The following is a 52,844-nucleotide window of genomic DNA, read 5'->3' as shown; positions in this document are numbered from 1 at the left end:
TTGTAGTTTCTGAATTTAAATCACCTTCAGCTAATTTTTTTAATCTTTCACTACACTCTTTTAATGGGTTTCCTATTTTATTAGAAAGCCTCATTGCTACAATAAATGCTAATATTGTAAATACTATAGCTAATATAATTGTAGTTATAATTGAAGTATACATCTCACCAAGGAAATCATCCTTGTTTACCATTACACCTACACCCCAACCATTACTGTTTTCTACTGGAGCATATCCTAAAACCCAACCTTGTCCATTTGATTCTACATCAGCACATCCTGCTTGTCCTGATATAAGCTTTTTATCTGCCTCAGCAAAAGGTACTAAGCTTTTATTTGTTTCTGATTGTTTTATAGTATTTTCTTCATTAATAAGGCTAGTATTCTTATGAGCAATTGTTGTTCCTTCATTATTTAAAAGATAGGCATAACTTTTTTCACCTATTTTTATATCAGCAACAATCTCATTTAATAAATCTTTATCTGGATCAAAAGTTACAACCCCTATTATTTTGCCACCTTGTACTCCATTTTCCCAAATAGGTGCTGAAACTACAAGGGTAAGTTGTCCTGTTACTTTACTAAGTACAGGACTACTCAGATATACTTTTCCTGACATAGAGATTTTAAAATAGTCTCTACCAGAATAATCTTTTCCACTAAAAAGCTCTTTACCATTTACATCCATAATTTGACCTATTGATAATCCATATAGCTTTTCCTGTCTACTTATAATACTCTGTTTTTCTTCTTTACTTATCTTAGGATCTGAAATTTCTTTTATAATACCTGTTTGAATTGCTGCATTTTGAACATTTATAATTTTTTGAGAAACAGTTTTAGCAGCTTGTTTAGTAGTTTCTACAACTGTCTTTGATAAAACGTTATTAGAACTCTTATAATTTAAATAACTTGTAATTGCTCCTAAAAATAAACAACAAAAAACTGCAAAAAATACAATTGTTAAAGTAAGTTCAGTTTTTATACTTTTATTTTTGCCTTCACCTTTACGTCTTAGTTTAAATTTCATTTTTGATTTATCTCCTTTTATTATTTTTTTACACTGAATAAAAAGCATCAACATGAATTAGTTAACGCCTTTTTTAAAGACAAATTTACACTTCATATTAACACAAATGGATATTTTTGTAAATAATTTAAACATTTTGTCTATTTGTGTTATTTTTCAAATTCAAAAATATATAAATTATGCAAAATAAACATCCAGGCTACGCACCCTATAACAAGCAAAAGGCCCAAATATAAATCCATTCGACATTTGTAGACATGATTTTTGTCTACATAAAGATGAACTTATATTTGAGCCTAATTGGTAATTTATCAAACTTCCCTTAAAGCTTCTACTATACTATTTTTACTTACCTGTTTAAAACACACAACAGGAATAAGTATTGCAATTAACAATAAAATAGGTACTGTTAATAAAAGAGGTATTACTGTGAATTTATAAGTAAACATCCATGATATCTTCTCAAATCGACTTGCCAAAATATAAGTAATCGGAAGTCCAATTGTAATTACTATACCAATCGTTGCAAATACATAATACAGCCCTTCTAGTACAAGCATCTTTCTTATCTGATCCTTAGTCATACCAATACTCTTTAACATTGATAATTCTTTCTTTCTAGATGTAATACTAGTTATCATAACATTATCAAAGTTTAATATTCCTATAATCCCCACCATTAAACTAAGTCCATAACCAACTATTTCATTAGATTTATTCATGTCTTTAAATTCATTTTCATAAGTTGATTTTGATCTATAATCTAATGATGGATTTTTTTCTATTTCTTTATCTAAAAAACTTTTTACAGTATTTAAACTCTTTTTATCAACATTAAACATAGCAGTCATTATAGAATCATTACTTGTAGTCTTTTTAAATTCCTCAGAAGGTATATATCCTATAATTCCTGTAAAACTATAACCTACATATAAGTAAAGTGGCATTTGTTTTGATATAGCTAATACTTCATATTCTTTGATTTTTCCATTTTCAAAAGGTATTGTTACTTTATCACCTACATTAACTATATTTCCTGTTTCATAACACTCTGTAATTATAATATAATTTCCACTTTTAAACTTATTTATATCAAGTTCACCTTTTGGTAAATAATTTTTAAAAAGTTCATATATATTTTCATCAACTCCGTAATAACCAGCTGAAATCTCTTTATCTTCTTGTATATAATTTACATCTCTTAATGTTTTTTCAGGCAGCTTATTTTTTTTCTTATCAAGATTTTTACTCATAACATCGGTTAATGGTATTTTAAGTTCTCTATAATACATTTTATCAACACTTTTAATGCCTTTTAATTTTTCTATTTTGTTGCATAACTCTTGTGTAAGTGCATTTTTCTCATTTGCATTATATCTCCATCTATAAAAACTAGCATCTCCTATTGTAAAATCCGTACCTATCATAGTACTCAAATATTTATCTTTATCAAATCCATTTGCTATTGTATAAACCATATTTAAAAGTATAATACTTATAGACAATGAAGATATAACTACTAGTGCTTTCTTTTTATTTTTTAATATATTAGATAAAGCCATATTTCTAAGTCTTGCTCCATGAGAGCTTCTTTTTATTTTTTTATTATATTTTTCATTTACTCCACTATATCTTGTAGCTTCAACTGGTGATACTTTAGACGCTACTTTTAATGGTTTGTATAAACTTATCAACACAGTTATTAATGAAAATAATATTGAAATTATAAATATAATTGGATTTATAGAAATTTTAGTATATTCTATATTCATACTATTCATTACCACTGGCATTAAAATAGCACCTGCACTATACCCTAAAATCAAACCAATAGGTATACCTATTAAACATAAAGTTAATGCTTGTTTTATAATAATTTTTTTAATTTGTTTTTTAGTAGTTCCTATTGTCTTTAATAATCCATAAAATTTTATATCTTTTACTATTGATATATAGAAAATGTTATATATAATTAGGTATCCACTTAGCATTATAATACCTAAAAATCCTATAACTCCAAGCATAGATTCTATACTATTATCAAATCTGCCTCCAACATATGCATGGTTCATACCTATTTTTATATCATCTACTGAATATCCACTTTCTTTTAATACTTTTTCTAATTTATTTTCTATAAAGAAAGAATTTGAGAAATTCACCTCTAAGTCTATTAATCCTGTTGCCCAATAAGTTTTTTTAGATTGTTCTTGGTTTATGTCTTTAAGTTCAGATTCTATAAAATCTTTAGACAAATATATTACACTTGCTGATGATACTATATCCCCTTCATATATACCACTTACTATAAAATCCTTTTTATATTTATTTTCATCTATATTATAAGTTATATTTATTTTTTGATTTATTTCATAAGGCAATCCTAGCTCATCTAAAGTTATTTTATCTATTAATATTTCATTTTTATTTTGTGGGATATTTCCTTTTATGGGTTTTGCAAAACAATTATTTATATACCTTACATCACCATATTTTATTTCTGTTTGTCTTTTTGCTAACTCTTCATTTTGAGCTAGTCCTACTTGTATAGCTATTCCTTTTTCTTTTATTAGTCTATTATCTTTAATTTTTTCGTACTCTTTTGTTGTTAAACTTCCAAATCCTCCATGAAACGTTGAGCCAATCATACGCATAGTGCTGTATTCATTAGACTTTAATATACTAATTTGTATTGTAAAAAATGCAGTAAAGAGTAATGTTGTAAGTATTATAGAGATAACCGCAAATTTATTTCTTCCTTTATTTGACTTAAAACTTTCTTTGGCTAGTTTATTTATAACTTTTTTGTTATTATTTTCTATCATTTTACTCATTCACCGCCTTAGATATAATTTTGCCGTCTTCTATTCTCACAACTCTATTCGCCATTTGTGATATTTCTTCATTGTGAGTAATCATAATTATTGTTTGATTAAATCTTTGGCTCATTGTTTTTAAAAGACCCATTACATCTTGGCTAGTTTTACTGTCTAAGTTTCCTGTTGGTTCATCTGCAAGTACTATTGATGGTTTAGTTGCAAGTGCCCTTGCTATTGCTACCCTCTGTTGTTGTCCACCTGATAAATTATTTGGCAAGTTATATATTTTACTTTCTAATCCTAGTGCTTTTATTACTAAATCAACATGATTTTTGTCTATTTTATTTCCATCAAGTTCTATTGGAAGAACTATATTTTCATATACATTTAAAATAGGTATCAAATTAAATTGTTGAAATACAAATCCAATTTCCCTTCTTCTAAATATAGTAAGTTCATCATCTTTTAGCTTTAATATTTCTTTATTATTTATTAAAACATTGCCATCAGTTGGTCTATCAAGTCCTCCTATCATGTGAAGTAATGTACTTTTGCCACTTCCCGATGTCCCAATTACACAAACAAATTCCCCTTCTTCAACTTCAAAATTTATACCATCTAAGGCTCTAACTAAATTTTCATCTTTTCCATAATATTTCTTTAAATTTTTAACTTTAACTATTTTCATATTTTAATTCCTCCTAAAAATTTATCTCATTTAATAATTTAAATATATCAATCAAATCTAACAAACTACTATCCAAAATATAACAGTTTTAACATATTTGAAATAATTTTTTATAATTTGAGATAATTTTTTAAGAAGGTAAAAATACTGACATAGTAGTGCCCTGTTTAATTTCTGATGAAACTTTAATATATCCACCTTGTATTGATATGATTTCTCTAGTTAGATATAATCCTATTCCTACCCCTTCATATTGATTTACATTTTTACATCTATAAAATCTTTTAAATATATTATTTATTTCTTCTTCATCTATTCCAATTCCATTGTCTTTTATATCAATTCTTTTAAATAACTCATATGAAGTTACGCGTATATCTATTTTTCCACCTACTTTAGTGTATTTAATTGAGTTTTCTAAAATATTTACCAAAGCTTCTACTGTCCATTTAATATCAAAACTAGCCATTATATTTTCATCACAACTAATATTTACATCAATTTCTTTACCTTGTGCATTAATATAAATTTTTTGAATTGATTTTAATATAACATCTTTTATTTTTATTTTACTTGTAGCTAAAATTATTATTCCGCTTTCTAACCTAGACATTTTTATAAGTGATTGTATTAAAAAATTAAGCCTTTCACTTTGTTTTTTTATATCTTGTAAAATTTCTTTACTGTAATCATCTATTTGTTCATTTTCAAGTATTAATTGACTATATAATAATATATTAGCAATTGGAGTTTTAGTTTGGTGAGATATATCAGATACAAGAGTTTTTACTTTGTTTCTTTCATTTTCAACTGCTTCTTTATTTGCCTTTGTAATCTTTATATACCTAAAAAGCTTACTTTCTAATGCTGATAGCATTGTCTCATCATAGCCTGTAATTATTTTTTCTTCATTTATAGCAGAGTCAATAATTTCATCTAAATCACCAAACACATTTAGAATTTTTTTTCTTATTAAATATATAAACAAAATTGCCAGGAAAAATATTGATAAAACAAATATTAGTGTAACATTAATAACTGTACTACTTTTTAAGCTATCAATATTTAATATAAACATTATAAAAGATACACATATAAGTGTTACTACAGTGAAAAAAGTTATATATATTTTTTTAAATGAATTTTCTTTGATATTATTCATTTTCATCACCTTTACAGAAAGCATATCCTATTCCATATACTGTTTTTATATATTTATTTTTAGATTTTTTATCTTCTATTTTTTCTCTTAGTCTTTTAATAGTTACTGTTAGGGCATTTTCATCTACATATTCATTCATATCGCTCCAAACTCTATCAATTAGTTGTTCACGAGTTAAGACTTGTCCTTTATTATGTACTAATAATTTTAGTAATTTTTGTTCTGTTTTGCTTAAATTAATTAACTTATTATCTTTAGAAAATTTCATCTTTTCAAAGTCAAGTTCTAAATCTTTTATAGTTATTTTACTACTATTAGCATTAGATATATGTCTTCTTAAAGCCGCCATTACTCTAGCCCTTAAAATCATTAAGCTAAATGGTTTTGTTATATAGTCATCTGCTCCTAATTCTAGTCCCATTACTACATCTATCTCCATATCACAAGCTGTTAAAAAAATTATAGGTATGTGTAATTTTTCTTTTATCTCTTTACAAAAATCGAATCCATTTCCATCAGGAAGGTTTACATCTAGTAGTATTAAATCTATTTTTTCTTTGTTTAATATATTTCTGCCTTCATTTAAGTCAAATGCTTGTTTTATATTAATGTTACTTTGACGAAGTGTTAGCATTATACCCTTATTTAATGTGATATCATCTTCTATTATCAATATGTTTTTGTTATCTTTCATACTTAATCTCCCCTAAATTGTATTATTTTTCCATGTTATCATAAGATGTGTATATTTTACAAATACTTGCTGGGTTGTTTTATAAAGTAGACTGTGTACTGAACTTCATGGTAATATTTATATATATTATATAAAAAGGGGAATTTTATGAAAAACAAAATGATAATAACAGGAATAGTAGTATCTATTATTTCGCTATTTTTGATATTACACACTACACCCACGCTTGCATTAAGAACCTCTCTATTTTTAAATGGATATTTTTATGAAGCTATGGCTACAGAAGTAATAGATGATAAGTTTCATAATAAAGTAGATAAAGATATTTTAGAAAAGCAAAATGCAAAGTGTTATACATTAACAATACCTCCAGTTGAAAAAGTTACTCAAACAGAATTAAGAAATTTTAAAGTTACTAAAGATGGTTCTTTTTATTCTGTTGAATATTATGGAGAAGGATAAAATAAACAATTATATTCTAATATAGATTAGTCCTACTGTGATAATAAACCTTAAAACTAAATAATGTAAAAGGTATTAAAGCAGAAGATTTTAATAATGAATTTGATGTTTATGTAGTTGATAAAAATATGTCTTGGACGTATGTTCACACTCATGAAGATTATTTTAATCCATATTTTTTCAAAAAAACAGCATTAAATAATATAATCCTTTATTTAATGCTGTTTTCTGTATATGTTGATATTTCTATCATATACAAGTTTTTCATAGATTTTAAATCTAACTTAACTTTAATTTTCATCATCTCTATATTCTAAAATATCACCAGGCTGACATTCTAATATCTTACATATCTCATTTAGTGTAGAAAATCTAACCGCTTTTGCTTTATTGTTTTTTAATATTGAAAGATTAGCCATAGTAATACCAAGTCTTTGGGATAAATCTGTAGAACTCATTTTTCTCTTTGCCATCATGACATCTAAATTTACTATAATAGCCATATTAATCTCCTTATATAGTTTTATCATTTTCATCTTTTATTTCAATAGCCATCTCAAACAATTTACCTAAAACTATGCTTAAAAATCCTATGGCTAAACAAACAAATGAAACTATAATTGCTGGTATAATACTTATCGCATATAAGTATATATCAAAGAAATAATATAATCCTATCTGTACAGCATTAAATATTAAAATTTCACTAAATGCACATATAGATATTTTCTTTAAATATATAGGTATATTCATTGAGAATGGTTCTTTTATTGCTATAAATTTACATATTTTTTTTAATAAAATTAATGATACTACATAAGGTATAGCACATATATATATACCTATAGATATAACTATTGGAATATTACTTTCTGTTATTCCTAGCTGACTTTTAAATATAGCTGTTATTCCTAATGGAGTAATTAAGAGTGCAAGTACTGTTAATACTATTCCGACTAGCACAATATTATTTAATATCTTTGAACTAAAATCTTTTTTCATAAATATTACCTCAACCTTCTGATTTAATCTAAGTTTATTGTTAATCACTATTTTTTATTAATACAATATAAAGATACTGCTCTAATCAATAATCCAATTATACCAATTAGAAACAATATATATGCAAATGGTATTAAAAAAAATGGTTCAACAAGAGTACCATCCGAAGCAACTTCAGATCCAATAAAATTAAAAGCCAACAGACAACCAATTCCCATAATAAATGGTATTAAATTTAAAATATTTTTTTTCATTTCAATAACTCCTTAAAATTTATTTTATTTAAACTAATCATACCATTGTTTTTTATTCAAATCAATATATTTTTATCGTTATTCGATAAATTAATATTGTTTTAGTATAAAACCAACTATTTCATCAGTTCTATTAAAATTTTTAAATTCATTTCTATATGTTACACTTAAGTAAATAACTACATTTTAGAGGAGGGATTATGTTTTCTAAAAAATTTAGTACATTAATTATCGGAGCTGTAGTATTAAGTTTTATATGCTTATTCATTTATAGTAAAGTTTGTGAAAAAAATCGTGCTGATTCATTAAAAAAAGTTATAACTGTAACTTCTGAAGATGACTTAACAATTGGGGATATTGAAATAATTTTTCAACAATATTTAGATAGTAATAACATAAATTTAAAATTTGGAACGAGCGAATATACACAGTATATCCAAGATCAGATGTTTGATAGCAAAGATAAAAATTTATGTAAACACCCATATTACAACTCAATAGTAGCATATTTCGTAGAATATCTTATTGATATTGAAGGAAAGCAGGATGACCCATTATTTAACCTTACTATAGGGTTGACTAATAAGAATAAGACTATTTCTCAGATAAAAAATGAGTCTATAAAAGAGTTCGGTACATGATGCTTGTCCTATTCGTGAGAAGCGACAGGTGCATCAGGCTGTACGTAGTTTGCTTAAAAAGATGAATATTAATGTTGTGGAGATGATTTTTAAGTGTACAGATTGTACTCCAAAGAGATTTTATCGTAATAATGTAACCTATGTAATATACACATTTAAAAAGAGAGTCTACTATATAGGTTACTTTTAAATTATATTCACTCCAAGCAAAATATTTATTTTTATGTACATTTTCTTTCTTTGATATAAGCTTAAAATAATTCTTTTACCTTTTCTCCAATTCTTTTTCCAAATGTAGTAGGAACCTCTGTATCTTCGTCATTAACTCCATTTACAGAAACATACCCTAAATGAATATAAGGTTTTCCAAGAGATGCTCCACCTGAATAAACAAGCATACCTTTAACCATTAAATGATTTATCACTGTAAGTATAGCAGTATCAGCTCCACCCCATACGTAATCAGCTGTAGCATAAACTGCACCAAGTTTTCCTCCAAAGTTTACATCACGGAATTCTTCAAGCCATTTTTTCATTTTCCATGTAGTATTAGCTAGATATGTAGGTGTTCCAAATATTACACCTTTACTTTCTTTTAAAAACTCTACATCAATGTTTTCAATATCCATACACTTAACTTCGATTCCATCAACTTCTTCTAAACCTAGTTTTATTATCTCTCCTATATGTTTAGTTTTTCCACTTTTTGAATGATATACAATTGAAACTTTCATAATAATCCTCCTGGTATATTTATACTTAATTCCTATATTACTATTATATAGTATTTTATAACATAATATATAATAACTATCTATTATTTATATAACAAAAGGCTGAAATGCAAGTTCCTTCAACATTTGCAGGTATTATTTTTGCCTGCATAAAGAAAAACTTATATTCAGCCCAATCTGTTTATATCATATAGTATTTTTCATATGCTTTGATTTTAGATCTTGCTCTTTTAAAATCAGATGTTGCAAAGGATTCATTAGTTCTCCATCTTCAAATTTATATTGTGTATAATACAAACATTTCTCACTATTTTCTAATGCGTCTTTTATTTTTTTATATTTAAAACATTCAATACTTCCATCTTCTCTCTTTGATCCTATTCCACAGTTGCCACAGCTTTTCATTAAAATTCCCCCTAAATTTTTTACTTGCATTATTTCAATAAATTTTTTATATCTTCAACTGATGGAACTCTTCCACTAGCCTTAACTTTTCCATTTACAACTAATGCAGGAGTTTTCATAACCCCAAAAGACATTATTTGCATCATATCAGTTATCTTTTCAAAACTTGCTTCAACACCTAATTCTTTAACTGCTTGCTCTGTTCTTTTTAATAAATCATTACAACTTGAACATCCTGATCCTAATATTTTAATCTCCACAACTTATACCTCCATATATTCTATTTAAATTTTATTATACTAATAGATATGAAAAATAATTAAATCCATATCCAATAATAATTATACCTACTGATACTATTGCTACAAATTTTGCTAATAGTTTAGGTTTTATAACTCTAGATAGCATTATCATAGATGGTAATGATAAAGCTGTTACGCTCATCATAAATGCTAATATTGTTCCTATAGGTACTCCTTTTAAGAATAACGCTTCAGCTATTGGAATAGTACCAAAAATATCTGCATACATTGGTATTCCAACTGCTGTTGCAAGTATTGGAGCAAATAAATTATCATTTCCTAATATCCTCTCTATTACACTTTGAGGTATCCAGTTATGAATCGCAGCCCCTATCCCTACTCCTATTAATATATATACCCATACTTTTTTTATTATATTTTTTACTTCTTCAGTTGCATAATCAATTCTTTGTTTTCTTGTAAGAGACTCTATCTCTGCATCTACGTTAGGCATTTCTTTTACATAAGATTGTATTTCATCTTCTAAGCTCATACTATTTATAACAGTTCCTCCAGCTATAGCAAGAATTAATCCTACAACAACATAAGCTATAGCAATCTTACCTCCAAAGAAAGACATAAGTATAAGTAATGACCCTATATCAACTAATGGAGATGATATTAAAAAAGAAAAAGTAATACCTAGTGGCAATCCTGCATTTGTAAATCCTATAAATATAGGAATACTTGAACATGAACAAAATGGAGTTATCGTACCTAAAAGAGCTCCAATTGTATTTCCTATTATTCCTTTAAATCTTGAAAGTATTTTTTTAGTTCTTTCTGGCGGAAAATAACTTTGTATATATGATATTAAAAATATCAAAACTGATAAAAGTATAAATATTTTTATAGTATCATATAAAAAGAATTGAACACTCCCACCAATTTTACTGTTTATATCTAATTTTAGTATTTTTTCAACAAATAATGTAACTAAGTTAGATAACCATTCCATTTTTAAAACTTGATTATTAATCCAATCCAACAAATATATCACCTCTTATCAATTTTTTTTGATGTTATGTATAAAAAAACACATACAAAATCTTTCTATACATTTATTATATCAAAAAAAATTGATTTATCAACTCTAATATCAATTTTTTTTGATATTTCCTTGTTTTTTTATTTTATAAATAATTTATTTATAGTTTCTTCTGATAAGATATTTTTCAACTGATTTAAATCAGCATCATAAAAATTCCATTTACCTTCAGATGTTTTATTTATTAAGTTAGCATTTAATAATAATTTTAAATGATATGACAACTTAGATTGAGATAAATCAAATTTTTCAACAAGCTTACAAACACACGTATGACCATTTTGATTTAAATAAGCAAGTATTTTAAGTCTTTTCTCATCTGCTAGTGCTTTAAAGATACTTTCGTATTCATTAGTAACCATAATTATATATCCTCCTGTATACTAAAACATAATAATGTTAAGTATACTACATTTATAAATAATATCCAATATTACACTAATTGTATCCTATTAAAAAATATTGTGATATTAATTTTTACAAAGTTATAATAATTATGTTATTTTTATATAATTTTATGAAAAATTATTAAACCAATGTTTAGTCTTATTAGCTATAAAAACTAATAAAAGCATAACTGGAACTTCAACAAGTACTCCAACAACAGTAGTTAAAGCTGCTCCTGAATTAAGTCCAAATAAAGCTATTGCAACTGCTACTGCTAACTCAAAGAAATTACTAGCTCCTATCATACCAGCTGGAGCTGCTATATTATGAGGTAGCTTCCAAAGTTTACACCATCCATAAGCTAAGAAAAATATGAAGAATGTTTGTATTGTAAGTGGTATGGCAATTAATACTATATGTGCTGGGTTATCTATTATCTTTTGACCTTGGAATGCAAATAATATTATCAATGTTAATAATAATCCAACTACTGTAACACCATTAAATTTAGATAAAAATTCATTTTCAAAATAATATTGACCTTTTTTCTTAATTATCATATTTCTTGAAAAATATCCTGCTACAAAAGGAATTATAACAAATAACACTACTGATAATAATAATGTATCCATTGGTACAACTACATTAGTAACCCCTAGTAAAAATGCTACTATAGGTGCAAATGCTACTAATAATATAATATCATTAACTGCAACTTGAACTAATGTATACGCAGGATCTCCCTCTGTTAAATGACTCCAAACGAAAACCATAGCAGTACATGGTGCCGCTCCAAGTAGCACTGCTCCTGCTAAATATTCTTTAGCTAGGTCTGGTGATATAAAGCTTTTAAATACTATTATTAAAAAGAAGTATGATATAACATACATTGTAAACGGCTTTATCAACCAGTTTGTTCCACAAGTAACAACTAAGCCTTTCTTTTGCTTTGTAGCATTTTTTATAGATGTAAAATCAATCTTTAACATCATTGGATAAATCATAAGCCATATAAGTATAGCCACTGGTATAGAAACTTGAGCATAAGTAAACTTATCTAAAGTTTGAGGTATTTGAGGTAAATAAACACCTATTAAAACACCAACTACTATACATAGTGCTACCCAAATTGTTAGATATTTTTCAAATACACCAAGTCCACCAATTTTTTCTTTAGACTGAACATTTACAGCTATTCCAGGCTTATTTTTTTTATTACTCATTATTATTCCTCCTAATACTTTTTACTATTTTAAACTACCTTCTCTTATTAGTCTTGCAAAGTTTCTTGGAAGTATTTCATTTTCCTCTATTTCTTTTGCTGTTTTTTCAAAATCGTAAGCTACTTCTATTATTTCAATGTTTATTGAAAATTCTTTTTTAGCCATTTCATCTCGATTATTTATATCTATAATCACATAATTTGCATCAGGACTTCCAGTCTTTGGCTTTCCTACACTTCCTGCATTAACAAGTAATTTTTCACCATAATATTTAGCATATGGTATATGAGTATGACCGCAAATCAATATATCTTCTTTTAAATTACTCATAACTTCATCTGCTTGTTTAGAATTTTCTTTTAAATATTCATTCATTATCCTAGTACTTCCATGAACAAATTTTAAAGTTTTATTGTTAAAAGTTAAAGTTGCTTCTTTTGGTAAATTTCTTAAATATAATTTATTTTCATCACTTGTATTTTGTGATGTAAAGTTCATTGAAAGTCCAGCTTTCTCAGCATCCTTAGGATTTTTATAATCACAACCACAAACTACTTTTAAGTTTCCTATTGCATCATCATAATTACCCATTATAGTTAAAATGTTATTTTTTTTAATAGTTTCTATAACTTCATTTGGTCTTGTTGCGTATCCAACTAAGTCTCCTGTGCAAATAGTTAAGTCTATATTACGATTTTCAATATCATTTAAAACTTCTTCTAGTGCATATATATTACTATGAATATCTGATATAACTGCTATTCTCATTATTATTCCTCCTACTAAATTTCTTTTTCTTTGTTTGTCTTTGCTATAATTTCCTTAATTTGTAATACATTATCACAACTTAATCCTGCATTTTTATAAATTTTTAATGTTTTATAATCATACTTTAAATCATCTTCCTTTTCTAATTCATTGTCTAAAATATTTTTTATAAACCCATGCTTACTTATAGTATTTTCATCTATCTTATAATAAACAAATTTTGCTTCTTTGTAATAAAGAACTATTTTAGCATTCATTAGTTTATTCAAGTGTCTAGATGCATTAGATTGTGTAATTTCAAGGATTGACTCTATCTCACAAACACACAAAGGTCCTTCTCTTAAAATATTAACTATCCTTATTCTAGTTTGATCACCTAATGCTTTTAGTATTTGTACTATTTCCATTTAATATCTCCTTTGTTTAAATAATCATATTCAATTATAATCATATGATATGCTAAGTTTCTAATTTTGTAAACTAATAAATCAACTTTTTTTGATTTATTTTTCGACAGGATTTAAGATACTCTAAAATACAATGTTTTATATAACACAAAAAGGGATTGTCTTAAAATAGAATTTTATCAACAGTTCCGGAATTTTTAAAGAAATATATAAGCCAAACAATAAAATCTATCCAAAAATACCAATCAGAAATTAAAACACAACCTAATGCCCCTATTAAAAATATCAAACTGTATTTTAGAAAACATATACTAATATACTTGAACTATAGTTTGATTATAATATTAGTTTTATTTATAGATATGGATGTAAACATAACTGTAAATACTACTAGATATCTATTTATTTAAAATATTTACCATAAGGTCTAAAATGATTTAATTCTTCGATTACTTGATCTAATGGATTAGAACTTTTTTCAATAGGTTCATTCATTAAACTTATTAAGTAATCATATAATATTTGCCCATTACCTTCCATAATAAACCCTGATAAATTTATTTTATCTTCACTTTGTAAAATTACAATTATTAGTTTCCCAGTACTTATTTCATTCATATACAAAGAGCAACTTTTTTTGTCTTCATTTTCCATAAGATTATTTTTCTTTAGATGTTCTATAGTTATTTGTATTTCTTATAGCATTTTCTTTAGTTACTTGTACTACAACAGATAATTATAAAGTTGATGATTTAGGATATTAAAAAGGTAAAAAATTCTTATCTAAATACCTATAGAGAAATAAGAAAAAACCTACCGCTTGGGCTGAAATGTAAGTTCATTCTACATTCAGCCCAAGCGATAGGTTAATCAAACACTAAACTACTAATTAAAATTAGTCTTTGGATATAAAGTAGTTCCCCAAATAGAAACATTTATATCATTTGTTAGAGGAACATTATATTCATTAACAACATTTCTCCACCATTCCCAAGCCAGACCTGTGCATTCTCTAGCCAAAATTCTTATATTTTTAGAATTAGGTTTAAGTGGTATTACTGTAGAGAAATGAGCTGTTCTATCTCTATAATTTCCATCCCATGTCTTATGAGTTAATACTTCTTTTCCATTTTCATCATATGTAAACTCATCCCATGAAACTTCAAATTGAGCAACATACGCACCTCTATGATCAAGAGTTACTTTACCCTTAGAATATTCTGTAGATGTAGTTTCTATATAATCTGTTTTATTATGTACAGCAGCAATTGAATTATCTTTTAAGAAAACACTTGTATATGAAATTGGATACGCAGGATTTTTTAAACTAAATTCTGCATTTTCTTTAAGTACGTTTCTTATTTCATCAAAATCTTTTGTGATAATCTTATTATGTTCTTTAGAATCTCCACCTAATACTACAGCAGTGAATGAACTATCTTCAAAAATATCTTTGTACTGAGAACTAGCTTCTACATTATTATTTTTTATTAATGCTTTAAAAGCAGCTTGTACATCTTTGCTTTTAGATGTTGTTTCTAGTTTAACATAAATAGTTCTACCATATGCTACATTTGACACCATTAGAGGTGGTGTTTCATTACTTACTCCTTTACGAATTAACTCGTTAAAAGTAACGCTGTTATCAAAAACTTCTGATGGGTTGTTAGGTAATTGAGCACTTACAGTATAAAAAATTTGTTTATATGCTGCAACCATAACTTTTTTCTCACCATTTGATATAGCATTAAAGTCTATTCCAAGTGAATTATCAAGGACTTTAGCATTAACATTAAGTGCACTTCCTATTTGAGACTTGCTATAAACCATTGCTTCTGTGTACTGTGTTCTTGCAGGTAAAGTATGTGTTGTTGAATACTTATCACTCCAATTAGATACTAATTCATCTACTGCACCAGATACATTTGCATATGTTGGATTTTGTACCGTTGTTGTATTTCCTTTTTTCATACCTGGTAAATCTATACTAATATCTAGAGGTTTTCTCTTACACATTAATATACTAGGTCGATTTTCAACAAAAGAATCATCTGCAAGTTGTAGTGCTCCTGGATATGTACGATCTGTTACAGAATCAATAATTGAAATGTCTACTGGTGATGTCGTAAGTGATTTCTTCTTACGCTCCACCACTACAAATTTATCTTTTGATTTTAAACCTTCTTTTGGAACAACACTTTCTATTGTGTCACCCTTTGTTGATAAAACTTCATTTCGATTATACTTTAAGTTTGAGATACCTAAATCAATATCTTCCTGATTACTAACAGTAGCTGCTGTAGCAAAACCAACAAATGAATGTGTGCACATACATAAAGTCATTGCAAGTCCTACAAACAGCCTTGTTTTTTTAGCTTGATTAAGTTTTTTCATAAAATTTCGCCTCCCTCTATTATGATGATACGGTTGAATTAATAAAAATTTAACATAATTTAATAAATTAAATGCAATTTCATAAATCTATATAGTATTTTATAATATATAAGGGAGAATAAATCAAAATGCCTTTAGTCCAAGTCTTTATATAATTCATCTCTAAAGTAATTTTCTTGTAGTTTTGTGCTCAAAACATTCCATGAATATTTTCTTCTTTCAAGTTCTTTAGCATAATCTTTGTTAAATATATTCTTGTACTCATCAATATGATCTTCTTTATTAAAATCATCTAAGGATTTATCCTTTAACTCTTGAAAAATAGTACCTATAATTTCATTAATTCTATATTCTAATTCAGATTTTATATAACTAATTAAACCTAAAATATTAAAATATTCTCTTGAAAACTCTCTTTTAAATTGATCTAATTGATCATAAAGTTGTTCTTGTAAATCTTCTAAATACTCTTTCGAGTTCATATATTCAAATTTTCCAACTTGTTTACTCACAAGATACACATCTCTATGAATACATCCTAAAGCCCTAAAATTAGATCTAGTTAAACTTATAGCATCACTCAAATATCCATTTTTGACTATTTCTTCTGTAAATTGTTTATATACTTTCATAAATTCATCTGTTAATAATCCAAATTTACTATTCTCCAATTCTAATTCTTTTTCTAAATCATACTGAAATTCCTCTCTTATCAATACAATATCTAGCATCTTTTCTGTATCTTTGAAAGATAATTTATTATCCTCATCTCTTATTGATAAAATAAGTTCACTTACATATTTCATTAATTGAGGTTTTAATTTATCAATATTTTTACTGTCTATTTTTTTAATAAATTCATGTATATTTTCATAGTACATATGATTTTCACCTTTCATAAATCCATTTTTTAACACATTATTAACTTACACTAAAAAATCATATTGTATATTATATTTTTACTTTATTCAAGATTTTCTTACTTTTAAATTTAAAGAAAATAAACTTCCTTACATTTAAAAGCTTTTTAAGCCTTAATGTAAGAAAGTTTATTTTTTTATATCGAGCATTCTTATTCAATAATATTCATAATAAAATCATAAAACTGCTTTATAATATAACTACTTTTCATACTTTCGTAACTAATCCAATCATCATATCTTATAGAAGTTTGATTAGCTCCACCTGGTTGAAAAATATTAGATATACATCCAACCTTCACCTTATTTTCACTAGAAATACTCCAATTTTTCTTATACTTATCATCTACTTTATTTATATAGTCATCCACATTTTTAAGTAAATCTCCATATACCACTTTAGCTCCTTCTAATAAAAAATTTTCTAAATTTCCATTAGAACAATTGTCTGGGAAAAAATAATGATATAAACTTATAACCTCTCCTCTTACTTTACAATAACCTTTTAAAAAGTCTTTTTTATTAATAACCATGTCTTTATTATATTTTTTAAACCTTTCGTCAAAAGCTTCCTTAGCATTATACTGATCTGCATCAAATATTGCGCAAACAACATCTATCTGCTTAAGTTCCCGCTTACTCATATTACTCAAATATAAATCAATATCATTTAAAATATTAGAAATTCCATTAGAACTAACTATAACAACACATAAATTATTTTTCATAAAATAAGATGGCATAGGTATACGTCTATCTAATCTATTATTTATAAATGGATAGGCTCTAGGGACCCTAGATTTCCACATATCTGGCAATTTATCTAAAGAATTTACTTCTTTAAAATTATTTAATAGCAAAATTCTAGCAACACAATTTACATCATGAATTCCTTCTACAAAAAATATAATACTTCTCATTATCTCACATCCTGACCTAGAAAAGTTCTTATATCTTTCAATTTATTGCCAGAGAATTTAGTACCATATACCTTTTCTTCATAAAGTTCTATTCTAAAACAAGACAATGAGTCTATATCATTTTCCAAAGCCACAATAATTCCATCTATTGCTTCTAAACTGTGAGTTGTGCAAATTAATTGTACGTTAAATTCGCTGCAAGCTTCAACAAACCATTTAAAAACTTCATTTATCATATTTTTATGTATCGCCGTTTCTATTTCATCAACCAAAAGTATCCCATCTTTTGCACTAATTACAGCTGATGCTAAAGTAAGCACTTTTTTTATGCTATCACCAAAACTAAATAAAGGCATAAGACCATATTTCTTGTGATCTATATATGTTGTCATTGGATTTTTTCTATTGTTAGTTGATAATGTTTTAAAATCTAAAATATTAACATCAAACATTTGTAACAATCTTATTATTTTTTCTTTATCCTTGTGTTTTATATGCTCTATTGTTTTATTAATAAGTCCATCTCTAAAATGGTCATAAGGTGTTATATATATTATATTTACAACGTTATCTACATTGCTTTCTGGTATTATTTGATTTTCTTTTATATATATTTCTTTGTTAATTAAATTAGTATTCTCTGATTTTACACTTATGTTTCCTTTAAAATCATTGTTTAATAACGTACCTCCTATTTTTATCTCTCTTTTTAATCCATTAATAATTGAATCTATTTGTATGCTTTTAGATAAATCTTGTTCTTTTGGGAAAATTTCTAGAAATAGTTCAAACTTTGATGGATAACCATCATCTCTTCTTGATATATGATTTATCATATCTTTTATATTTTCTTGACTTTGCAAAAGTGATATTGCTTCTAATAAAGATGTTTTTCCTGTGTTATTGTCACCGACTATTATATTTATGTTTGATAAATTTTCTAATTCTAAGTTTTCTATACCCTTGAAATGCTTTATGTTTAAATAGGTTAAGTAATTCATACTATCACTTCTTTCTTGGTTATATCGTAATTATATAATTTTTAAATTTCTATTGTATTTTAGCTATATATTAATTATATAATTTGTGGGTGATTAATATAACTTTGAAGTGCTTTATGTAGTGCTTTGCTTATACTCGCTCAGGATGAATATAAGTTTCTCTCCATGCAGGCAAAATTCTCGCCTGCAAATGTCGATGAAACTTATTTTTCATTCCTTAGCTTAGTTGTTACTTGTAATCTTTCTTTTTGTACGTTTATTACCTATTGATAAAGCTACATATATACCTATTCCTGCACCAAATAGCATAGATATAATCATTTCTATTACTTCATAAATAACTGAATTAATTGAGAAACTTTTCATTAAATATGCTAATATACCTGCTATGATAGTCATTACTAAAATGTATTTATTAGCTTTTTTAACGTCATTGTACATTTTTTTATATTTTAAACTTAGAGTGTCTTAGTCTGTATATACAGGCGCTGTTCCTATTTTAGATTTAAAGAAATGGACTTCTCCATAAGAGCATACATGATCCCAGCCACCATCTTTAAATATTTCAAAATATGAGTCCCATTCCATTTTGTCCTCATTATAGTCTACACTATATATAACATCTTCAGGTTGCGATTTTTTCAATTTGTAAAATATAAACTTAAATGAGTCTAGTATCCACCCTTCTTTTGCTAGGTCACTTAATTTTTTCATATCTTTTTCTTCTGAAATATATCTCAAATGGATAATTTTGTATATGTATACTTGAGTGTACACTGATATAGACTTATTTACTTTTAAAGTTTATAATTAAATTGCATAAATACTAACAAGGAGGGCAATATTATTGAATTTTAAATTTAATAAATCACATAAAAAATTTAGTTTAATATCAATTTCTATTTTAATGATAGCATATTTAATTTTATTTACTGGATGTGACAATAATAAAACTGAAATACGAAATAATCATAATAAAAGTATGAGTGAAATTATAAAAGAAATCCGAGAAGATGAATGTAATTCTTCTTTTACAGAAATAATTTATGCATCTAAAGATAAAGTAATTCTTTGTGGTGCTGTTGGTTTAATCGCTTACGATATTAATGATGAGAAAATTTATAGAGCATTAGATTTAAAGTCTATTGATATGAATTATATGCAGGGTTCTAAATATACTATTTTTTCTATAAGTGATGATTCCAATAAAATCTTAATGTATAATTCATCAAATGAAAAACTTAGATATTTGTATGACATAGAAAATGATAAATTAGAAAAAACAAATATAGAGGATCTTTCTGATCCATATCTAAATGTAGGTGAAATTGACACTGAAACTTATGATAAATTCTCAAAGAAATATACAGATGCTGATATACAATTTGATTGTACTTTTTGCAATATTGATAAAGATAATATTTGCTACTTGATTCATCCAAATAAATGTAAATATTATAAGAAAATATCTCCTCTTCAACTTGTTGTATTAAATAAAAATACAAATACAGAGAAAATTTATGATATTTTTAAATAATTACGATATAAACGTATATAAAAACTTTATAATTGAAATCAAAAAAATATATAAGTAAAGCTAGATGCTTTACTATATATTTTTTTAATCTTCTATTTTATAGATTCTTTATAATATACACTTGAGTTTTGATTATCTGAACTTTCATCAATTATAGTGATACTTCCACCATCTTTAACTGTATTATTATCATCAAACTTACAATCAGAGTTTAAAACAACTGCAATAGTAGGATTATTTTCCTTTTGTGCTACAATAGACAATACCCCATATTGAGTAGTATCTTCTGGTTTATAATAATAAGTATGATTATTATTTGAATATACAATTTTTTCTTTATCACATAAGAAGTAGTCGTTCTTGTCTTCTTTATTCACCCACTTACCATAAATACTCGGGACAACATAATAATACTGAATACATTCTATGCTTCTAAAATTATAAACTACCATATTTGTTTTTTTACCATCGTTATCTTTATAACTAACAACAGCATTATCTCCACTAGACCAATCTATTTTATACTTTTTATTTTCTATATATTTATATACAGAACTTCCTTCAAAAGCATCTACTTTTTTCCCAAATATACCCCATCTTCTTTTAAGTCGCATAGTTTCAAAACTCATTTTAGGATATTCCTTTAGTATAAGTTCATGTTTTTTATCATTAGATTTTGATATAACAACATTTGTATCTCCCATTTTGTAAAAAATAGTTGAATTTATAGCAAGTAAAGCTATTACTATACTTATATTTAAAAATTTTAGTATATTATTCTCACTTCTAAATAGTAGAAATAAAAGACCTATTATAAAATAATTTACAACATAAAATATCCAATCGTATATTAAATAATATTGTTTTTTATAGCCAATTAATATAGTTCCTAATTGAAAAAGCACTAATAATATAAGTAAAATATATCCAAGTATTTTTATTAATTTATTTTTCTTTTTTTGTTTATTTCTCATAACCTTCCTCCCCTAGTTAAAATACTTCTCTACCCCAATATGTAATATAATTAATTATAATTCACATTTATAAAATATTGTTAAATAAATATAAAATTTAGTTTTATAAATGTAATATTATAACAATTATTTTAATGTGTTTTTTATTTCTTTTCTGTAATAAATCATATTTTTGTTATTTTTTATGATATTATTAATTTTGAAAATATTATTATTAACTATTCAAAACAGGAGGTAAACTTTAGAATATGACCAATAAAGAAATCAAAAAATATATAGTCGCATACAACATCTTAGAAAGCTTAATATGTTCTATATTAATAGTAGGTGTATTGACTATTTTAATAATAGTTTTCAAAAACAAACTTGAAAATTTTAAAACTATCATTAAATATATATACTACTTAATTATATTCTTTTCATTGTACTCAACCTTTATAGATCCATTTATAGATATAAAAACATACAGCTATAAAATTACAGATTCTAAAATAGAATATACGAAAGGAATTTTAATCACAAAGAAAACTATAATTCCCATAAGTAGAATACAACACGTTACATCAACATCTAATCCACTTTTAAAAAAATTTCATCTTGTAAAAGTTGGAATTAATACAGCTACTCAAATTCACGAGCTTAGAAATATATCCATAGAAGAAGGCGAATATATACTTGAGCAAATAACTAATATACTATATTCTAAATTTAAGGAAGAGGAATTAAATGGAAAACAGTAATAAGAACTCATTTTTTACAGTCTTAAAAGATAGTATTCAAAATATAAGAGATGCAATATTTGTACTTACATTTTTTCTTATATTTTTGCATTCTAAATTAAGTACTGCTATTCTCTTTGCTTCTTTAGATTTAATAGTTTCAGTTATTTATAGTATATTTAAGTGGATGTATAATACTTTTTATGTAAATGAAAATATTCTTTATTATAATACTGGTGTATTTTTTAAAAAACAAATGAAAATACCTTGCGAAAATATAGCAACAATAGATACAGAACAGACTTTTTTTCAAAAAATATTTAAAGTTAAAACCATAAAAATTGATACAAATAGTTCAGGAAATGATGAAGAACTAAGATTAGTTCTTAGTGATAAAAATATAAATGAATTTAAAAATAGTTTAACAAAATATGATACATCTTCTAATGATGTTTCTTGTATAAATGATAGTACTCCAACTGATAATTCTAATAATAATATAGCTGATGAAAATATCATCTATTCTATGGATAAAAATAAATTACTTAAATTTGCATCTTTAAAAGGAAGCAAAGTACTTATGATAACTATAATTTTATATATATTAAAACAAATCAACAACAAAGATATGTTAAACGATAATAATATCAACTATATTAGTAACACAATTAAAAAATCACCATTATTATTTATACTTGTTTTACTTGCTCCAATTTTGATTTTAGTATTATTAAAATTAATATCTATAATATATTATTATGCTAAATTCTATGACTTTAAAGTAATACGAAATTCAAATAATTTAAAGATAAGTTTTGGTAGCTTCACTAAGAAATCATATAATATAAACTTAAATAATGTTCATTCAGTAAAGATTAATCAAAATTTAGGTCAACAGCTACTAAAAACAGCAACGATAAATGTAAGTTCATTTGGATATGGTGATGAGGATAAAGAAGAAGCTATACTTATACCTCATATACATGAAGATGAAATCAATGATTTACTTGAAATTCTTTTTGAAAAATTTATATATAATGGTGAGAAATTTAGAATTTCTAAAAATTGTAAGCTAAGATACAAAAATGCTAGAATTGGATACAATAAAAATGTATTGTATTTAAGTGGAGGTATATTAAGAAAAAAAATAAATATCATCACTATTGAATGTATTGATGATATAACATATAAACAGTATTTTTTCCAAAGAAAAAGAGATTTATTAAAAATAGTTGTTAATTACAAGGCTATGAAAGCATCTGATTTAAATGTTGTTAAAGGTCTTAGTAAAAAGCATTTTAAAGAACTTGAGAGATTTTTGTTTTTAAATGAATAAATTAACCTACCGCTTGAGGTGAATATAAGGTGAAACTTATATTTCACCCCTTCGCTAGGTTTTACTCTTCTTCTAAATTCTCTCTGCTTTCTAATTTTAAGGCTATAAACATTAAGATAACCCCTGCTATTAATGCTGGTGTTTCTAAATTAGATATATTTATATTAAATAAATAATATAAAACTTTTGGTATATTTACTATAAATGGAAATATTGTAGCTGTTGTTCTTATTTTTATTGAAACAATTATACAAGCTAAAAGTAATAATAAAATAATTATTCTTATAGTAAATTCACCAAACACTTCTACTTGTGGTAATTTTTTACCTATAAGACCTATAGCAACTAATGCAACTAAATTTAACAACATTACTATATATATTGAAATTTTCCATTTTTTATCTTTAAATGCAAATTTTTTAGTAAACAGTATTAGACATATTATTGTTATAATATATGTTACAGGCATTCCAATTGCTTCTAACATAGAACATTTATATACTCCATAATCTAAATCACTTAAAAATATCCATGAAGCTAATCCTAAAATTAGTATAAATCCCATACGTAAAATTTCTTTTTTATCGAATGATAATTCTTTTTCCACAGATTTAGCATATTCTTCTGGAGAATCTCCAAATATATCTTTTACACTTTTGCCTTCTTTTTCTCCTAAAATCAAATGTTGCTCAGCTTCTTCAATAAATTCTTTTACCTCTTTTTCGCTTTTACCACTAAATATTAAATACATATTAAGATCTAATATAAAATCCTTACCTTCTTTCGACATACACATATATTTTCACCCCTACTATATTTTTTCTATTTTAATTTATTTCTTTTCTTTTAAAAGATTGTTTACGCAATTTGACATATTATCCCATGTAGATATAAATGATTTTAGTTCTTCTTTTCCCTTATCTGTAATAGAATAATACTTCCTTTTAGGTCCACTTTCAGATGCTTTAGTAGTTGTTGTGACTAACTCTTCTTTTTTCATTCTTATTAAAAGTGGATATATACTACCTTCACTTATCATATCAAATCCATAACTTTCTAACTTCTTAGTCATTTCATAACCATATACTTCTTGTTCTGAGATTACAGCTAATAAACATCCTTCTAATATCCCCTTTAGCATTTGTGTTGAAGTCACTTACTCACCCTCTCTATCTTGTTTTACAATATAGTAAATTAAAACTATCTTGCATTACAATATAATACTTTAATGTAAGTATAACTCTATCTATATTGTTTTGCAAGATAGCATTTGAATTTTTTATTTATAAATCTCATCTTATACATATTATTAATATATAATTTATGATGTAAAAAAAAGAAGGGCTATTTCTAAAATATGAAAATTTTTAAAATAACCCATATATGATGTATTTTAATTATTCATAATAAGGCTCAATATGAACTATAACCTGAGCACTTTTATTAATCTTTTCTCTTATCATTTCTTCAATATCATGATTTAATATATGAGCTTCTTCAACTGTTACATTAGGATTAACCATGACATGCATATCAACATAAGCATTGTTTTCGCTACCTCTACTTCTTATATTATGAGCACACTTTACTTCTTCAAACTCCTTAAGAATCTCTCTTATATCTTCTTCGTCTATTATTGCCTTATCTACTAATATATCAATAGTAGACTTGAATATTTCATAAGATGCATGAAGTATAAATCCTGCAACTATTAAAGATGCTATTGAATCAATTATAGCTGGAAGACCTAGTCTTACACCTATTAATGTTATTAAAACTCCTATAGATACAAATATATCGCTCTTAGTATGAAGTGAGTCTGAAATAAGTATATAACTATTTAACTTTTTACCTACTCTATATTCATACGTACATACAAATATATTAATTAATAAAGTGATAACTAAAACTATTAAACTTTCAATAGTTATTGTTGGAATAACTGGATTTTTAAATCTTAAAATCGCCTCTACAACTATTTTACTACCTATAAAAAGTAACATTCCTCCAATAAATAATCCTGATATAACCTCAAATTTATTATGTCCATATGGATGTTCTTTATCTAATGGCTTTGACGCAAGACTAATTCCTATTAAACCTACTATATTAGATGCTCCATCAGATATAGAATGAAATCCATCCGCTGTCATACTTGTACTTTTAATAGATCTACCTATTATTATTTTTAATAGAGCAACCCCTATATTTGCAAATAATATTATCCATAAAACTTGTTTTACCTTTTTGTAACTATAATCCTCCATAATTTCCCTCCCAAATTCCACGAATTAAAAAATCCATGGAAAAGTTTTTTAAACCATCCCATGGATATATCTCTCCACTGCTTATTAAAAAGCCCAGCATATATTGCCTGATTAATTATTTTATTTTATCAACGAAATATAATAATGTCAATACTAAAAATTCATATAACCTTATATACTTATGATTATCATTAAAATTTCATTTTAAAATATTCACCAAATTCATCAACAGTCATTTCAAACTTAGGTATCCCAACATAATATGGAGCTATATCATAAAGCTGAAAATATATTACTAGTTTACCTTCTTCAATATAAAATTCTTGATTTTCATTAATTCCATTAAAGCCTTCTTTTTCTCCAAAATAAATATCCTCACTTTTTTCAATTTCTTTTTTCACAAAAGAATTTACTATCTCCTTATAATTTACATCTTCTTTAAATACATCTTTTAATTTAATTTCTTTTCCTGTTGATAAGTCATAATTAAAAGATTTTAGATAAGTCATCCCATGAGCTCCACCCATAAATGCATAAGTAGTTATTGGAATACTTATCAAATTATTTTTATTGTATGTAACTTTAAAATCAGATATTAATTCATATTGATACTTTACATAGTCTTCATCTGATTTTGAAAATTTAGTTTCATATAATTCTTGATATTCTTTAGCTTCTTTCTTTATTTTATTATTAAATTTAATTATATAATTTTCTATTTGTTTGTTTATATTTTCAATATGCTTTTTATTAACTTTGTTATTATTTATATATTCTTCTTTTATTTTTAAATATGGATATTTTATATCTGATTTAAAAAATTCACTTTCTTGTTTTATTTCTTTTGTTTGTATTGTAAACATATCGTTTATATTATTTTGTTTATACATAGATAAATTTGTATTTATATCTTTTGTTAATTCTAATTTACTACTGAAAGTATCTGCAAAAGATATGTTAGTAGATATAAGTGCTAATATTGATGCTAATGATATAATTTTCTTTTTATATCTCATCTCAAATCCTCCTTTTTTAGATAAATTTGATTTATTTACTTATTATATGCAATTAACCTTAATATTAATTTACATTTCTAATTCAAATTTTCCTATACATAACCCTTAAAATTTCTATGAGAATTAAATATATATCTATGTACTTCCTCAGTATCTTTCTTATTTCTTAAATTAGAATAATAATAAATTCTAATTTTATAATCAACATCATCCCTATCAAAAGCATATCTATTATGTTGACCATTACAAGCTGCTAATACATGAGCCATCAAATCTATCAAATGAATAAGCTTATAAGCGTTATTTCTAGTATAAAAATTTCCATCTCCCATTACATGCGCTATATAATTTCTGTTAAAATACGAATAATCATTTGCCAATTGATGTTTAGAAAAAATTATTTGCTCAGATATATCTAAAAACGCCCTTATGTATTCATCTATTATATATGGATGAGGTATTTTAGTATTAGAATAATCATATTGAAGTTCAGCCCACTTGTTAAGTAATTGCTGTTCCTTTGGTTTTTTATTTTTAAAATTAAATCCATATAAAGAAAGTAAAATACCTTCTATTATAGGCGTTAAAATCATTACAGTTGATATGTATTCTTCTCTAAAAAGGCTTATATATGATTGTTCTATAATATGTGAAAATTTACTTATATGATTAGTATTCATGATTAGACTCGCCATATTTAATGCTCTTAGATGTGGGTCTATAATATATGGTTCTATTATTTCTATAATATTATTTTCTATATCTATAATATTTTTATATGTATAACTTTTACTTATTTCTATTTTTTTGCATAAATTTTCTAACTTTATAATATCTATTTCATTAATATCCTCAGCTATAACTGAAAATCCAAAGTGAGTTATCTTTTGATTTATTTTAAATAACCTAATTTGCAAATTATTATGATAAGATAAATTCTCTTTAGATTTTTTCGGTTGTATTAAATTATTTTTTGTTTTTTCTTTTATTTCATCAAATACTTCTCTAATAGCCCTTCCTCTACTTTGGGATTGCTTCTTTATTTTGAGTTCTTCAATCTTTACAACGTATTGATCTGCCTTTTTTTCAAAATGCATTTCATATCCAAATATATATTTAGTAAATACCTTGTTCATAATAAATCCCCCATAAGTATTTCATAATGTTTATATATATATTATATTATATTTTTTGTGAAATAACCTAGCCAAGGAGTGAAATATAAGTTTCACGACATTTGCAGGAAAGTTTTTGCCTGCATGAAGGAGAACTTATATTCACTTCAATCAGTAGGCTTAACACAAAATCCAATTATTTATAATTATCTACATACCAATCTATAGTTTCTTTAATACCTTTTTCAAACATATACTTTACAGTCCAACCTAATTCCTTTTGTATTTTACTTGAATCTATAGCATACCTTAAATCATGACCTGGTCTATCTTTTACAAATTTTATAAGAGACTCTGGTTTATCTAATTCTTTAAGAATAATTTTAACTACATCTATATTAGTTTTTTCACTATTACCACCAACATTATATACTTCTCCAATTTTACCATGATGTATAATAGCATCTATTGCACTGCAATGATCTTTTACATGAAGCCAATCCCTTACATTAATTCCTTTTCCATACACAGGTAACTCTTTATCATCAATAGCATTTAATATCATTAGAGGAATTAACTTTTCTGGAAATTGATATGGTCCATAGTTATTAGAACATCTAGAAATTGTAAGTGGTGTATTATAAGTTCTAAAATATGATTGTGCTATCATATCAGCAGATGCTTTAGATGCTGAATAAGGTGAGCTTGGATTAATTGGTGTATTTTCAGTGAAAAATAAATCTGTTTTTTCTATAGGTAAATCTCCATATACCTCATCAGTAGACACTTGATGAAATCTATCTACTTTATATTTATTAACTGCATCTAATAAAACTTGCGTTCCAACTACATTGGTTTGTATAAAAATACCAGGATTTATAACAGATTTATCAACATTAGATTCTGCTGCAAAATTTACTACTATATCAAATTTTTCATTTTCAAATAATTTATATACCAATTCTCTGTTTGCTATATCTCCTTTTACAAATTTATAATTTTTATTATTTTCTATATCACTTAAATTTTCAAGATTTCCTGCATAAGTTAGTAAATCTAAGTTTACTACATTATAATTTGAATATTTATCTAATATATAATGTATAAAATTACTACCGATAAATCCTGCTCCTCCAGTTACTAATATTTTTTTCATATATTATTCTCCCTTTGTTGAATATAATTTGTTAAAGCTTCTTTCCAATTTGGCAACAATTGAAATCCACTTTCTACTAATTTATTTTTACTTAATCTACTGTTTAAAGGTCTCTTTGCCATACATTTATATTCATTACTACTTATTGGATTTATTTTAATATCTATATTACTAATTTCAAATATTTCTTTTGCAAACTCATACCAAGTACAATATCCTTCATTAGTAGCATTATAAATTCCATATTTATTACTTTCTAAAATATCAACTAATAATCTAGATAAATCTACTGTGTATGTAGGTGATCCAATTTGATCATCTACAACATTTATTTTATTTCTTATTTTCGATATATTAAGCATAGTTTCTATAAAATTATTTCCATTAATTCCAAATACCCACGATGTCCTAACTACATAGTATTTATCTAAATTTGAAATCACACTTTTTTCTCCTAAATATTTGCTCATACCATACATATTTATAGGATTTGGTATATCTTTTTCAGTATACTCTTCATCCTTGCTTCCATCAAAAATATAATCTGTACTTATATATATCATTGGTATATCAAATTTTTTTGCACAGATTGCTATAACTTCTGTTGCATCTTTATTAATACGTAAGCATAAACCTTTTTCTTGTTCAGCTTTATCTACTGATGTATATGCCGCACAATGAATAATAGCATCACAATTAGAATTCATTATATATTCTTTAATTTTATCTTTATCTTCTAAATTCATATCATATCTACTCGGGCAAATTACATTATATCCTCTTTTGTATAATTCTTTTACTAAATCAATACCCAACTGACCATTAGCACCTGTAACTAAAATCTCCATACATCTTCTCCTTTACAATCAGCTTTTTATTTATACTCAAATGGTATTTCAATATCTTTTAATTTTTTTTGATTTTTATCTTTTTCAGATAATATCAACTTATTAATGTTATCTATTGGCCAATTTATATTAATATCTTCATCATTCCAAATTATACCGCTATCATATTTTGGAGCATAATAATTTGTGCACTTGTATGCAATTATTGCAATTTTTGATAACACCAAAAAACCATGTGCAAAACCCTCTGGTATATATAATTGTTTTTTATTATCTTGTGATAAAATAATACCTTCATATTTTCCAAATGTAGGTGATTCTTTTCTTAAATCTACAGCAACATCATATACTTCTCCTACTATAACCCTAACTAATTTACCTTGAGTATTTTGTGTTTGAAAATGAAGCCCTCTTAATACTCCCTCCGTTGATTTTGACTCATTATCTTGAATAAAGTTCATAGTAAGGCCTGCTTTATAAAAATCTTCTTTATTATATGATTCTATAAAATATCCTCTATTATCGTTAAATATCTCAGGTTGTATTATATATAAGTCTTTTATGCTTGTTTTTATAAACTTAAAATTCCCCATATCTATCCCCCATTTGCTACTTTAAGTAGATACTTTCCATATTCTGTTTTTATAAGACTTTTAGATAATTCTATTAATTTTTCTTTATTTATATATCCTTTTTTATAAGCTATTTCCTCTATATATCCAATGTGTATATTTTGTCTTTTTTCTATTGTTTCTATAAATTTAGCCGCATTTAATAGACCTTCATAAGTTCCTGTATCTATCCATGCGGTTTCTTTTTCTAATAATTCTACCTTTAAATTCCCTTTTTTTAAATATTCATTATTTATAGAAGTTATCTCTAATTCTCCTCTGTCTGATGGTTTTACTTTTTTTGCTATTTCTACAACTTCATTGTTATAAAAATACAATCCAGGCACTGCATAATTTGATTTTGGTTGTTTAGGCTTTTCTTCTATCGAAAGTGCATTATATTTATTATCAAATTCTACTACTCCAAAATCACAAGGATTTTCTACATGATATCCAAATATAGTTGCACCTTTATTATTATTAATAGCATTTATAAGTTTTTGTTCAAATTTATATCCATAAAATATATTATCACCTAATATTAAGGCTACGTTATCTTCTTTTATAAAATCTTTACCTACTATAAATGCATCTGCAATTCCTCTTGGTTTATCTTGAGATGCATAACTTATATTTAAACCTATATCACTTCCATTAAAAAACATTTCTTTAAATACTTCTATATCTCTAGGTGTTGATATTATAAGTATATCTCTTATATTACATAACATAAGAACTGATAATGGATAATATATCATAGGCTTATTATATATAGGTAACGCTTGTTTGGACAGTGCCTTTGTCAATGGATAAAGTCTAGTTCCACTTCCTCCAGCCAAGATGATTCCTTTCATAAAACTACCTCCAAACTTATACTTTAAAGTATTTTTCTGTTACACTATTATAATATTCTTATAATAATTAATAGTTACATTATTTACATTAAATCTTGTTTTATATTACAAAAAACGACTAAAAAATCAGGAATAAATTATCCCTAATTCTCTAGTCATTTTTTATTAACATTAATATTCATAATCATCTTTTAATATAGACATTATTAAACAATTAATATATTTACCATTTTTATATACTTCATCTCTTAAAATACCATCTATTTTAAAACCTACTTTAGAATATAATTTTTTAGCTCCTTCATTAGTCTCTAATGTTGTTAAATATAATTTATTTAAATTCAAATTATAAAATGCATGATTTATCATCATTTTCATGACCTTGGTTCCATAACCTTTACCTCTACTATCTTTGTCTCCTATCATCAAATGTAATTCTGCTTTTCTATTTATATAATCTATATTTACAATACTAATCATACCTATCATTTTATCATCATCGCAAATTGCACATCTAACTTGATGTTCTCTATTTTTTTGATATTGATTCATCCATTCACTATCTGTTTCTATATTAATATATCTAAAATTTGCTCCTAATAAATCTATTGTATCTTTATCATTTCTCCAAATATTTATAGTATTTAAATCACTATATGTTATTTCTCTTAAATATATCATAACTTAAATTATCTCCCAAATTTTTTTTAAAATATACATCATGTCTTCATCATCATATCTTTGATCTATTGGTAAAGGTATTAATTTATTTGTTAAATACGCTTCATAACTATCTGTTTCAACTCTAGATATAACTTCTGGCCAATATGTTGCAACGTATATCTTATTATCTATTAAATATTTTTTTATATTATCTTTACTTATTAAAAATGGATATATCATAGGTCCATTTTTACTCAATGATTCATCTATATTTTTTAATTCATTTATATCTTTTAATTTATCGTGTAAAATACTAAAGTTTTTTTCACGTTTTAATTTAACATATTCATAATTTATATTTGATAATATCTTAGATGTTAAGTTAGACATTTGTAATATTTCTTGGTTATTTAGTTTTATCTCATTTTCTCTAAAACCCAAATATCCCTCTGCTGCACCGAGGTCTATTCTCTTTAATAAATACTCATATCTATCATATGAAATATCTCTTTGTAATTTAGAAATACTAGGACTGTCGGTATATAAGTATCCTCCATCGCTAACTCCGAAAAACTTTCTTGCAGAATATATTGTATCTATTTTATCACAAGGAAGTGTATAAAAAGCTTGAGTATTATCAACAATTATATTTTTATACTTTTTAGTTATTTCTCTTATTTTATTATTATTAAGTCCAAAATAATTAATAAATAGTAATACCTCATCATCATATATATCACACTTTAAAATTGGCATTAAATTTTCATTTATATTATAAAATTCAATATCAATTCCCAGATTATTAGATGGTTGTAAGATACTTTCACAACTATAATACGGTATATATATTTTTTTATATTTTTTTACTTGTAATATATATTGTAAACTATATCTAGCACTATTTAATTTAATTGCTTTTTCATGATAATGATTACCTTTCATACATTCAAGCTCAAAATAACCACCAATTTCTTTTGTCATTAAGCTTTCACCTCATATAATTCTAACATCTCTTTTATTTTTTCTTTAGAGTTAAACATCATTACATCAATTATAGATAAGTTGCTTTCAAATGAATTTCTTCGTTGAGGATATTTTAAATCATTCATTTTCATAAATTTAAGTTGTATATTACTTTCTTCAAACTTATTTTTATCAAATAAATCTATTCCTCCATATGGGTTTACATATTCATAAGCATTGACTTGTTCGCATATCCTTAGAGCCCATTCTCCACTATCACTTACATTTGAATAATCAAAATCACATTTAGATGAAATCTCATATTCAAAATTTATATCTAAATAATTACATATTGTACTAATTATATATGCATTTAATTGTGTTATGTTATCTGTATCTATATTTATAGATTTTTGTATTACGTCTATAGCTTCATTATAATTTGGAGCTCTTTTTTTATATATAGTTAATTTACCTAATAACTCATCTTTCCACCTTTGATCATTATTTACTTTTATATCCTTAATTAAATCTCCTCTACTATGTTTTTTTAATGGTAATATTATATATTGCCATCCTTTTTTAGGATGTATTATTCTATTACGATTAATCCATCCATGGTATATATATTGAACATCATCAAAGAATATCCATTTATCTACATAATTTATTAATTGAAAATATCCCAAGTATGGAAAAAAATAAGGTTGCATTATTCCAACTTTCATTTACTCACACCCTTTATAAAATTCAAGATTCTTTATGCTAAACTTAAATCAAGCGTAATCTAACTTTTTTTTATTATCTCTTTTATTATCTGTGTGATTTTTACTACATCTTTATTGTCTAACTCTCCATATATCGGTAATGTTAAAATTCTATCTGCAACATATACTGCATTTTGTAAATTACTTTTATTATATAAGCCTTTATAACATTCAAAATCTGGAGTTAATGGATAAAAGTACTTCCTAGCAAAAACATTATATTCTTTTAATTTTTCATATAAATAATCTCTAGTTATTCCTAGTTTTTTATCATCAATTAATATTGGAAAATAAGCATAATTATGCTTAATATTAGGTTGGTCATCTACCGTATAAATTCCATTTATATCTTTAAGATTTGCTCTATATATGTTTGTTATGATTTTTCTTTTATTTATTTCTTCATTTATATAATTTAAATTAATTAGTCCCATGGCCGCTTGAAACTCATTCATCTTAGCATTAATTCCTACAGACTCAACAGTTTCATATCCCGTAATTCCAAAATTTTTATAATTATTAAGTTCATTTCTTAAATTTTCATCACCAAATGTTAATAATCCGCCCTCTATGCTGTTATAAACTTTTGTAGCATGTAGAGAAAACATAGATACATCTCCAAAATTTCCAATTCCTATATTATCAACCTCTACTCCAAATACATGTGCAGCATCATATATAACTTTTAACTTGTACTTACTTGCTATTTTTTCTATCTCTTTTGTATTACAAGGATATCCAAATACATGAACTGGAATTATTGCAGATGTTTTTTCTGTAATCAAGCTTTCAATCTTATCTACATCAATAGTAAAATTATTCATATTTATATCACAAAATATTGGATTTAAATTATTTTCTACTATAGCATGTGTAGTAGATGCAAATGTAAATGGAGTCGTTATAATTTCTCCTTTTAGATTTAACATTTTTATAGCTGTATATAATGCCAAATGACCATTTGTAAATAACACACTATTTTTAACCTTTAGGTATTTTTCTAGTTGTAATTCTAGTTCATTATGAATTGGTCCATTATTAGTTAATAACTTACTGTCCCATATAATTTTAAGTTTCTCATAATACTCTTTAATCGGTGGTAAAAATGCTTTTGTAACATATATTGGTTGTTCAAACTTATTCATTTTTTACCTCCATATTTTTTAATTATTTAGAACTTATTATTTTTTCAATTTCCTCAAAATATGGTAAAACTTCTTTTTTCTTTAAAGTTTCAAGGTCTTGGTGAAGTTGACTTCTTATATCTTTTTTTCTGTTTTCATCTAAATTATAATTACTAGCATCTTTTGAAATTCCGCCACCTCTACGACATATAGTAATTTCTTCAATAATACCTATCATACATTTTTGTCTAGTTATACTTAATAATTTAGGATAGTCACCTAACTGTTTATAATCCTCATCATACAAACCATATCTATTTATAAATTCTCTAGTATAATAAAGATGTGAACCTGAAATAAAATTACCTTTACATAATGTTAAATATAACTTCAAAGGATTTCCTTCTAATAATTTTCTCATCCAATTCTCAACAAATCTTATTTTTATCTTATTCATATTTTTATCACAAGTATATTCATAAGACGTAGCTATTATATAATCTTCTTTTTCAAAAAACTCAACTATATTACTAACTATATTTTCATCATAAAAGCAATCATCACATTCTAGGGGTAATATATATTTTCCTTTAGATAACTTCATACCTTTGTTTAGATTTTTTACTCCACCTTCATTGATTTCACTTTTTTCAATTATATAATTTACAATATTGTCCCCTTTATTTTTTTCTATATATGATTTGATTTCTTTAATATCTTCTTCATCAAAATCATTTGAACCATCATCTCTTATTATAATTTCAATAGGACTATATTTTTGTTTTAGTATTGAATCAATATTTTCCTTAAGATATCTCGTATTTTGATAACAAAATACAAGTACACTTGCCAATTTATTTACATCTATATTATTAAACAACTTATTTTCCTCCATAATAAATTTATTCATTCTCAAATTATAGCAAAATTTAATAATTCTATATATTATATTAAATTTTGCTATAATTTGTGTTCAAGAATTATATAAACATATTTTTCACTAAACTTTGATTAAAAAAGAAACTCACCCAAATATAATGATTTTGCTAAAAAACTAGCAAAGGGGTGAAACATAAGTTTTACCTACATTTTCAGGCGTGTTTTTTGCCTGCATATAGGAAAACTTATGTTCACCCCAAATCTAATTACATATATTTTATATCATATCTTCTTTTTTTCTAATTTCAAATTCCTTCATAACCTTTTCTTTTTCATCTTCATTTAAAACTTTTGTTCCATGTCTCTCAAACGTATTTAATGTGTTTTTTTGATGTATTGTAACCACATAATTTTCTTTATCTATAATTTCATGTTTTAAATATATAGCTCCCATATGTCCACCTTTTAGTACATATCTTTTACCATTCATATAATCTTCTACCTTATATATAAGGGTATGAAATGGTGGAGTATCATGATACCATCCACCTAATTTATCATTTAAAATATCATAAACAAATCCCTTTTGATTTATAAGTGCTTGTGTATCTTCTTTGGGATTATAATCTATTAGTTGTTGTATAAATGATGGATGATACATATCATCACAATCTAATCTTACTAAATATAAATCATCATATCCTTGTATATATTTATAAATTCCTTCTTCTTCTTCACAACTAAAAATAATATTTTCAGGTAACTTAGGATATTTTGCTATCTCTTTTTTGACAAGTTCTTCTGTTTGTTTATCATAATATATAAAACATAAAAATGATTGATTAGTTTGATTTATTAAACTTTGTAATGTATAATTCATAAAAATTTTCATTCTATGACTTATCCATTCCTCACTTAATCTTCTTGTCATATTTGCTCGTCTAGTAGTATTAAACTGCATATCTATTACTATTATTTTACTCATTATGTCCTCCTACTTATTAAATAAATTTATTTAAATCTATCTTCCAATAGAGTAATATTCTATATCTAAATTTTTCATCTTTGAAACTTCATAACAATTTCTACCATCATATATTATTGGTTTTTTCATTAACTTTTTATATTTTTTTATATCATAATTTACTATATCTTCCCATTCAGTCATTATAAAGCAAACTTCAGCTTCACTTATAGCCTCATCAATAGACATAGTATAATTTATCTTATCTTCAAAAATTTTTTTTGCATTTTCTATACCAACTGGGTCATATGCAAATATATTAGCTCCTCTTTCTATTAAACTATTTATATTTGATATAGACGGAGCATGTCTCATATCATCTGTTCCTGGCTTAAATGTTAGCCCTAATATTGCAACTTTCATATTTTCAAATTGCTCAATCTTTTCACTTGCTTTTCTAATAAGCTTTAACTTTTGATATTCATTTACCTCAATTGCTGCTTTTACAGTTTTTAATTCATAGCAAAATTCACTTGCCAAGCAATGTAGTGCTCTTGTATCTTTAGGAAAGCAAGAACCACCATATCCTATCCCTGCTTTTAAAAATTTATCGCCTATTCTTTCATCATAACTCATACCAATTGCAACATCTTCTATATTAGCTCCTACTAATTCACAAAAATTAGCTATATCATTCATATATGCTATTTTTAAAGCTAAAAAATTATTAGAAGCATACTTTATCATTTCAGCACTTTTTCTATTAGTTGAGATTATAGGTTGGTTAAATGGCTTATATACTAATTTAAGTATATCCTCAGCCCATTTACTTTCTGTTCCTATTATAATTCTTGAAGCGTTTAATGTGTCCTTTATTGCACTTCCTTGAGATAAGAATTCTGGATTTGATGCAACTTCAACTCTAACTTTATTAACTAAATTTTCTTTAATATAACTTTCTATTTTATCATTAGTACCTATTGGTACCGTAGATTTTGTTACTACTAAACAATCCTTTTCTATATTTTTAGCTATTTGATTTATAACAGCTTTTATATAATCTAAATTAGCAGAGCCATCACTTCTTTCAGGTGTTCCTACTGCTATAATTATTACATCTGCATTTTTATATGCGCTTTTATAATCTGTAGTATAATCTATTTTACCTAATTCGTAATTTTTCTTCATTAGTTCCTCTAAACCATCCTCGTATATAGGAGGTTTTCCTAGCTTCATTTGTGCCACTTTAGTTTCATCTATATCTACACAGGTTACCACTGCACAGTTTAACTGTGCTAAACAAATACCTGTAACTAATCCTACATATCCTGTGCCTGCAATTGCTATATTCACAGGTTTTACCTCCAAATTCTAGTATTTTTTATCATCATTTTAATATTTACTAAAATAATAATACTTCCTAGATTTAATATATGATATCGACATTATTTTGCTACTTTCTGTATTATTTTTAATATCTGTTTTTTCTAGACTCAAAATAATTTGTTAAAGATTTGTATCTAATTTTCCATACATCTTCATAAATTTTATAAATCTCATCAACTATAGATTGTGCTTCTTCCTTTTCTTCTACTTTTACTTTTTTTAGCTTTTCAAAAATCCAAGCTTGGAAAAAAGCATCATATTTACTATCTACATATTCTTTTAAAACTCCATAGTTCTCTAGTTTTTTTCTTTTTTCAATTTCTGTTTTTAAATGTTTTTTAAAGTAGCTAGTTCCAATACTATTAGTAATTGAATTTTCTACATTCATGTAATAAAGATAAAGTTCTTTATTTATAACTTTTATGCTTCTACAATTTAACATTAATTCATATGAAAATAATGTATCTTGACCTATTCCGCCTTCTACCATCTTTAAATTATTTTCTATGATAATATTTTTCTTTACTATAATACTTAAGATTCCAGTTGACATAAAATCTGTATCTAATAATATTTTTTTACAATCATAAGATATATCTAAGTTGTTATTTACATTCATAAAATACTTATAATAATCTCTTACTTTGCTACTTTTTTCATCTTTGTATATCACATTTCCTACTACAATATCTACATTTGATTTTATCAATGTATCATATAATATTTTATAGCTATCATTTATACACTCATCATCTGGATCCAAATAAGAAATATAATTTGTTGTTGCTAGTTCTATTCCCTTATTTCTAGGTCTAGATGCACTTCCACTTCCACCAGTTTCAAAAAAATAACTCTTTACGTTACTATATTTTGACTCTAAATCTTTAATTATATTTACTGTGTTTTCATCAGTTGAACCATCATCAACTAATATTATTTCTATTTCATTAAATATGCTACTTTCTTTTAAACTCTTAAATGACCTGTTTATTAAATAATCTCCATTATTATACATAGGCACTATTACTGAAAGTTTCATATTTAAATTTTTATAAATTCCTCTATCTTTTAAATATTTTTTTATTGAATTATATTTCACATTCCATACATCATCATAAATTTTATAAATTTCATCTACTATAGATTTTGCTTCTTCTAATTCTTCTTCATTAACTTGTTTTAACTTAATAAGAATATATTCATTAAAATAACTATCAAACATTATATTTAAATAATCATATAAAACATTATATTGTTCTAATTTTACTCTTTTAACTTTCTCTTTTTTTAATTGCCCTGAAAAATAAGATAAGCCTATTTTAGTTGTAACAGAATTTTCAACATTTCTGTAATACATATATAGACCTTCATTTATAACTTTTACTTTTTTCAAACATAGCATAATTTCATAGAAAAATAGTGTATCTTCTCCTAATCCACCCTCCACCATACATAAATTATTTTTTGTTAATATATCTTTTTTCACTAAAAATGGAAATATTCCACCTGACATAAATTTAGTATCTAATAATATTTTTCTACAGTTAGTACATTCCTCTAAACAATCATTTACATTTACAAATTTTCTATAATAATCTCTTACCCTTAAATTATTATCGTTATTATAAACAATATTACCTATTACTGCATCTGCTTTTGATTTTTGTATTTCATCATATAATTTCTTATGACAATCATTAATACTAGCATCATCTGGATCTAAATATGAAATATAATCTGTTGTAGATAATTCTAAACCTTTATTTCTAGGTCTTGATGCACTTTTACTTCCACCTTTTTCAAAAAAATAAGATTTAACATTTCTGTATTTTGACTGTATATCTTTAATTATATTTACTGTAGTTTTATCAGTAGAACCATCATCAACCAATATTATCTCTAATTCATTAAAAATACTACTTTCTTGCAAGCTTTTAAATGCTCTATTTAATAAATAATCTCCATTGTTATATATAGCTACTATTACTGACAGCTTAAAATTCATATCTTTATACACACCTCTTGATTTTAAGTATATTTTTATGTCCTTATTTTTAACTTTCCACACATCTTCATAAACTTTATATATCTTATCTACTATATTTTCAGCTTCATTTAATTCATTTTCACTAACTTTATTTAACTTATCTAGAATATATTTTTTAAAATAACTATCCATTACCATTTTTAAATAATCTTCTAATATATTGTACTCTTCTAATTTTTTTCTTTTTGAAATTTCTTTTATTAAATGTCCTTTAAAATAATTTATATTAATTTCATTAGTAACCGATCCTTTAACATACATATAATGTTTGTTAACTACTTCATCTATAACTTTAACATTATTAGAATTTATCATTAATTCATAAAAAAATACTGTATCCTGTCCTATTGCTCCCTCTACCATAGATAATTTATTTTCTACTATAATATTTTTTCTTACTATGATTGTCTGTATGCTGCTTACAACAAAATTCATGTCTAATAATATTTTTCTTCCATTATTAATTTGCTCTTTTTTATTTATTTCTAAAAATTTCTTGTAATAATTTCTTACTCTAAAATTTTTATTATATTCAACAACGTCATTTCCTATAACCAAATCAATATCTTTATTAGAAATTTCATCATATAATTTTTTATAACCATCATTAACGCACTCATCATCTGGATCTAAATACGAGATGTAATTTGTAGTAGATAATTCTAGCCCTTTATTCCTAGCTCTAGATGCACTTTTACTTGGACCCTTTGTGAAAAAGTAAGTTTTTACATTACTATGTTTTGATTTTACATTTTTAATTATATTTATGGTTTCTATATCATCAGAGCCATCATCTACGATTATAATTTCTATTTCTTTAAAAATACTACTTTCTTCTAAACTTTTAATAGCTCTCTCTTTGAGGTAATTACCATTATTATATACAGGTATTATGATTGATAATTTAAATATACTTTCAATATTTTCATCTGAATTTTTATCTTTTTTATTAATATTTTTTAAATAATTTTTTATTTTATCTATTTTGATTTTCATATCTACACCTCTTTGAAGAATTCTATTAATTCTATATACAAAAAAAGAATCCTACTAAAATCATATGATTTTAGTAGGATTTTCGTACTTTATTTATATTTATTTTCTTAATACATAATAACTATCTATATATGATATCATCTGATCTCCTAATGTAATGTAATAATATATATGTGCTATATTATCTGAGAAAAATAATTTATTTGCCTCTGTTTTTTCTGATATTAAGTCTTCAACTAAATTTAGTTGCTGATTTAAACTTAACTCATAACTACATGCTATAAAAGAAAGTTGTTCTGCAAATAAAATGTCATCTTTAGAATTACTATATACACCTTTAAATTTAGTTAAATTATTTTTTACTGCTTTAAGTTCTAAAAGATGATAATTTAATCGTTCCTTAGTAGATTTTAATTTAGGTTCAGTATCAGTAGTATTAATATCTATAGTATAAATATTTTTTCTTATTCTTTTTATTTCGTCTAAATTTTTCTTAAGTTCATTATATCCTTTTACATTTTTTAATGATGGTGAAATATAATCTTGCTTACTCTGTGTATAAGAATTTGTACAAGTTGCTACACAACAAATCAGCACTGTACATATAATTATTTTGCTCCAAAATGACTTTCGCATATAAACTATATCCTCCTGTGTATAAATCAGCTTTATTTAATTCGATATTATTATAATTTACAATTTGGATTAGTTTATACTAATAAAGCTTTCTTAATAATTAAAATCAATATATCTCAAAGCAATCCTTTTTTAATTATGATATTTTACGATTTTTAATTTCTAATTTTTCTTCAAATACAAATGAACCTATAATTCCTCCCAATATAGCTGGTACTACCCAGTTAAATCCTATACTTTCTAAAGGTAATTTGTGAATTAAACTTATACTTACACCTAAACTATCAACAACAGTAAGTATACTAGTTATTAAAGTAGCATAAGCTGCACCTTTAAATATGCTATCCTTAACAAATACCTTTTTTAAAGAACTCATTATAACTAAAACAATTGAAACAGGGTAAATAACTGTTAATATCGGTGCTGCAATAGATATTATTTTATCTACACCTAAATTAGAAACTATTGAACTAAACACACATATGAATATAACGAGATGTTGATATTTTAATTTTTTATTACTAACATCCTCAAAATATTTAGCTGTTACAGAAGTCAATCCTATCGCCGTAGTAAGACATGCAAAAGCTACAACTAAACTTAATAAAACTGAACCAGTACTTCCTAATAAATCTTTCGTTATATTAACTAATAATGCTGTTTGAGATATACTTATATCATATTTCGTAGAAACAGTCGCTCCTAAATATGCTAGGCCTCCATATACTAAAACAAGACCTATACTTGCAATAGTAGCTGATTTTATAGCAAGACTTGCATTTTCTTTCTTATCTTTATATCCCTTACTAACTAATGACGTCATAATAAGTGCTGCAATACCACCTATTCCAAGTGCATCCATAGTTTGATATCCTTGAGTAATTCCAGTTACAAATAAATCTTTAGAATTAATTTCAGTATTTAATTTTCCAATAGGAGATACTATTCCCTTTAATATTAATAACGCTAATGTAACTAAAAGTATAGGAGTTAAAAATTTACCTATTATATCCATAACCTTAGTTGGTCTTATTGTTAAAACTAATGTTAAAGCGAAGAACAAAATTGAAAACACAATAGGATTAACACTATTAAATAATGGGCTTATACTCATCTCATAAGTTGTTGCACCAGTTCTTGGTATAACTAATATAGGACCCAAGCAAAGCATCATTATAAATTCTAACATAATTCCAAATGTTTTACCTGCTCTTCCTAATACCCCTTGGAAAGAACCTGCTCTTATAACAGCATTTATTGATAAAAGTATAATACCTACATCTGCAAGTACAAAACCTAAGAAACTTATCAACCAATTACTCCCTGAAGTCATCCCTATATATGGAGGGAAAATTAGATTTCCTGCTCCAAAGAACATTGAAAACAATGCAAAACCAATAATTATAATATCTTTATTCTTACTCATACAAATTCCTCTTTTCCTTTTTATTTTACAAAATTTCATTTATTTAAAATAAAAAAGCCACATAGTATATACACTATGTGGCTTATAATATGCCTAGGATTAAAAAAACCACATAGTGATTTCTATGTGGCTTATCATAACAAATTAACTCTAGCCATCATAGATACAAACATTTCTCGGTTTGCATCTATGATGATTATATCCCATAAATACAAACCTATCCAAAATAGCTAAAGTAATATATATTTAATTTTAGTTCATTAGTTAGATTTATATTATTCATCATAAAAAACTCCTTTTATATTTAAGATATATTATCGAATTTTCAAAAATTTATTTATATTTAAACTAATTATATATATATTAGTGTTAACTGTCAATATAAAATTATTGAATCATTTATTTTAAATAATTAATTAATTTCTTTATTTTGTTGTTGAACTTGCTTATCAACTTGAATTTGTAAATATTCTTTTATTCCTTTATATATTGCATCAGCCATATTTTCTTGATAGCTCTGATCTAATAAATTGCTTTCTTCCCTATTATTTGTTAAAAAACCTGTTTCTATAAGTACCGATGGACACTTAGAATTCCTTAATACCTCATAAGCTTCTTTCTTTACTCCTCTATCATTTACATCTAGACTTAACGTTATATTATTATGAATTTTTTGTGCCAAAGTAGCTGACTTTTTATCATCCTCTTTCCAGTAAAAAGTTTCTACACCTTCTATATTAGATGCATCATTAGGAGCTGCATTACAATGTATAGAAACAAATAGTTCTGCATTATTTTCTCTTTCAATTTTATTTCTATCAACCAATGATACATATTTATCTTCTGTTCTAGTTGGTATAACTTGTATCGTCTTATCTTCACTTAATTTTTTTATTACTTTATTAGATATTTGAAGTGTTATATCTTTTTCTAATGTTCCTGTTTTTAAATTTTTAGTTCCTTGATCATTACCTCCATGACCTATATCTATGACTACTTTTGTTTTATTTTCATTATTAGGTTCTATGTTATTAAATATTTTTAAACTACAAAATGCTATAGTTATAAGTGCGATTAAAATAATTAATATCAAAAAATTTCTTATTTTTTTCTTTAGTCGTCTTTTTTTTCTTTTGGATTTATTTGTCATTGTAAATATCCTCTCTCATCTGTAGTTATATATTTTATAATATATTAAAATATAAAATATTCAACTAATTTTTATAAAAAATTCGCTTCGCTCATGTCGCCAACGACTCTGTCCGTTGCTCAAAATGTCATTTTTTACATTTCTAGACTCATTAATATTACTATTATTCATAGGTTATCCACATAAAATTAGGCAATATAGTTTCCTTACATGTAAAAAATTTCCTAATGATTTATAATATTATTCATTTGATATTTTCTTCCTCTTATTTTAGTGAATTTTTTGGATATTAATTTTTAAGATCCGTTACGTTAGAGGATATAATATCATAAACGTATTTGATTTTACAAATACTTATTACTCAAAAAAGAGGCTGTCTCAAAAATATAAAAATTTTGTAAAGGAACCTAGCGAAGGGGTGAGATATAAGTTCCACCGACATTTGCAGGTATGATTTTCACCTGCATGGAGGAGAACTTATACTCACCCCAAGCGGTACCCAACCACAAAATTTTATATTGAGACAAACCTCTTTTTAAACAGCAGGAATTATAAACTTATTTCCTCCATAATCTTTAACATCTACACAAACATTGTATACATATTCTATATTTTCACTAGACACAACCTCAAGTCCACCATAAGCATAAACCTTTTTATCCTTTAAAAATAAAAATCTATCACAATATCTCAAAGCCAAATTCAAATCATGTATAACAATAATAACAGAAATATCTTCATCCCTTGCTATCTGTTGTACAAGCTTTAAAACATCAAGTTGATTTTTTAAATCCAAATTACTTGTAGGCTCATCTAAAAGTAATACTTTTGGTTGCTGAGCTAATGCCCTTGCAAGCATAACCTTTTGTAATTCTCCTCCACTTAATTCATCCAAATATCTCAAAGAATATGGCTTTAAATTCATTCTTTCGATAATATCTTTAACTATTTCAATATCTTTCTCTGTAGGTGCTACTTTTATATATGGTTTACGACCTAACAAAACAGCATCAAATACAGTAAATCTATTACTTTCATTTTTCTGTGCAACATAAGCCATTTTCTTAGCTATTTGTGATTGCTTAAACTTCAAAACGTCTTCTTTATCAATATATACACTTCCACATTTAGGATTTATTATCTTATTTAAACATTTTAACATAGTACTTTTTCCAGCACCATTATTACCTAATATAGCTAGACATTGACCACTATTCAAATCAAATTTAATATCTTCTAGTATTTTTTTATCTTGATTATATCCAAATCCTAAAGAATCAACTTCTATCACTTCCTAGCACCCCCTCTAAATACTATATATAAAAATAGTGGCGCTCCCATAAATGAAGTTATAGCTCCTATAGGAAGTATTATTGGAGCTATAATTGTCCTAGCAAAAGTATCACTTAATAACAATAAAAAGGCCCCCATAATTGCAGATGCTGGTATTAAATATCTATGATCATTTCCTATAAATCTTCTCATAATATGTGGTGCTATTAATCCTATAAAGTTTATTATACCTACAAAAGATACTATTGTAGCTGTTACAAATGAACAAACAACCATACCTATTATTCTCATTGAAGATACATTTACACCTAGTCCTTTTGCTGTTTGTACTCCACTTTCTAATGCATTATAGTTCCAACTGTTTATAATAAAATATACAATAGAACTTAGCGTTATTACTGTAACTATTAATATTTCCCTATAATTAGCTCTACCTAAATCTCCAAAAGCCCAAAACACTATTGTAGCTAATTGAACATCATCAGCAAAATACTGTATTAAAGTAGTTCCTCCAGAAAACAAAGCACTTAAAGCAACACCAGATAATACCATAGCTTCTGGTGTTATTTTTTTATATTTTGATAAAAATAATATAACTATAGTAGCACCCATAGAACCAATAAAAGCACATATGCTTACCATATATGGATTAGATATATTTATTGCATCAGCTCCTGTACTATTAACAGCTACTGCTTGGAATAATGTTATTGCAATAGCAGCACCAAATGCAGCTCCTTGAGATACACCTAGAGTAGATGATGATGCAAGAGGATTTTTTAAAATACTTTGCATCACACATCCTGCTACTCCAAGACCCATTCCCGATACTAAAGCCATCAAAATACGAGGAAGCCTTATATTAAAAATTGCCACATTACTTTTTATATCAGCTTTACCTAATAGTGTTTTTATAACTTCTACTACTGATAAGTTAGAAGAACCCGAACTTATTGCATAAAATGCCATACATACAGTAATTAAAAATAAAGATGATATAATTAAAATTTTTCTTCTTATATATTTTTTATAATTATCAGTAGTTGAATTTAATACTAACGGTTCCATAATATCACTCTCCAACTTTTACTTTTCCAAATCCAAGACCTTTATTTTCAAGTTCATTATAAATCTTTTTACCTAGCATAGTATTAAATATTTCATCTGCTTTTTCTTTTATGTTTATGTCTTTAAATTTATCAGGATAAATTATACTTCCAGCATAATATGCATCAGCTATTGCAAGTTCTACATTTGTTGTGTAATAATTGTAAGAAATTTGTGAATAAACTTCACCTTTTTTAATTGCATCTAGTGATTCAAATAATTTTGTATTTTCTTTAAATTGTTTATTTACTAATTCCATACTAGATTTTTCTGGATTTAAAAATATAATATCTGGATTCCATTGCATAACTTTTTCTAAATCTATTAAAGTTGCTCCTTTTTTTCCTGTTTCATCAACTACATTTTTTGCATTTATAGCATCAAATGGAGGATATTTTCCATAAGTTCCATCAAATCCATGTTTTCCTGAAAAACTTACAGCACCTGTATATACACTTTGTTTATCTTCATCTTTTATATCCTTCGTTCTATCCTTTAAATCCTTTTCTAATTTATCCATATATGTAATTAACTCTTTAGCTCTATCTCCTTTATCTATTATATCTCCTATAATTTCTAGAGATTTATCCATATTAGGATCAAATATTCCTTTGTATGAAACTGCTACAACTGGTATACCTGTTTTCTGACTTACGTCTTGTGCCATTTTTTCATCATAAGCACCTATTATAACATCTGGCTCTACCTTTAATATTTCTTCTTCAAAAGCAACGTTTCCATTAGCTCCACCTTTTCCAATTACCGGTAGCTTGCTAAGTTCTGAATTTACATATCCATATGGTTTACTAATATCTACTTTCTTTTCAATATCTTCTACACCTACAACTTTATCTTGACCTTGCATATAACAAACCATTCTAAGTGCTCCTGCACCCGTTGCTATGATAGAATCTACCTTATTTGGAATTTCAACATCTCTCCCTAATACATCTTTAACTACCCTAGTTTTTTTACTTTCATTATTTTTAGCTTCATTACTACCTTGAGTACTGCATCCTGTTAATACCATAGTAAATGTCAATAAAAATGGTAATAATACTTTCTTTAATTTCATGATTTTCTCCCCCTATAAATCCTATTTCCAACCTCTATCATAAGAATTAAAACAATCTAAGCAAACTTGTTTTCCATTTTGTAATCTAATTTTGTGTTCTGGTGCTGATTCTTTACAGTTTTCACAAACTATTGATTTAAATATACGTGCAGTCTCTGGTAAATCATATTGTGGAGTTGAAAACTCAAATACTTCTTCTATAGGTAAATTTAATATAGTTTTTTGCCACATATCTCTATCCATGTTATTTGAATTTATTTTAAAATACATACGAATTTTTTCTCCGTTTTTTCTATTAAAGAAAGAAAATGCTTGTTTTCCTGTTCCTCTATATATAAGATTTCCTTTTCCCATAGAGCAACCTAATATAGATTGTACTGCATCCACCCCACATGCATCATTCTCTGTAATACAAACTATTTCTTCATCACCTGATTTTCCTATTCCTAATTTTTCTATAGCTGCTTCACATGCCTTAAACCCTATTGCTAGTCCTGGACACTCATGTCCATGAAAATCTACTGCTTGTTCCCATAATTTTTTATCCATAATCTTTTCCCCCTTTAAACATTCCAATATAGCATAGCTATTGTAGTACTTACTTTTTCATATACAAATCCATCTTTTGCTATTTGGTTTAAATAATTATGTATATTATCTTCTTCTTGTGAAGTAATATTTTTACTTAATTTTATTTTATTTGTGTAAATTTCTTTTGCTTTATCAATAGGTCTTTTTATATCCCATACTTGATTTTCATACTCTATATAAGGTGAATAACCTCTAAGCCATAGTATTTCAAAAGCATACAGTAACTTTTCATCTAAATCACCATATGAATCATCTATATTTAACATATTCTTTATTTTATCAGCTATAGAATCAGTTCTTCTTGTAGGTTTGCACATTATACAAGTTCTTTTACTTGCTTTAATCATCTTTTCAAAAGTTTCAGCACTATTTATAGCCGGAGTCATATGTGCAAATACAACATCAAAAGATTTTTCAAATTTATCTAAGTCTAAATTTTCCCAATCTTCCTTTATAAAATTTATATTATTCTTTTTAAACTCATGAGCTTTTTCTTTTGCAAATTGTATCATTTTAGATGATATATCAATTCCAGTTACATCCTTACATTTATCTGCAATAGCTATTGAGTACTTGCCTGCTCCGCATCCAATATCTAATACTGAATCATTTTCATTTATCAAATCGTTTTCCTTAATTACTTTGATAAATAAACTATCTTTCTCTGTTGGAATATTAAATTCTCTAAACCCATCTGCCATAGAATCCCATAAATTTTCTGATGCACATTTATTAATCTCTTTGTTTACCCATTTTTCTCTAACTTCTTGTAGCTTCATTAAAATCCCCCTTTATACAAAAAAGAAGACCTAAAAGGTCTTCTTGACATTCATTATATAGATTCATCCTATAATCATTCTTAAATTTATTTAATTTCTAACTAAATTGTATTAGAAATTTCGCTATTTGTAAACAAATTTTTTAATTATCCTAAGAACATTTTTAAATCATCTTCAACATTAGTTATTCCACCTATTCCAAAGTTCTCAACTAAAACATTAGTTACATTTGGTGATAAAAATGCTGGTAATGTTGGTCCTAAATGTATATTTTTAACCCCTAGATGTAATAGTGATAATAATACTATTACAGCTTTTTGCTCATACCAAGCTATGTTAAATGCTATTGGTAATTCATTTATATCTTGTAATTCAAATACTTCTTTTAATTTTAATGCAATAAGTGCTAATGAATAAGAGTCATTACATTGACCTGCATCTAATACTCTAGGTATTCCGTTTATATCACCTAAGTTTAATTTATTGTATTTGTATTTTGCACATCCTGCTGTAAGTATTACTGTATCTTTTGGTAGAGCTTCTGCAAATTCTGTGTAGTAATTTCTTGATTTAGCTCTTCCATCACATCCTGCCATAACGAAGAATTTCTTTATAGCTCCAGTTTTTACTGCATCTACAACTGCATCTGCTAATGCAAATACTTGATTATGTGCAAATCCACCTACTATTTCTCCAGTTTCTATTTCTTTAGGTGCTTGACATTTTTTAGCTTGTTCTATTATTTGTGAAAAATCTTTATTATCTTCACTTTCACCTTTTATATGAGTACATCCAGCAAATCCAGCAGCTCCTGTAGTATATAATCTATCTTTGTAGCTATCTTTTGGAGGTACTATACAGTTTGTAGTCATTAATATTGGTCCGTTGAAACTTTCAAACTCTTCTTTTTGCTTCCACCAAGCATTTCCGTAGTTTCCTGCAAAGTGAGAATACTTTTTAAATGCTGGGTAATAATGAGCTGGTAACATTTCAGAGTGAGTATATACATCTACTCCAGTTCCTTCTGTTTGCTTAAGTAATAATTCTAAATCTTTTAAATCATGTCCAGATACAAGTATTCCTGGATTTTTTCTAACTCCTATATTAACCTTAGTAACTTCTGGATGTCCGTAAGTTCCTGTATTTGCACTATCAAGTAGAGCCATCCCATCTACTCCAACTTTACCAGTTTCTAAAGTTAAAGCTATTAATTCGTCTATACGTAAAGTGTCATCTAAAGTTTTAGCTAGTGCTAATTGCATAAATGCATTTACATCTTCATTATCATATCCTAGTGCATTTGCATGTTTTACATATGCAGAAAGACCTTTTAATCCATATATTATAAGCTCTCTTAAACTTCTTATATCTTCATCTTTAGTAGCTAATACTCCTACCTTAGTTGATTTTTCATCTAATATAGAGTCTATTGAAACTACTTCTTTTCCACTTCCTAATATAACGTCTTTTATCTTAGATAAAACGCCAACCTTTACATCCATTTCTTCATTTGAAGAAGCATTCCATAATGCTGCTTCTGATAAGTTTTCTTTGTTATCTAATTTAGCTAATAATTCTGCTTTAGTAGCTAAAGTAACTTTTACTCTTTCATAGAATACTTCATCATCAAAGTTAGCATTTGTTATTGTAGTAAATAAATTTATAGTTATTAAATGATTTACTTCACTACCTATTTTTTTACCTTCTGCTCTAAGTCTTGTTGTTACTTCTGATAAACCTTTTGTTGTATATATTAATAAATCTTGCATTCTAGCTAGATCTGGCGACTTTCCACAAACTCCAAATTTTGTACACCCTGTACATCCTGCTGTTTCTTGACATTGAAAACAAAACATTTTATTTTCCATAATAGTTCCTCCAATATTTTAATATTATTTTAATATCTATAATGTTCATTTCATATACACATTATAGATATCTTTTCGCCTAAAATCTGTAACGCACGTTACATTTCTATAATTTTATTAATATTTATTTTCCATTTAACTTATTTAAGACTTCTTCTAATTCTAGTCCATGTATAACACATGCTTGTTCTAAAGTTTCCATTGATGACGATGGGCACCCTAAGCATCCCATCCCAAATCCCATAAGTATTTCTGCTGCATTTGAATTTATTACTAATATTTCACCTATTGTATTATCTTTTGTTATCATTATATTAATTCTCCTTAAATTATTTTTTCTTTATAGTTTTAATTCCATCTTCCATTTCAATATACTCAAAGTCACCATTAACTTCATCAACAAAAGCTTTAATCCATAAGCTTCTTAAATTATAAAAAGTACTTACACTACCTTTTTCCATATCCCATATTTCTTTGTGAACACAAATTCTTGTATTCCACTCTACGATGTCATCTTCTAAAGTAATTACTTCATTTACTCTATCGCATGGCATTCCATCTAATATATAATCATTTACACTGTTGTATATCTCTTTTGAATTTGTAAGAATTACTTTGCTACCTTTAACTTCCTTAGCTGCCTTTTTACCTTGAGAAATATATATATTTCCCATTTTTACAAGAGCATTCTCGTTGTTATTTAGTATATTAGTAGTCCATGCTGCCATTCTTCCTTCAGCAGAATGAATTTTACTTTGTAGCCATCCATGGATATTTTCTGTATCTATCATATCTTCAAGTGGTTTATTTGGAAGTTTTTCTCCATACTTTGAATTAATTTCACTACTTAATTTTTCTATATCTAGTCCTTCATTTTCTGCAAGTTTTATTATTTCATCTTCTAATCCTTCGAACCATAATATTTTATTAAATAACCAATAATGTATTTTACCTAAAAATAAACTCATTTTAATTTCCTCCTATTATATTAGTTGTTTATTATTTTCTGTAACTTCCTTTTTATTTATTACTATCTGTTTCTTTTTTATTAAGTTGTAATATTTATTTTAGTTTTTTAATGTATATTTCATATGCACATTTAAGATAAACTTTAAACTATGTTGTATTTTTTATTAACTTAACTTATTTTTATTATATATTAATATATTTTATATTTCCGTAACATACGTTACATTTTTTATTAATACTAAAAAAAGTCTTATTTCTAAGACTTTAATTATTTCATACTACCTTTAGAAGAATTCTTCCAAATTAAATACAAACAGTTTATTTAAATTTTTATATCTTTCATATTTATCTCTAAATATAACAACAGCATCATTCCATGCCTCTTGTTCTGACGTATAAACTCTATAATTTTTTATAAATACTTTATAAATTTCATAGATTTACTTCCTTTTTCAACGTATCCGATT

57 protein-coding genes and 1 pseudogene are annotated in these 52,844 nt (G+C 25.6%); 6 read left to right on the top strand and 52 right to left on the bottom strand.

Going from position 1 to position 52,844, the window contains the following annotated elements:
• The 5 genes from CHF27_RS09680 to CHF27_RS09660 all read right to left on the bottom strand — a co-directional run.
• The coding region (locus CHF27_RS09680) for a cache domain-containing protein (RefSeq protein ID WP_199533655.1) at positions 1-1,030 on the bottom strand (1,030 nt) is incomplete at its 3' end.
• A 311-nt stretch (positions 1,031-1,341) separates the two neighbouring features.
• Positions 1,342-3,855, bottom strand: coding sequence for an ABC transporter permease (locus tag CHF27_RS09675; protein WP_158534744.1), 2,514 nt, complete (start codon positions 3,853-3,855; stop codon positions 1,342-1,344).
• 1 nt (position 3,856) lies between these two features.
• A complete protein-coding gene (locus CHF27_RS09670; RefSeq protein WP_095405468.1) occupies positions 3,857-4,537 on the bottom strand; it encodes an ABC transporter ATP-binding protein in 681 nt (226 codons plus the stop codon).
• A gap of 130 nt (positions 4,538-4,667) precedes the next feature.
• Positions 4,668-5,699, bottom strand: a complete 1,032-nt coding sequence (locus CHF27_RS09665; protein WP_158534743.1) for a sensor histidine kinase — start codon at positions 5,697-5,699, stop codon at positions 4,668-4,670.
• Positions 5,692-6,393: a response regulator transcription factor gene (locus tag CHF27_RS09660; protein ID WP_095405470.1), complete on the bottom strand. Its 702-nt coding sequence runs from the start codon at positions 6,391-6,393 to the stop codon at positions 5,692-5,694. The genes CHF27_RS09665 and CHF27_RS09660 overlap by 8 nt, the downstream gene beginning before the upstream one ends.
• Before the next feature lie 147 nt (positions 6,394-6,540).
• On the opposite strand from CHF27_RS09660, the gene CHF27_RS09655 reads away from it, so the two are divergent.
• Complete coding sequence (locus CHF27_RS09655; protein ID WP_095405471.1) at positions 6,541-6,855, top strand: hypothetical protein; 315 nt, start codon at positions 6,541-6,543, stop codon at positions 6,853-6,855.
• Positions 6,856-6,920: 65 nt separating this feature from the next.
• Positions 6,921-7,172, top strand: a pseudogene (locus CHF27_RS14740) (DUF4275 family protein); the annotation flags it as partial.
• Here the strand turns inward: CHF27_RS14740 and CHF27_RS09645 are convergent.
• Genes CHF27_RS09645 through CHF27_RS09635 form a run of 3 tightly spaced genes read right to left on the bottom strand, consistent with a single transcriptional unit; the run spans position 7,146 to position 8,111 of the window.
• Positions 7,146-7,358, bottom strand: a complete 213-nt coding sequence (locus CHF27_RS09645) for a helix-turn-helix domain-containing protein (protein WP_095405473.1) — start codon at positions 7,356-7,358, stop codon at positions 7,146-7,148. The pseudogene CHF27_RS14740 and the gene CHF27_RS09645 sit on opposite strands and share 27 nt — an antisense overlap.
• A gap of 10 nt (positions 7,359-7,368) precedes the next feature.
• A complete protein-coding gene (locus CHF27_RS09640; RefSeq protein ID WP_095405474.1) occupies positions 7,369-7,857 on the bottom strand; it encodes a DUF2975 domain-containing protein in 489 nt (162 codons plus the stop codon).
• A 47-nt stretch (positions 7,858-7,904) separates the two neighbouring features.
• A complete protein-coding gene (locus CHF27_RS09635) occupies positions 7,905-8,111 on the bottom strand; it encodes a DUF3955 domain-containing protein (RefSeq protein ID WP_095405475.1) in 207 nt (68 codons plus the stop codon).
• A gap of 200 nt (positions 8,112-8,311) precedes the next feature.
• On the opposite strand from CHF27_RS09635, the gene CHF27_RS09630 reads away from it, so the two are divergent.
• Positions 8,312-8,752, top strand: a complete 441-nt coding sequence (locus CHF27_RS09630; RefSeq protein WP_095405476.1) for a hypothetical protein — start codon at positions 8,312-8,314, stop codon at positions 8,750-8,752.
• A 251-nt stretch (positions 8,753-9,003) separates the two neighbouring features.
• Here CHF27_RS09630 and CHF27_RS09620 read toward each other — a convergent pair whose 3' ends face one another.
• From CHF27_RS09620 to CHF27_RS09550, 15 genes are all read right to left on the bottom strand, one after another.
• Positions 9,004-9,486 carry a flavodoxin family protein gene (locus CHF27_RS09620; RefSeq protein ID WP_095405477.1) on the bottom strand — a complete coding sequence of 161 codons (483 nt, stop codon included), beginning with the start codon at positions 9,484-9,486 and terminating at the stop codon, positions 9,004-9,006.
• 186 nt (positions 9,487-9,672) lie between these two features.
• The gene (locus CHF27_RS09615) at positions 9,673-9,891 is read right to left on the bottom strand and encodes a hypothetical protein (protein WP_095405478.1); all 219 of its coding nucleotides are present in this window, start codon (positions 9,889-9,891) and stop codon (positions 9,673-9,675) included.
• Positions 9,892-9,920: 29 nt separating this feature from the next.
• Positions 9,921-10,151, bottom strand: a complete 231-nt coding sequence (locus tag CHF27_RS09610) for a thioredoxin family protein (RefSeq protein WP_095405479.1) — start codon at positions 10,149-10,151, stop codon at positions 9,921-9,923.
• Between the two features lie 34 nt (positions 10,152-10,185).
• Positions 10,186-11,181, bottom strand: a complete 996-nt coding sequence (locus CHF27_RS09605; RefSeq protein WP_330409782.1) for a permease — start codon at positions 11,179-11,181, stop codon at positions 10,186-10,188.
• Between the two features lie 140 nt (positions 11,182-11,321).
• Positions 11,322-11,603, bottom strand: coding sequence for an ArsR/SmtB family transcription factor (locus tag CHF27_RS09600; protein ID WP_095405480.1), 282 nt, complete (start codon positions 11,601-11,603; stop codon positions 11,322-11,324).
• Between the two features lie 153 nt (positions 11,604-11,756).
• Positions 11,757-12,851: an ACR3 family arsenite efflux transporter gene (arsB, locus tag CHF27_RS09595; RefSeq protein WP_095405481.1), complete on the bottom strand. Its 1,095-nt coding sequence runs from the start codon at positions 12,849-12,851 to the stop codon at positions 11,757-11,759.
• 24 nt (positions 12,852-12,875) lie between these two features.
• Positions 12,876-13,619 carry a metallophosphoesterase family protein gene (locus CHF27_RS09590; RefSeq protein WP_095405482.1) on the bottom strand — a complete coding sequence of 248 codons (744 nt, stop codon included), beginning with the start codon at positions 13,617-13,619 and terminating at the stop codon, positions 12,876-12,878.
• A gap of 14 nt (positions 13,620-13,633) precedes the next feature.
• Positions 13,634-14,026, bottom strand: coding sequence for an ArsR/SmtB family transcription factor (locus CHF27_RS09585; protein WP_095405483.1), 393 nt, complete (start codon positions 14,024-14,026; stop codon positions 13,634-13,636).
• 402 nt (positions 14,027-14,428) lie between these two features.
• On the bottom strand, positions 14,429-14,680 hold the full coding sequence (locus tag CHF27_RS09580) for a hypothetical protein (RefSeq protein WP_095405484.1): 252 nt from the start codon (positions 14,678-14,680) through the stop codon (positions 14,429-14,431).
• 231 nt (positions 14,681-14,911) lie between these two features.
• Complete coding sequence (locus tag CHF27_RS09575; protein WP_115976114.1) at positions 14,912-16,420, bottom strand: thiol-activated cytolysin family protein; 1,509 nt, start codon at positions 16,418-16,420, stop codon at positions 14,912-14,914.
• A gap of 134 nt (positions 16,421-16,554) precedes the next feature.
• The gene (locus tag CHF27_RS09570; RefSeq protein WP_095404523.1) at positions 16,555-17,301 is read right to left on the bottom strand and encodes a hypothetical protein; all 747 of its coding nucleotides are present in this window, start codon (positions 17,299-17,301) and stop codon (positions 16,555-16,557) included.
• 191 nt (positions 17,302-17,492) lie between these two features.
• Positions 17,493-18,260 (bottom strand): DUF3226 domain-containing protein, encoded by a 768-nt coding sequence (locus CHF27_RS09565; RefSeq protein WP_095404522.1) that lies wholly within the window; start codon positions 18,258-18,260, stop codon positions 17,493-17,495.
• Complete coding sequence (locus CHF27_RS09560; protein ID WP_095404521.1) at positions 18,260-19,261, bottom strand: AAA family ATPase; 1,002 nt, start codon at positions 19,259-19,261, stop codon at positions 18,260-18,262. Before CHF27_RS09560 ends, CHF27_RS09565 begins: the two co-directional genes overlap by 1 nt.
• Positions 19,262-19,483: 222 nt before the next feature.
• Positions 19,484-19,702, bottom strand: coding sequence for a hypothetical protein (locus tag CHF27_RS09555; RefSeq protein WP_095404520.1), 219 nt, complete (start codon positions 19,700-19,702; stop codon positions 19,484-19,486).
• A 27-nt stretch (positions 19,703-19,729) separates the two neighbouring features.
• Positions 19,730-19,975: a DUF2812 domain-containing protein gene (locus CHF27_RS09550; protein WP_095404519.1), complete on the bottom strand. Its 246-nt coding sequence runs from the start codon at positions 19,973-19,975 to the stop codon at positions 19,730-19,732.
• Positions 19,976-20,108: 133 nt separating this feature from the next.
• Between CHF27_RS09550 and CHF27_RS09545 the strand changes: the two genes are divergently transcribed.
• Positions 20,109-20,798 (top strand): hypothetical protein, encoded by a 690-nt coding sequence (locus CHF27_RS09545; RefSeq protein ID WP_095404518.1) that lies wholly within the window; start codon positions 20,109-20,111, stop codon positions 20,796-20,798.
• 92 nt (positions 20,799-20,890) lie between these two features.
• Here CHF27_RS09545 and CHF27_RS09540 read toward each other — a convergent pair whose 3' ends face one another.
• On the bottom strand, positions 20,891-21,772 hold the full coding sequence (locus CHF27_RS09540) for a hypothetical protein (protein ID WP_095404517.1): 882 nt from the start codon (positions 21,770-21,772) through the stop codon (positions 20,891-20,893).
• 248 nt (positions 21,773-22,020) lie between these two features.
• Between CHF27_RS09540 and CHF27_RS09535 the strand changes: the two genes are divergently transcribed.
• Together CHF27_RS09535 and CHF27_RS09530 are read left to right on the top strand one after the other, a co-directional pair.
• The gene (locus CHF27_RS09535) at positions 22,021-22,512 is read left to right on the top strand and encodes a PH domain-containing protein (protein WP_095404516.1); all 492 of its coding nucleotides are present in this window, start codon (positions 22,021-22,023) and stop codon (positions 22,510-22,512) included.
• On the top strand, positions 22,499-23,827 hold the full coding sequence (locus tag CHF27_RS09530; protein WP_095404515.1) for a PH domain-containing protein: 1,329 nt from the start codon (positions 22,499-22,501) through the stop codon (positions 23,825-23,827). The genes CHF27_RS09535 and CHF27_RS09530 overlap by 14 nt, the downstream gene beginning before the upstream one ends.
• Before the next feature lie 61 nt (positions 23,828-23,888).
• Here the strand turns inward: CHF27_RS09530 and CHF27_RS09525 are convergent, their stop codons facing one another.
• The 28 genes from CHF27_RS09525 to CHF27_RS09390 all read right to left on the bottom strand — a co-directional run bounded on the left by CHF27_RS09525 (position 23,889) and on the right by CHF27_RS09390 (position 52,376).
• A complete protein-coding gene (locus CHF27_RS09525) occupies positions 23,889-24,623 on the bottom strand; it encodes a hypothetical protein (RefSeq protein ID WP_095404514.1) in 735 nt (244 codons plus the stop codon).
• Positions 24,624-24,659: 36 nt separating this feature from the next.
• Positions 24,660-24,983 (bottom strand): PadR family transcriptional regulator, encoded by a 324-nt coding sequence (locus tag CHF27_RS09520; RefSeq protein ID WP_199533654.1) that lies wholly within the window; start codon positions 24,981-24,983, stop codon positions 24,660-24,662.
• Between the two features lie 241 nt (positions 24,984-25,224).
• A complete protein-coding gene (locus tag CHF27_RS09515; protein WP_095404513.1) occupies positions 25,225-26,094 on the bottom strand; it encodes a cation diffusion facilitator family transporter in 870 nt (289 codons plus the stop codon).
• 191 nt (positions 26,095-26,285) lie between these two features.
• Complete coding sequence (locus CHF27_RS09510; RefSeq protein WP_095404512.1) at positions 26,286-27,110, bottom strand: DUF3298 and DUF4163 domain-containing protein; 825 nt, start codon at positions 27,108-27,110, stop codon at positions 26,286-26,288.
• 92 nt (positions 27,111-27,202) lie between these two features.
• The gene (locus CHF27_RS09505; protein WP_095404511.1) at positions 27,203-28,246 is read right to left on the bottom strand and encodes a hypothetical protein; all 1,044 of its coding nucleotides are present in this window, start codon (positions 28,244-28,246) and stop codon (positions 27,203-27,205) included.
• Between the two features lie 175 nt (positions 28,247-28,421).
• Positions 28,422-29,381: a dTDP-glucose 4,6-dehydratase gene (gene rfbB, locus CHF27_RS09500; RefSeq protein ID WP_095404510.1), complete on the bottom strand. Its 960-nt coding sequence runs from the start codon at positions 29,379-29,381 to the stop codon at positions 28,422-28,424.
• A complete protein-coding gene (gene rfbD, locus CHF27_RS09495; RefSeq protein ID WP_095404509.1) occupies positions 29,378-30,229 on the bottom strand; it encodes a dTDP-4-dehydrorhamnose reductase in 852 nt (283 codons plus the stop codon). The genes rfbB and rfbD overlap by 4 nt, the downstream gene beginning before the upstream one ends.
• Positions 30,230-30,255: 26 nt before the next feature.
• Positions 30,256-30,822 (bottom strand): dTDP-4-dehydrorhamnose 3,5-epimerase, encoded by a 567-nt coding sequence (gene rfbC, locus CHF27_RS09490; RefSeq protein ID WP_095404508.1) that lies wholly within the window; start codon positions 30,820-30,822, stop codon positions 30,256-30,258.
• A gap of 2 nt (positions 30,823-30,824) precedes the next feature.
• Positions 30,825-31,694 (bottom strand): glucose-1-phosphate thymidylyltransferase RfbA, encoded by an 870-nt coding sequence (gene rfbA / locus CHF27_RS09485; protein ID WP_095404507.1) that lies wholly within the window; start codon positions 31,692-31,694, stop codon positions 30,825-30,827.
• 171 nt (positions 31,695-31,865) lie between these two features.
• The gene (locus CHF27_RS09480; RefSeq protein ID WP_095404506.1) at positions 31,866-32,375 is read right to left on the bottom strand and encodes a GNAT family N-acetyltransferase; all 510 of its coding nucleotides are present in this window, start codon (positions 32,373-32,375) and stop codon (positions 31,866-31,868) included.
• Between the two features lie 3 nt (positions 32,376-32,378).
• The gene (locus tag CHF27_RS09475; RefSeq protein WP_095404505.1) at positions 32,379-33,338 is read right to left on the bottom strand and encodes a hypothetical protein; all 960 of its coding nucleotides are present in this window, start codon (positions 33,336-33,338) and stop codon (positions 32,379-32,381) included.
• Complete coding sequence (locus CHF27_RS09470) at positions 33,338-34,048, bottom strand: WbqC family protein (RefSeq protein ID WP_095404504.1); 711 nt, start codon at positions 34,046-34,048, stop codon at positions 33,338-33,340. The genes CHF27_RS09475 and CHF27_RS09470 overlap by 1 nt, the downstream gene beginning before the upstream one ends.
• Positions 34,049-34,107: 59 nt before the next feature.
• Positions 34,108-35,232, bottom strand: a complete 1,125-nt coding sequence (locus CHF27_RS09465) for a DegT/DnrJ/EryC1/StrS family aminotransferase (RefSeq protein WP_095404503.1) — start codon at positions 35,230-35,232, stop codon at positions 34,108-34,110.
• A gap of 22 nt (positions 35,233-35,254) precedes the next feature.
• The gene (locus tag CHF27_RS09460) at positions 35,255-36,091 is read right to left on the bottom strand and encodes a glycosyltransferase (protein WP_158534742.1); all 837 of its coding nucleotides are present in this window, start codon (positions 36,089-36,091) and stop codon (positions 35,255-35,257) included.
• 276 nt (positions 36,092-36,367) lie between these two features.
• Positions 36,368-37,075: a glycosyltransferase gene (locus CHF27_RS09455; protein ID WP_095404501.1), complete on the bottom strand. Its 708-nt coding sequence runs from the start codon at positions 37,073-37,075 to the stop codon at positions 36,368-36,370.
• Between the two features lie 36 nt (positions 37,076-37,111).
• The gene (locus CHF27_RS09450) at positions 37,112-38,407 is read right to left on the bottom strand and encodes a UDP-glucose dehydrogenase family protein (RefSeq protein WP_095404500.1); all 1,296 of its coding nucleotides are present in this window, start codon (positions 38,405-38,407) and stop codon (positions 37,112-37,114) included.
• 118 nt (positions 38,408-38,525) lie between these two features.
• Positions 38,526-41,483, bottom strand: coding sequence for a glycosyltransferase (locus tag CHF27_RS09445; protein WP_095404499.1), 2,958 nt, complete (start codon positions 41,481-41,483; stop codon positions 38,526-38,528).
• 99 nt (positions 41,484-41,582) lie between these two features.
• The gene (locus tag CHF27_RS09440; protein ID WP_095404498.1) at positions 41,583-42,119 is read right to left on the bottom strand and encodes a hypothetical protein; all 537 of its coding nucleotides are present in this window, start codon (positions 42,117-42,119) and stop codon (positions 41,583-41,585) included.
• Positions 42,120-42,255: 136 nt separating this feature from the next.
• On the bottom strand, positions 42,256-43,545 hold the full coding sequence (brnQ, locus tag CHF27_RS09435; RefSeq protein WP_095404497.1) for a branched-chain amino acid transport system II carrier protein: 1,290 nt from the start codon (positions 43,543-43,545) through the stop codon (positions 42,256-42,258).
• Between the two features lie 412 nt (positions 43,546-43,957).
• Positions 43,958-44,695 (bottom strand): N-acetylmuramoyl-L-alanine amidase family protein, encoded by a 738-nt coding sequence (locus CHF27_RS09430; RefSeq protein WP_095404496.1) that lies wholly within the window; start codon positions 44,693-44,695, stop codon positions 43,958-43,960.
• A gap of 535 nt (positions 44,696-45,230) precedes the next feature.
• Positions 45,231-45,986 (bottom strand): ABC transporter ATP-binding protein, encoded by a 756-nt coding sequence (locus CHF27_RS09425; RefSeq protein ID WP_095404495.1) that lies wholly within the window; start codon positions 45,984-45,986, stop codon positions 45,231-45,233.
• Positions 45,983-47,056, bottom strand: a complete 1,074-nt coding sequence (locus CHF27_RS09420; protein WP_095404494.1) for a FecCD family ABC transporter permease — start codon at positions 47,054-47,056, stop codon at positions 45,983-45,985. The genes CHF27_RS09425 and CHF27_RS09420 overlap by 4 nt, the downstream gene beginning before the upstream one ends.
• Before the next feature lie 4 nt (positions 47,057-47,060).
• Positions 47,061-48,170 carry an iron ABC transporter substrate-binding protein gene (locus tag CHF27_RS09415; RefSeq protein WP_095404493.1) on the bottom strand — a complete coding sequence of 370 codons (1,110 nt, stop codon included), beginning with the start codon at positions 48,168-48,170 and terminating at the stop codon, positions 47,061-47,063.
• A 21-nt stretch (positions 48,171-48,191) separates the two neighbouring features.
• On the bottom strand, positions 48,192-48,719 hold the full coding sequence (locus CHF27_RS09410) for an FmdE family protein (RefSeq protein WP_095404492.1): 528 nt from the start codon (positions 48,717-48,719) through the stop codon (positions 48,192-48,194).
• Between the two features lie 14 nt (positions 48,720-48,733).
• The gene (locus CHF27_RS09405; RefSeq protein ID WP_095404491.1) at positions 48,734-49,540 is read right to left on the bottom strand and encodes a class I SAM-dependent methyltransferase; all 807 of its coding nucleotides are present in this window, start codon (positions 49,538-49,540) and stop codon (positions 48,734-48,736) included.
• A gap of 146 nt (positions 49,541-49,686) precedes the next feature.
• Positions 49,687-51,408 carry a hydroxylamine reductase gene (gene hcp, locus CHF27_RS09400; protein WP_095404490.1) on the bottom strand — a complete coding sequence of 574 codons (1,722 nt, stop codon included), beginning with the start codon at positions 51,406-51,408 and terminating at the stop codon, positions 49,687-49,689.
• Positions 51,409-51,532: 124 nt separating this feature from the next.
• Complete coding sequence (locus tag CHF27_RS09395; protein ID WP_095404489.1) at positions 51,533-51,718, bottom strand: DUF1858 domain-containing protein; 186 nt, start codon at positions 51,716-51,718, stop codon at positions 51,533-51,535.
• Positions 51,719-51,737: 19 nt separating this feature from the next.
• Complete coding sequence (locus tag CHF27_RS09390) at positions 51,738-52,376, bottom strand: hypothetical protein (RefSeq protein ID WP_095404488.1); 639 nt, start codon at positions 52,374-52,376, stop codon at positions 51,738-51,740.
• Positions 52,377-52,844: the final 468 nt, after the last annotated feature.

Origin of the sequence: Romboutsia maritimum, from assembly GCF_002251085.2 — a bacterium.
Classification (GTDB): Bacteria; Bacillota; Clostridia; order Peptostreptococcales; family Peptostreptococcaceae; genus Romboutsia_B; species Romboutsia_B maritimum.
Note: the sequence above shows the minus strand (reverse complement) of the source record. Positions and strands in the feature narration are given on the sequence as shown.

Excerpts from the sequence above, each read along its gene's own strand:
- CHF27_RS09675 (WP_158534744.1), bottom strand. The coding sequence starts at position 3,855 with ATGATAGAAAATAATAACAAAAAAGTTATAAATAAACTAGCCAAAGAA.
- CHF27_RS09670 (WP_095405468.1), bottom strand. The coding sequence starts at position 4,537 with ATGAAAATAGTTAAAGTTAAAAATTTAAAGAAATATTATGGAAAAGAT.
- CHF27_RS09665 (WP_158534743.1), bottom strand. The coding sequence starts at position 5,699 with ATGAATAATATCAAAGAAAATTCATTTAAAAAAATATATATAACTTTT.
- CHF27_RS09660 (WP_095405470.1), bottom strand. The coding sequence starts at position 6,393 with ATGAAAGATAACAAAAACATATTGATAATAGAAGATGATATCACATTA.
- CHF27_RS09655 (WP_095405471.1), top strand. The coding sequence starts at position 6,541 with ATGAAAAACAAAATGATAATAACAGGAATAGTAGTATCTATTATTTCG.
- CHF27_RS09645 (WP_095405473.1), bottom strand. The coding sequence starts at position 7,358 with ATGGCTATTATAGTAAATTTAGATGTCATGATGGCAAAGAGAAAAATG.
- CHF27_RS09640 (WP_095405474.1), bottom strand. The coding sequence starts at position 7,857 with ATGAAAAAAGATTTTAGTTCAAAGATATTAAATAATATTGTGCTAGTC.
- CHF27_RS09635 (WP_095405475.1), bottom strand. The coding sequence starts at position 8,111 with ATGAAAAAAAATATTTTAAATTTAATACCATTTATTATGGGAATTGGT.
- CHF27_RS09630 (WP_095405476.1), top strand. The coding sequence starts at position 8,312 with ATGTTTTCTAAAAAATTTAGTACATTAATTATCGGAGCTGTAGTATTA.
- CHF27_RS09620 (WP_095405477.1), bottom strand. The coding sequence starts at position 9,486 with ATGAAAGTTTCAATTGTATATCATTCAAAAAGTGGAAAAACTAAACAT.
- CHF27_RS09615 (WP_095405478.1), bottom strand. The coding sequence starts at position 9,891 with ATGAAAAGCTGTGGCAACTGTGGAATAGGATCAAAGAGAGAAGATGGA.
- CHF27_RS09600 (WP_095405480.1), bottom strand. The coding sequence starts at position 11,603 with ATGGTTACTAATGAATACGAAAGTATCTTTAAAGCACTAGCAGATGAG.
- arsB (WP_095405481.1), bottom strand. The coding sequence starts at position 12,851 with ATGAGTAATAAAAAAAATAAGCCTGGAATAGCTGTAAATGTTCAGTCT.
- CHF27_RS09590 (WP_095405482.1), bottom strand. The coding sequence starts at position 13,619 with ATGAGAATAGCAGTTATATCAGATATTCATAGTAATATATATGCACTA.
- CHF27_RS09585 (WP_095405483.1), bottom strand. The coding sequence starts at position 14,026 with ATGGAAATAGTACAAATACTAAAAGCATTAGGTGATCAAACTAGAATA.
- CHF27_RS09580 (WP_095405484.1), bottom strand. The coding sequence starts at position 14,680 with ATGGAAAATGAAGACAAAAAAAGTTGCTCTTTGTATATGAATGAAATA.
- CHF27_RS09575 (WP_115976114.1), bottom strand. The coding sequence starts at position 16,420 with ATGAAAAAACTTAATCAAGCTAAAAAAACAAGGCTGTTTGTAGGACTT.
- CHF27_RS09570 (WP_095404523.1), bottom strand. The coding sequence starts at position 17,301 with ATGTACTATGAAAATATACATGAATTTATTAAAAAAATAGACAGTAAA.
- CHF27_RS09565 (WP_095404522.1), bottom strand. The coding sequence starts at position 18,260 with ATGAGAAGTATTATATTTTTTGTAGAAGGAATTCATGATGTAAATTGT.
- CHF27_RS09560 (WP_095404521.1), bottom strand. The coding sequence starts at position 19,261 with ATGAATTACTTAACCTATTTAAACATAAAGCATTTCAAGGGTATAGAA.
- CHF27_RS09555 (WP_095404520.1), bottom strand. The coding sequence starts at position 19,702 with ATGTACAATGACGTTAAAAAAGCTAATAAATACATTTTAGTAATGACT.
- CHF27_RS09550 (WP_095404519.1), bottom strand. The coding sequence starts at position 19,975 with ATGAAAAAATTAAGTGACCTAGCAAAAGAAGGGTGGATACTAGACTCA.
- CHF27_RS09540 (WP_095404517.1), bottom strand. The coding sequence starts at position 21,772 with ATGAGAAATAAACAAAAAAAGAAAAATAAATTAATAAAAATACTTGGA.
- CHF27_RS09535 (WP_095404516.1), top strand. The coding sequence starts at position 22,021 with ATGACCAATAAAGAAATCAAAAAATATATAGTCGCATACAACATCTTA.
- CHF27_RS09530 (WP_095404515.1), top strand. The coding sequence starts at position 22,499 with ATGGAAAACAGTAATAAGAACTCATTTTTTACAGTCTTAAAAGATAGT.
- CHF27_RS09525 (WP_095404514.1), bottom strand. The coding sequence starts at position 24,623 with ATGTGTATGTCGAAAGAAGGTAAGGATTTTATATTAGATCTTAATATG.
- CHF27_RS09515 (WP_095404513.1), bottom strand. The coding sequence starts at position 26,094 with ATGGAGGATTATAGTTACAAAAAGGTAAAACAAGTTTTATGGATAATA.
- CHF27_RS09510 (WP_095404512.1), bottom strand. The coding sequence starts at position 27,110 with ATGAGATATAAAAAGAAAATTATATCATTAGCATCAATATTAGCACTT.
- CHF27_RS09505 (WP_095404511.1), bottom strand. The coding sequence starts at position 28,246 with ATGAACAAGGTATTTACTAAATATATATTTGGATATGAAATGCATTTT.
- rfbB (WP_095404510.1), bottom strand. The coding sequence starts at position 29,381 with ATGAAAAAAATATTAGTAACTGGAGGAGCAGGATTTATCGGTAGTAAT.
- rfbD (WP_095404509.1), bottom strand. The coding sequence starts at position 30,229 with ATGGAGATTTTAGTTACAGGTGCTAATGGTCAGTTGGGTATTGATTTA.
- rfbC (WP_095404508.1), bottom strand. The coding sequence starts at position 30,822 with ATGGGGAATTTTAAGTTTATAAAAACAAGCATAAAAGACTTATATATA.
- rfbA (WP_095404507.1), bottom strand. The coding sequence starts at position 31,694 with ATGAAAGGAATCATCTTGGCTGGAGGAAGTGGAACTAGACTTTATCCA.
- CHF27_RS09480 (WP_095404506.1), bottom strand. The coding sequence starts at position 32,375 with ATGATATATTTAAGAGAAATAACATATAGTGATTTAAATACTATAAAT.
- CHF27_RS09475 (WP_095404505.1), bottom strand. The coding sequence starts at position 33,338 with ATGACAAAAGAAATTGGTGGTTATTTTGAGCTTGAATGTATGAAAGGT.
- CHF27_RS09470 (WP_095404504.1), bottom strand. The coding sequence starts at position 34,048 with ATGAAAGTTGGAATAATGCAACCTTATTTTTTTCCATACTTGGGATAT.
- CHF27_RS09465 (WP_095404503.1), bottom strand. The coding sequence starts at position 35,232 with ATGAATAAGTTTGAACAACCAATATATGTTACAAAAGCATTTTTACCA.
- CHF27_RS09455 (WP_095404501.1), bottom strand. The coding sequence starts at position 37,075 with ATGAGTAAAATAATAGTAATAGATATGCAGTTTAATACTACTAGACGA.
- CHF27_RS09445 (WP_095404499.1), bottom strand. The coding sequence starts at position 41,483 with ATGAAAATCAAAATAGATAAAATAAAAAATTATTTAAAAAATATTAAT.
- CHF27_RS09440 (WP_095404498.1), bottom strand. The coding sequence starts at position 42,119 with ATGCGAAAGTCATTTTGGAGCAAAATAATTATATGTACAGTGCTGATT.
- brnQ (WP_095404497.1), bottom strand. The coding sequence starts at position 43,545 with ATGAGTAAGAATAAAGATATTATAATTATTGGTTTTGCATTGTTTTCA.
- CHF27_RS09430 (WP_095404496.1), bottom strand. The coding sequence starts at position 44,695 with ATGACAAATAAATCCAAAAGAAAAAAAAGACGACTAAAGAAAAAAATA.
- CHF27_RS09420 (WP_095404494.1), bottom strand. The coding sequence starts at position 47,056 with ATGGAACCGTTAGTATTAAATTCAACTACTGATAATTATAAAAAATAT.
- CHF27_RS09415 (WP_095404493.1), bottom strand. The coding sequence starts at position 48,170 with ATGAAATTAAAGAAAGTATTATTACCATTTTTATTGACATTTACTATG.
- CHF27_RS09410 (WP_095404492.1), bottom strand. The coding sequence starts at position 48,719 with ATGGATAAAAAATTATGGGAACAAGCAGTAGATTTTCATGGACATGAG.
- CHF27_RS09405 (WP_095404491.1), bottom strand. The coding sequence starts at position 49,540 with ATGAAGCTACAAGAAGTTAGAGAAAAATGGGTAAACAAAGAGATTAAT.
- hcp (WP_095404490.1), bottom strand. The coding sequence starts at position 51,408 with ATGGAAAATAAAATGTTTTGTTTTCAATGTCAAGAAACAGCAGGATGT.
- CHF27_RS09395 (WP_095404489.1), bottom strand. The coding sequence starts at position 51,718 with ATGATAACAAAAGATAATACAATAGGTGAAATATTAGTAATAAATTCA.
- CHF27_RS09390 (WP_095404488.1), bottom strand. The coding sequence starts at position 52,376 with ATGAGTTTATTTTTAGGTAAAATACATTATTGGTTATTTAATAAAATA.